Raw genomic sequence first — 56,988 nt, forward strand, 5'->3', positions numbered from 1 at the left:
GTAGTCACGCGCAAGCCATTGGCATCGAGCTGCATATCAACGCCGCTGGCATGCCAGAAGCGGGTGTCTTCAGTCACGTATTGATCATACGGTGCATCGATGAAGACGCGGATGGTCACGCCCTTGCCGTCACGGTCAAGCTGGAACTTGGTGACATGCCCGGCATTGATGTGGCGGAAGAAAATAGGCGAGCCATAGTTAACTGACCCAGTCTGCGCACCATGCAAGACAAATTCACGGCCTGGTGAATCGCGGTTGACCAGTGGTGGTTCTTCAAGGCCGGTGAATTCATTGGTGGTCTCGGTCGAGGTGCCGACATCGACGCTGATGTAATTGCCGGACAGCAGGGTAGAGAGGCCAGACACCGAGCCACCAGAGATGCGCGGCTTGACGATGAAGAAGCGGGTATCGGTAGCGAGGATGTCTGCGGCGCTCTTGATCAGTTGCGCCGTGATCAGTACGCGCTTGCGGTCTGGCGAGAGGGCAATTGCCTTGACATGGCCGACATCCACATCCTTATAGCGCAATTTGGTTTTGCCAGCTTCCAGCCCTTCAGCCGATTTAAAAGTGATGGTGATGACTGGCCCCTGGCTGGTCACGCTTTGCACCACCAGCCAGATACCGATGAGGGCAGCAATGACAGGCACGGCCCACACAAACGAGGGCAAACGCCGCCGTGGCCTGACCTTGACGACGGGGACGATGGCATCGACTGCATCGACGGTTTCTACAGTGCTGGCTGCTGCGTTGGCTGCTGTATCAGCTGCTGCATTGCTTTTGCCAGCAGCGGCATCACTGCTGGTAGCGTTGGCAGACTTGCCTGCCTCGGGGCCAGGATGTTCTGAAGTTGGATCACTCATGCGTCTTTGCTACCCAGATTAAACGTGAATCAAAGCTTTGTGCCGACAGCATCGTCAGCACGACCACCGCACCAAAGGCCAGCGCACCGCCTCCGGGGTGTACCGCTGCCAGGGATTTAAACTGCACCAGCGCTACCAGCACCGTGACGACATACACATCCAGCATGGACCAGCGGCCCACCGCTTCTACCATGCGGAACAGCTGGGTGCGCTGCAAGGGGTTCCAGGCAGATTTCTTCCAGCAGGTGTAGAGCAATAGACTGATGGAAAACAGCTTGAGCAAAGGCACGACGATGCTGGCAAAGAATACCAGCAAGGCCAGCGGCCATGAGCCGGTGTATAACAAGACCAGCACGCCGCTCATGATGGTGTCGTCCTGCGTACCAAAGATGGTATTGGTTTGCATGACGGGCAAGAGATTGGCGGGGATGTACAGTATCGCCGCAGCAACCAGGTAAGCCAGGGATTTGGTCAGGCTGTCTTTATGGCGCAAATGCAGGGCGGCACCGCAGACGGGGCAGTGGGTAGCGGCCTCGTCATGGGTGCAGCACAGGGCTTCGCAAATGTCGCAGGTGATCAGCCCGGCAGAGGCACCGGTCTGGCCTGCCAGCCCGGTAGCGGGGATGTGGCGGTATTCTTGCTCAGACATGGCTCACCCCGGTGGCTGCCTTGCTGGCTTTGGCGGCGTGTGCCCACAGCCAGATATTGCGCGGCGTCAGCACCGAGGTCAGTGCTGCCGTAAAAAAGATCAGCGAGGCGCAAGACCACAGGGCCGGGCCAATGACGATGTCGGCCATGTGTTGCAGCTTGACCAGCGACACCAGCAAGCCCAGCATGAAAATCTCGACCATGCTCCAGGGCCGCAGGGTTTGCAGCGCACGCAGGGGCGCGCCCAGCGCCAGCCTGGCATCACCAAAACGGATCACATACAAGAGATAGACCGCCACCGAAATTTGCAGGGCCGGTGCCAGCATGGTGGTGATGATCACCAGCAGCGAGAGAATGTGCATGCCATCATCCCACATCGCCAGCGCCGCATGAAAAAGCGTGGTGTCCCGCGTGACCTGCTGCACCTTCAGCGACAACAGCGGGAAGCTGTTGAGCAGTAATAACAGGATCACCGAAGTGATCGCCAGCGCCAGCGCCACGTCAATGCTGGCAGTGCCATTGCGGTACAAGATAGCCCGGCAACGCGGACAACTCGCCGCCTCACCCGTGGCGACCGGCACATCCGCACAGACAAGGTCGCATTCATGGCAGACAATAAATTGATGGGCAGGCTTGATGGCGGGCTTCACGTTATGGTGCAGGGTCAGGTGGAAATCAAGGAAATAGGGCAAAAATAATATGAGTGTAATCAATTTTGAAGATTAATCATAGAATAACGGCGGTGGCAGCGGTTTATTGTGATTTTGCCGGGGTTTCAGGGGCTAAAGCAGGGATTGCGGCGCGTAAGTATCTTGTTTCCCCGATGGGGAATCATAAGCAGATCACGATATGACCGTGACGCAGGGCGCATTGCAATGCGCCGCCTGAGATGCCTGCATGCCTGTCGCGATGTATTGCCAGGACTCAAGTTATAATTTAACTTGCTAAGCTACATACTATCCTTGCCTGCCATTTTCAACTGTGAATTATCCATGAGTGCAGATCAAATCGCTGAAATTATTCCTCTCGTCCGCGAGGTCTTTAATCATGCCCAGGCGACTTCAAAGAACAGCGCTGTTCTGTGTGCATCTTTCGAGGTTGCAGGAGCGAGTGATGTGTGGGCGCAAGTCACTCCTACAGAGTTAAACGTCGCTTACCCCCTGAGTCATTCGCCAGAACAAGATCTACATGACATCATTCAATTGCTACCGAAGGCAAATTTGCTCTCTTGGGAACCAATGAAATATGCTACGTGGTCGTTTGTTTCAGTAGCACCTGCCGAGCTTGCCAATGTAGTCGATCTGATTCTCACCCGGCTCTTTACGCTTGGTGACTATAGTCTCAATGGTGAAATCTTTCGACTGAATATGCCCACACCCGAGCCTTCAGCCGAGATACAAGCAGAGGATGAACTCTTACCGGAAATGTCAGAAATGGACAATGTGAACCAGAACGACAATGAGCGCTATATTGCAAAGGCTATCCATGCATGGGTTTGGTCGGGGTTTTATGATGCAAACCGCGTCAACGACATGCTTGACGATATCCTGGAAGATGATGTCGATGAAACAGACATGCGGGCATTGATTAACCGGGAATTTTCCGAGAAGAGAAAGCAGGAGCGAAAATGGCCCGATACAACGGATTGCGACAGGCTTGATACCGCCTTCGATGAGTTGAACTCCAAATTGATCATCGCCATCCACAACGCTGGATATACGACGAGTGATGGCCATGAAGACGTCAGTGAAGTTCACTCAAAAATGCCGCCGGGAACCTACCGTGGATATTGTTTTTATCATGGGCAAGATGTAGAGAGGGCGGTTGCTGGGCAGGGCATATTTCTTGCCTTTGGCGACATGCGTGACACCGAAGAGGGGAAGTTGGAGGTCGCTGAAATCATCAAAACAACATTGCAATCTCATGGCTTGTTTGTGGAATGGGATGGCGACACAAACAAAAGAATCAGTATTCCCCGGATGATTTGGCAAAGAAAATTGAGAACATCATAGATCATGAGGTCTTGTTCTTAAAATCAGAAGAGCTATTGCCCGCATTTGTCTCGCAATCACAAGCTATTCATGATGTGATCGTGACGCAGGGCGCAATGCAATGCGCCGCATGAGATGTCTGCATGCAGTGGGAAGATGCCGGTGCCATGCACGATGAATGTTGTGGATTGGTAGGGTGCGCCGTGCGCACCGTTGTATTTATTTGCATTGCCGTAACGGTGCGCATGGCGCACCCTACAAACTGCGGGTCATTTGATGGCAGCGGTTTTTCTTTGTGTTTCTTGTGTGGTCTATCGTTTGGTAAGCCCATCCAAAAAATAGGGCAATCTCATTTCTGCCCTATCCCACAATCCGCAAACAAAGCCATGACTTCATCAAACTTCGCTCTGGCTTGCGCATTCTGCGTGGCATCGCTACTATCGTACTGATGATAAAAAACCGGGTCGCTGATTTTTTTGTTGGCCCAGTCCATGTCGAGGCGGCTGTTGCGTCTGATTCTGAGATAGATGCTGACGGAATCCAGATAGCTATCATCATCCGCCCGTTCTTTATCGGCCTGCTGCCAGGTTACCGAGGCGTACATATGCTCAAAAGGCACGGTCACTACGCGGTTTTTTGCGGGGAAAAACCGATAGGCTTCTTCTGCCACCAGCAGCTTCTGGCTGCAATCGAGATGCAGGGTCTTGGTGGCGGCATGCTGCTTCCTGGTCATGTAATCACGCACCGGGGTTTGCTTGCGCAGCGATAGCCAGACGCCAGTCGCATAGGCCAGTGAGACAGCGTACATATTAATGTCTGAATTTGGCATGTCGATGAAATTGCGCAGCACCAGAGCCAGGATCACAAAAGCAGGATACAGCATCAGACTCCACAGCAGCGGCCCCCAGAAAAACAGGTCAACCAGTACAGACCACAGCGAGACATCGTGGATGACGATCTTGAGCATCGTTAATTTACTCTTTTTCCTCAGCGCGTACAGCAATTCACCTTTATTGATGCCATAGCCGCCACCGTGTTCATACTTCGTCTCGATTGCAAAATTCATGTTGCTCATTCACGCCCTTGGTATTGTGTAGCTGTGCTGCGTATTTGCAGGGGAAGTTATAACGCACCCCACAAACCGCTTGTTACTTCATCTTTAGGGCTTTTGCTAAGATGGGTACGGGCCTGCACCGGGATGACCTTGGCACAGGACGCGGGAATGGAAATCCATCAACAAACGAAGAAGTGGCTTTGACTCAGCGCCACTGTATGCAAGCGCACGATGCCTCTGTTTTACCTTTACCTGCCCATGTTATGAGGCGAACTCACCTCATCCTCTTTGATGAAATGCGTTAGGGTCATCTCTGAAGGCTTACCTAATAAATAGCCTTGAAGTTCGTCAACGCCCAAATCGCGCAATCTATCTAATTGCGTGTGCGTTTCTACTCCTTCGGCGATAACCCGCAAGCCAAATTTATGTGAAATCAAAAGTGCGCCTTCAATGACGGCCATCGATTTTTCGTCTGAAAACATCACAAAGCTTTTATCTATTTTGATAGCATCCAGAGGGAACTCGCGTAAGCGCGACAATGACGAATAGCCAGTGCCAAAATCGTCCAGATGAATTTCTACGCCCAGATTATGTAAAGCCGAGAGTGTTGTTAATGTCTGATCCATATTGCTTTCGTCAAATACACTCTCGGTCACTTCAATGACGAGGTGATTTTCTGGCAGGCCAGAGTTTTTCAAGGCAGTTCGCACTTCATTGACATAATCTGCCTGTATCAGTTGCTTGATGGAAGTATTGACAGCTACCTTTGGCGCTATTGCGGACGGACGCTGTTGTCGCCATAGCTGCGCCTCTTTGCAGGCCTGCGTTAGTACCCAATTTCCTATTTTTAAGATGTGACCAGATTCTTCAGCCAAGGGTATAAACTCTACGGGAGAAACTGGGCCGAATTCTGAAGAATGCCATCTGAGCAAGGCTTCAAATGCGACGACTTCGCCTGAAGAAGCAGATACGATAGGTTGAAACACGAGCTTTAGTGAGCCGTCCATGTGCGCTTGCGACAGGGCGATGGTCAGTGCCAATTTTCGTCGCTGTATGTCGGACAGTATCTCTGAATAGAAAACAACCCGGCCTCGTCCCAAACGCTTGGCCTCTGATGCTGCAATATCCGCGTAACCCACTGCTTCAGAAAGTTTTGCAAGCGAATAGGCGCATCTTTCAAATACACCGATGCTAGCCCCTACCTGGAGTTGGCGACTATTTATCTGAAAGGGCTGGGACAACATGGTTTGCAGATATTTGCATGCAGCCGATGTGCGTCCGTCTGAGACTTCTGGTCCAACCAGGGTGACTACAAATTCGTCACCTCCCCATCGGCAAACCGCATGTCTCTTTGATCCCCACTCCAAAGCCAATTCATCCACCAATTCTGCCAGGCGTTGGGATACCGCTTGCAGTAAGAGATCGCCCCAGTCATGCCCTAATCCATCGTTGATCTGTTTAAAGCGATCAAGATCAATGAATAAAACAAGCTGGTGTTGCAGGGCACTATCTGATTCGGACGAATCTTCTGCTATTCCGCGACGATTTAGCAGGTTGGTCAATAGGTCATAATTGGCAAGGTACTGGAGTTTCTTTGTCCGCTCTTCTACGATCTGCTCCAGTTCGGTATTTATTTTTGTAATTTCTGCATTTTTACCCGACAACTGCTGTATCAAATCCTCATTGCGCATGGATAAAAATAATGAACGCTCAAGCAGCCTGTAGTTATTTTCGTGGCTGCTTATCATTACCCAGGCAAATATAAAACCCAAAATAGCGATGGTGATAAAACTGGGGTCGTCCAGCATCAGCATTCGAATACATGCGGGGATAATCAATAGTCCGATGTAGATTTTCCCGGTTCTTCGCAGGGAGGCAAGTGAGCCCGTTGCACCGCCTGAGAGTGCCGAAAGGATGATGATAATGGCAAATTTATCCTTGGCTGCAAAAACAGGTAAGCCCATCCATGCGACGATGACCCATACTATTGCCGAGCCCACGACGAGAACATGATGAATTTTGATTTGGTGCTCGGGCACCGGCAAGTCGGGGTGCTGGTTGACATGCTTGCGGCAGTAGAAATACCAGCCGACGCGGAAGCCAGAGTAAAGAAGGGACCAAACTAGCCACCACCAAAACCAATTTGATGCCGATGGGTTGACGATCGCTGCAACGCCAAGAATTGCAGCCGTATTCACTACCAGGCCTCTGGGATGATTACGGAGAACTTCTTGCCAAATTTGCACTCTAAAAGCCAACATAGCCGCACACACATTCGCCTGATAACGTTTCATAATATGTCAATTCACGCGATTTCTCTGTTACTTTCTGTAAACAAGATCGCCATCTTTTTAAGAAACTGTTGGGATATTAAATGGACGCCTCAACAAAGTTACTGCAAATGAGAAATGTAGATGCCGAAAAAATACTGACGCCCGGCATGTGGAGTTTTTGATAATGTATTTTAAGTGAATGATAAGAAACGAGTCAGGCGACCGCATATTCAATGGACGAACGGCGCATTGCCCCATCCATCTACACCCGTCCATCTTCTGCGATGCAGGAGCTAATGCGCGACCTTGCTCTGTGCTTCTGTGCGCCGGTGGTGATGCAGTGAATGCGCGTGGCATGCCAAACGCCTAAGTAACGTAGTCTGCTCGCATACAGCTTTCTCTCCAATGTGGTGCGAGGTCTTGAAGCACCGCAAACACCCAAACACCAAAAAATAAGGCCCCAGGTGTTACCCCGGGGCCTTAATGCCGTTACTCTTCAATCAAATCAGGACGTGCCTTAAACCTGTTCACGATCTTACTGCGCGGGCGTGATCGAGGTTCATGTGCTGCTCAACATGCTCATGTACTCGAGACATTCCGCTATTTGCGTTGCTCTTCTCCTCGCTGACGCCCGCTCGCTACAGATCGTGTACAGGTTCTTAGTCCGTTGCTACCAGGCTCAGGCCGCTGATCGCGCTATAGGCCTTGACCATGACATAGTAAGTGCCGCCTGCTGGTGAATTGATGGTGATACTTTCATTGTTGCTGGCACCATCAGATTTTTGCAGGTAAGACGAGGTCGTTGGTGCAGAGCCCAGTTTGACATACAGATCAGCATCGCCAGAGCCACCGCTGGTTTTGAATGTCACTGTTGGGCGGCCAGCAGGTACCACGAAGGTATAGACCGATGATGCGCCAGAGGCCAGGCTGATGCCTGTGACTGGTACGCCATTGTTCAATACATTACCTGGTGTGCCGGTCTGGTAAGTTGCCACCAGGTTGACGCCGTTGGATGTCGTATAACCATTCAGCAAGACATAGTATGTGCCTGCTGTTGGTGATGCGATAGTCACGGTTTCAGTGCTGGTAGAACCATCAGACTTTTGCAGGTAGGTCGTGGTCGTTGGAGCAGAACCCACTTGTACATACAAATCAGCATCGCCTGTGCCACCTGTGGTTTTGAAGCTCAGGTTGGTGGCACCGGCTGGCACTGCAAAGGTATAGACCAGGTTGGCACCTGTTGCCACGTTGATGCCTGTGATCGGTACATCCTTGACCAGTACATTTGGTGGTGGCGGTGTGGAACCCATGGCGGCGGCAAAGTTAGCCATGTTCAGACTACCAAAACCACTGGCATAATCCCAGCCTGCCTTGGCGGTATAACCACCATTGCTGCCGGTGGTGACGTCGTGGAACATGCCCGGTGTGCTGGCTGCTTTTTGATAGATCGCAGCAGCAGGGAAGGGCAGGCTGTTATTGTTCATCGACTGAACACGAGCCCAAAAGCCGGTGAAGATAGGTGCCGCCAGGCTGGTACCACCGATCTGCTGGTTGGAACCATTGACGATCACCAAAGCACCGCTGGCAGGGTCAGCATTGAACGAGATATCTGGCGTGCCGCGTTTGGTAGAAGAACCCAGAACGCCGGAACTTGTTTGCCAGCTAGGTGCTGATTCTGTCAGGGATGGCCCGCCACCGGCGCCACCGCTGGCAGATGCCTGGCAATTTGCCGCCGTGGTGCAAGACCATACCGATTCAGATACCCAGGTTGTGCCCGAAGTATTGAGCAAGGTACCACCGACCGAGATCACATAAGGTGAAGCCGATGGATAGCTTTGTGATGTACCTGGGCCACCGCATTCATACGCACCAGAGTCACCGGACGAGACTGCAAAAGTCTGGCCCTGTGCCACCGCTGTCTGGAATATCTGGTCATTACTGGCCGTGATACCACCATTTTGCGCATCGTTTTCACACATACCCAAAGACACGTTGATGACCTTGGCTACGTTGTCACTGACTGCGCGGTTATAGGCTGCCGTGATGTCAGTCAGGTTCAGTGTGTTGGCTGTGTAGAGCACCATCTTTTTGATCGTGCCGCCTGCAGTTGCCAGCGCATCTTGCGTATCCATATTCCATTCACCGATACCGGAAGTGTCAGTGCTGGGTGAACCTATCGTCACGGTTTCCACATTCGCAGTCGGGTAACCGGCTTTGCTTGTGAACGTGTTCAAGTCCTTGATGGTTTGTGTCATGCTGCCTTGCGTGATAATGCCGATGGTGGCATTCACAGCGCTGGGCAGACCACTGGCGTTATAGATCGCCGAGAACTCGGTAGGATTGTGCCCGGTGCTTGCCAGTGTATTGGCATTGGGCCTGACCAGGTGAGTGCGATAGGTGTGCACGTTTTGCAGACCATGCACAGCCAGCACGATGTCAGACAGCGATTGCGGTATCTGTGCATCTGTCGTGTTGGCATGCACAGTACGGCCATCGATGCTAAAGGTTTGCAGGTCAGTGTTGAACGCCGTTTTTACCGTTGCTGCCGCACCATCTGCAGTCACCAGCATGCGGTTGTCAGACACCGTGACGTTGACGAAACCGCTGGCCTTCAGGTAATTCACGACCGATTGCACCTGGGCTGTGGTCGGTGCAAAGCGGTTCATGAATTCGGCATTCGAAATCGTCTTCACGTTTTTGCCGTTCAAAATGCCGGTGGTGATGGCATCAAGCTCAGCCTTGTTGCGCAGCTTCAGGGCAACCGAAATCTGCGTTGGTGTGCCCGCCTGCATCAGCGTTGCCACTGACTTTGACGATACCGTTGTAGGTATCCTGGTTGCCTTGGTCGCTGTTGGCGCCCATTGTTCGGCAGATGCCTGTGCCGTATTGAACAGCATGGCAACGGCCATGGAAATGCCGGTTAGTAGTTGTAGGTTACTGCTGGTACGCATTACTTCTCTCCTTGTTTTTTTTGATACGAAGTATGTGACCGAAGCTTGTTGGCGGCGTCGGTCTGGCTAAGTACTCATCCCCATTCTTCCCAAAACAGGGATGGATGCACAGACAAAAGCGGTGTATCCGCACCACTTTTACCCTACATCCAGAGACACCCAGGCAGGCTGCGCGAGGCCCGCCCTTCGTCCCACATTGCCATGCAGGCAATTGATCATTTTCCCCACACAACAATTCTTTCAGGCAATAGTAAGACCACTTGCGCATGGCAACAGCCGCGCAAGACGATAGTCACTGCCGAATTTTTTATAGGCACTGGAATTGTTCAATACCAGTTTGCCATTTTGTAACAGAGCCAAATTATTGACATTCTTTAACAATATGTCAAAAGCAATAAGTGTTTATGTATAGACAAATTTTTTTAATCATTTACCTTGAAATTGATGAAAACTTATTTTCATAGAGGAAAAGATATACTTTCATTACTGAAAAGGAATGTGTAAGCAGTAGAAAGTGGTTGTGAAATTGCAACAGAACCGTCGCAAAAAGTGCATATGCATCCCCATTTCCTGTGCCGGTTTGCGCATTTTTTGCGGTCGTTTATGTAAAAAAAACAGGCAAAAATGGATGTTGTGATACAGGTTTTTGGCGGATTGCTTTTTGCGTGAATCACATCAACTAAATACGCGCAGAATTAGAATTTGGCCTCTAAATTTTTGGGCGGGTGATGTACTCAATGCGGTGGCTTGAGCAGCGTTTTCGGGTAAAAACAAAGACAGCATGCAAGTGTGTGGTCGTGCTTGTTTAATGTGCAGTTTCTGGTTTTGATAAAACATCGGTATGTCGGCGATGACAAGTATTGTTTTCATCAGCCACCGAGGGAAAAAGTCGAATTAACATGGCTGTGGTAGATATCATCATTGTGATAATCTGCGAAGAACGATGCGTAACTTCACCACATACTTAGGCTGCTGGTAGCATATGCACGTGGATCAAAAAGCATCGCGTCGCATCGTTAAGTGCAAGCGGCAAGCAGGCCAGATAATTGCCGGGGCCTCGGGCACTTTGCAAGAGCCGCCGCATTGGTAGGGTGCGCCATGTGCACCATCTTCGATAAACCGCAATCCTCATAGAAAGCTGTGCGCGCGGCGCATCCTACTGCCTGAGTCTTTTCTACGCTAAACACTAACAAGAAAATCAGGTAATTACCGTGAAGTAGGGCGCATTACAATGCGCCGCATGTGATTTTCAGATCAGGAGAAAAAGTTTTAACCGTATTCGACAAGTACAAGAACGGCAATAGATTGAGCATGGTGATTCTTGATGCGGGTTATACAGCATGTATCGTGCAAGCTGCGTTGCAGCGGGAAGAAGAATCGACAAGAATGACAGCAAACGATTTATCATTTAGAGAAAAAACTCAGATTTTTAATCGTCGTCATGTGCTAGATATGAAGTGAGTGGTATTACAAACATGGAGTCACATTGAAATTCAATACAAGATTATTGCATGTCCAATCCACGAGAATCACTCAGATGAAAGTGTTTGCCGTGCTGACTCTGTGCTGGATGTCGCCAGTATTTGCGCAAGGGGGAATGGGGGGAGCAGTCTCTGGATTGTTCTCTTTAGTTCTTGGAATAATTGGGATTGTTGCTCTGTTGATCCTGATTGTTATACGGCGTGCATTCGGCACAGTAGCAGTTGGAATTGTCCTGCTGTTTGGATTAGTTTTTTTTGTGGAACGGACCTGGGAGCATCGTGCAGAAAGAGCGAAAAGAGATCAAGCATATGCCACTGCATATGAGAATATGGTGCAGCAGTGCTTGTCACAAGGAGAAGAAAAATTCAATATCGCTCTGTCCGGTAAAGAAAAAACTTCGGTTGTAGTCGTTGGAAAAGAAAAAATTGGCAGGTTGCCACCAGAATTTGTGCTTGATCTGAAAAAATTGCCCGAAGATGTGAGTGTTTATCCTAGAGCGCCAGATGAGTTGCCTGGCCTTGATGCTATTGACGTTATCGTGACATACACGACACCTATGATGATTGGCCCTGCACCCAAGTACCAGGTTAGCACATCGGCAGTTGATATTGTAGTCAAACGCGCTATCGATGGCGTTCAAATCGCACATAGAAAAGATGTCTCACTTGACCGTGGTTATTGTCTGGGGCCTCAGCCCAAATATGGGATGATTGGTTTCTTGCGCAAAGCATTGAACAGACCTGACTTTTTCGATGAAGGATCTAAGAGGAATGACTCATACAGAATGCCATTTCACTACATTCCAGTCGTTGCCACTTTTGATGATCCAGTGAAAGGCCGATTTGCCGAGACAGAACTTAGCTCGCGCGATACCCGAACGGTTCGATATGAAATGTTACGTACCTCCATCGCCACAATCACCAATTGCACCCTCGGCGACATTAAGTATTCAAACTCATATGCCACCTGCTTGTCTGGTACAGCAGAAGAAAACAAACTGAACCTGATGGACGTATACGGCATTGTGAAGCGTGATGATTCCTGGCTCGCAATCCTGCCCGGAGGGCGACAAATCACGGGCTTGCATACATTATTGATAGAGCAGCGAGATGTTGACGGGAAACCAATGCTTGCCTGGGTCGTCAATTTTAAGGTCCCGAAAGCTTTCACCGACTTGCATACAGGATTCACTCTCGCGGATGCCAAATTCGACCAGCAAAAGATGTCCTTGAATTTGGTCTGGAAGTCAAATCACAGTTTTTCAGATAACACTTACAAAAATGGTAGAGAATGGTTTGAAATGCAATCGACCGTTCACGCAGAATTACCCGGATTGCGTTGAGCCTGCGCAGGCGATAGCGGGCATTGCCGCAAGCTGTTCATGATTCATCAATGCAAAACACAAAGTATTCTGTTTCGCGTTTTTAAGAAAACTCCTATCATCCGAAAAAAAGAAGATATCCAGTATGAAAAAACAGGGGACGGTATTGAACTTCGGTAAAAGATTATTGCAAACTAATTCCAGAAAAATGATCTACATGGCAGTGCTTGCCGGCCTGACTATGTGTGCTGCCGCGCCAGCTTATGCCGAAGGGGTAATGGTCGGGGCCGTATATGGAATTATTTGGATGGTTTTGGGAGTAGTTGGCATTGTTGCGCTGCTGATCCTCATTGTTATCTGGCGGGCATTCGGCGCAATCGGGGTCGGGATCGTTCTGCTTGGTGGAGTAGTTTTTTTCGTGAAATGGACCAAGGACAGCCGGGATGAAACGGAGCAGAGAGATCAGGCATATACCACTACACAAGAGAATATGGTACAGCAGTGCTTGTCACAAGGAGAAGAAAAATTCAATATTGCGCTGACTGGCAAAGAAAAAATTTCGGTTGTAGTCGTTGGAAAAGAAAAAATCGGCAGATTGCCATCTGAACTGGTACTTGATCTGAAAAAGCTGCCCGAAGATGTGAGTGTTGATCCCAGAGCACCAGACGAGTTACCCGGCCTGGATGCTATTGACGTTGTCGTGACATATGCGGCACCTCTGATGATAGGCTCCATACCAAAGTATCAGGTTCGCACATCGACAGTTGATATTGTAGTCAAACGCGTCATCGATGGCGTTCAAATCGCGCATAGAAAAGACCTTTCACTTCGCCGTGGTTATTGTCTGGGGTCGCAGCCCAAATATGGGATGATTGATTTCTTGCGCAAAGCCTTGAACAGACCTGATTTATTTGATGAAGGGCCTAAGCAGAATTATTCATACAGAATGCCATTTCATTACATTCCTGTAGTTGCCACTTTCGGCGATCCTGCAACAGGCCGGTTTGCCGAGACAGAACTTAGTCAGGGCGACCCTCGAAAAGTTCGATACGAGAAACAACGTGAATCTATCACTTCACTCACCAACTGCACTCTGGACGACATCAAGTATTCAAACTCATATGCCACTTGCTTGCCTGGTACTGCAGACGAAAACAAACTTGATCTGATGAAAGTGTACAGTATTATCAAACGTGAAGATTCCTGGCTATCAATCCTGCCTGGGGAGCTACAAACCAGGGGTTTGCATACATTTCTTATAGAGCAGCGAGACTTTAGCGGAAAACCCATGCTTGCCTGGATCGTCAATTTCAAAGTGCCGAAAGCTTTCTCGGACATGAACACAGATTTCACTCTTGCTGATGCGAGCTTCGACCAGCAAAAGATGTCCTTGAATTTGCTCTGGAAACCAAATCACAGTTTTTCAGACAACACTTACAAAAATGGTAGGGAATGGTTTGAAATGCAGTCAATCGTTCACGCGGAATTACCGGGATTGCGTTGAGCCCGTGCAGCCCGCGTAGGTACGATTAGCGCAGCGTAATCGTACGCATGGTGTGCAGACTGTATATACAGTCTGATCCCAAAAAGAAACATTGACGTCATTGGGATGCCGAGAAAACTTTCCTGAAAATGGCGATATGATGTGAACACGATTTGTACGATTACGCTGTGCTAATCGTACCTACCATCGTACCTACCCATCGTACCCACTGACAAGCAGAAAAACTCACCATGGCAGAATCCATCATAGTCCATCTTCGTACTCAAGACCGTCAGTTTGTTGATAAGGTAATTGATCACATGGCGAGTCCCATTGATTATGTAAAACAGACATGGCGATACCCGTATAGAGAAGACTATACCCTGACTATTTATTTTTATGATGACATGCTCACTGAGTATGAGCCTGAAAACATAGCCAGCGTCACAGAGGCACTCAAGGGCATGCCAGGCGTATCGCTGGCAATCGAGATGCGCAGGGTTAGTTCCAACAAAGGGGTGAATGATGCCAGTGCATTCGCGCTTCGGCTCATCAGTTTCTTGCCCGGAGTTGTCGATGATAATTATTCTGCGATCTGGACGCTGCAAGAAATAGCATCGTTCGCCATCAAGAGTGATGGCGGATTTCTTGATTGCTACAGGACTATACAGTCAGGCGGGTAGTGCGTGTAGTTCGGACTTACTGCAACCAGCTATCAGAAAATTGAGGAGTGAGATGAGCTCATGAGTAACAGCCGCCGTAAAAAACCTGTCTGGGGCCACTGTGTTTGCCAAAGCGAGAAGGAAGAAAAAAAGCGCTGGCACAGTCGCTGGCGTAGCACTGAACGTGTGGGACTTGTCAGTGCAACACCAGCAGGGCTGGATGCACATTTGCCTATGCTGGAGAGGCAAGTCAGCAATGTATGGAAGATGGGTAAGGACGGGCATTCCTACCACTCTGCGCGTGACATGGCCGCTGCTGCTGAGATTGGTGCCAATCAAAAGGGGCGTACTCCGCAGGAGCGGGCGGCATTGAAAAAGCGTTTTCTGAAGAAGTGGATGGGTAAATAATGGCCGTGCAAAATTCTCTGTTTTGATGAAAATTCTGTCGAATATATTTCAATGGCGCTGGTAAATTGAATTCCATTCTTAATATTGTGGATTTGGCATTGCATAAAAATACAGGAGCCAGCAAAATTAAGAGAGAATGACCGCCTAAGAATTTGCATGCTTTAAGTATGCCCAAGTCCTAAGCCAAGTCAGCAGTTTGTTACCTTTCCCCATCGAATTACTATGCGCCTTGTTCTGAAGTTTTTTCTCTCTCTTTCCCTTGCCTGTTCATTTCTCGCTTCTGCCCACAGTGCAGAAAACGGCAAGCCGGGTTTGCCGATGCAGCGTGCCAGCTTTGAGTATCACAGCGCGTTTTTAATGAACCTGCATCATTTTCTGCTGGATGTGTCGGTCAGCAAAAAATCACTGCAAGAGCTGCCATGGGATAACAAACCCGGTGAGGCAGAATTCGCTATCCTGAAAGACGCCGTGGATTTTTACCAGGCTGATTATGCCAAACGCGATCCGCTGTTTGACGTGACCATGCAAGGCATCAAGCGTGGCCTGAGTGTGGATGACCAGCGTCGCGATGCCAGCGGCCTGGCTATTCCAGCGCCGCTCATTGCTGTGTTGAACCGGGTTGCGCCGGTGTATGCCCGCTGCATCTGGGCATCGCAGAACAAAAGCAACCAGGACTGGATCAAGCAGACCAAACAGCTGGACGCAAGCTATGGCAAGGAAATACAGGCGCGCATAGAGAAGTATATGGTGCATGCTTTTCCGGCCAAACCCATACGCAGTGATATCGTCGTGCTGACGGGTACAAGGCAGGGTGCCTATACCGATGAACAGATCGTCATGCCTAGCGGCAGGCCAGATTATCAGGGCCTGGCGGCGCTGGAAATGCTGTATCACGAGGCCTCGCACACCACCGTTACTGATACCCTGGTCGCTACCATCAATGACAGGATGAAGGCTGCACATAGGGAAGGTGAGTCTGACTTATGGCATGTGCTGCAATTTTATACGGTGGGTAAAGTGACCCAGGATGTGCTCAAGCAGAGTGCCAATCTGGACTACCAGCCCTACGCATTGAAGAATGGCCTGTATCAAAAAGCCTGGCCAGAATATCTGGATTTGATAGACCAAGTGTGGGAGCCTTATCTGGAAGGCCAGTTGAATTTCAAGGACGCGATAACGCAGGCGGTGGATCAGATGCCGGCGGAAAAGAAATAGTGATGTAGGTTGCGTCTCGACGCACCTTATGTGCGTGGGCCTTGAATTTTTCTGATCGAATGGCGGTGCGTCGAGACGCACCCTACTGGTTGACGCATAAAATAAAAGGGACCACTTAATTGATGCACTTAAAAATCCCGAGAATGCCAGCTTGCGACATCCAATTGCTGCCTTATAACGCCGCCTGCGAGGATGTTGTGGGTGCGATGCAGGCAAGCAGTTTTTGCAGATAAGTATCCAGCACCGGCTTCACAGGCACCTTTAACCAGAATTCAAGTACCAGCACGGCCAGCCCGAAAACCGATATCGCCATTTGCCTGGGCCGTAAGGGGGTTGCACACTCTGCGTAACTGGAAAATAGCTGCGCTAAATGGGTGGTGATATTCATGGTGTGGTCTCTTTCATCAATGCTGCATTAGTATTAGCTGGCGCAGTTTTACTGCAATAGATGCCAGTGTGCAGTATTGCCAGGTAAATGAAAATTGCCTAGAATTGCATGGTCGCTATAAATAAATGTATATGCCATGAATGCTGAACCGAACTGGGAGTGGTACCGTACCTTCTTGATGGTCATCGACACCGGTTCGCTGTCCGCAGCAGGGCGGGCGATGGGCATGACGCAGCCTACTGTTGGCCGCCATATAGACAGCCTGGAAAAGGCGCTGGACTTAAAACTGTTCACGCGCACCTTTGACGGCTTCGCGCCAACTGAGGCAGCGCTGGAGCTCAGACCCTATGCGGCCGATGTTGCTGCTACTGCTGCGGCACTGCGCAGGGTCGCCAGCAGCCATGGATCAGGTGTGCGCGGCACGGTGCGGGTAACTGCCAGCGAGGTCACCTGTGTCGAAGTGCTGCCACCTGTTTTGACAGCATTGCGGCGGCAGCACCCTGAACTGATGATAGAGCTGGTGCTGTCTAACCGTGTCGATGATCTCTTGCACAGAGAGGCAGACATCGCCGTGCGCATGGTTAACCCGGAGCAAGACGCCTTGATTGCGAAGCGTGCCGGTGCAATTGAAATTGGTTTTTTTGCCCACCAAAGTTACCTGGCTGATTTTGGCATACCAAAATCGATGGACGAATTGTCGCGCCATGCCATCATTGGTTTTGACCAGGAAAACGCCTTCCTGCGTAAATTGCGCTCAAAATTCCCCACGCTTGAGCCATCCGCATTTGCCTTGCGCACCGACAGTGACCTGGCCCAGCTGGCGGCAATCCGCGCGGGCTATGGCATAGGGGTTTGCCATTCTGCGCTGGCCGCAAGGGACAAAGACCTGGTCCGCGTTTTAAAAACACAGTTCTCGGTCAACCTGGATTTATGGGTCGCCATGCATGAAGATCTGCGCGACAGCCCACGTTGCGCCGTGACATTTGCTGCGCTCACGGCGGGTTTGAAGGACTACGTCAAAAAGCATGCTTGATATGCATTTCTTCATGCTTGAGGGAATTTAAAACCAGGCGCATGACCTGGCACTCCCGTTGCAAAACGCATGCAAGACCATGCAGAAAAAAATAGCTGGTTGCCGGAATAGGCTATAGCAAACTATCAATCTTCCCATTCATATCCATTTAGCATACCCTCAATGGCTATGCATTAATGCATAGTCGCTAGTCGGCTTTCTGCAATTTCTTTTACCCAGGCATTCGCCCATACTTCTTCCATCGCGATACGGCTGCAAACGGCAAGGTCTTATCAGGGATTTTGCCAACGCAAGCAAAAGTATTTCAACAGACCGGCGATGACTGACGCAATCACCTATTAATTTTTTTGATACATTGAACTCATTTCAGGAGCTTTTCATGAACTCAACTAACAACTCAACTAACAACGCATCTGATAATTTATTTGGAACATTTACCCGCAGAGCCATACAGCTTGCCGCAGCAATTACATTGCTGGGCACCAGTCTCGGCAATGCGATTGCTGCAACAGGTGACGCAACTGCACCTGCTTCAGGTGCAATCACACCCGCGCACCAGACCCGAGTGACCGGCTCACATCAGCTAGTTCTCAAGCAATGGATATCGCTATGGAATGGCGACCTGGATCTGGCAAAGGCCATCATCGCCCCCGATTTTGCTTTGCATGCCACCTTGCTCGATGGCCGCCCCGACACCGCGATTAGTGGCCCCGCCGGGCTCGCAGCCTGGGTGGCGCAAAGCCATGCGCTGTTCAAAAACCTGCGCTTCACAGTACAAGTCGGCCCCATTGTTGATGGCAACTTTGCCGTGTTGCGCTGGGAGGCAACTGGCAACTATGGTGGTGGAATACCCGGTGCCGGTGCAACCGTAGGGACACCGCTGAAATTCACAGGCACAGACATACTCCGCATCGAAGGCGGTAAAGTAAAAGACTATTGGCTGCACGCCGATACGGCAAGCCTGTTGACGCAGTTAAAGTTCGGGCAGGCAGCAGCCGCCGCGAAGAATTAAAGTGTTGTGGTAGCACCTACTTGGCGGCAAGAGCTACGGGATTCAAGACTGCAAACGGTTCTTGAGATCATCCAGCAACCATCGTCCCGCGGGCCCTGGCGTGCGGCTGCGTTTATGGGCGGCATAAATCGTCAGGCCTTCTTTGGGTGTGGGGTCGTTCTCGATTTGCAGGGCGACCAGGTCGCCGCTGTTGATGTGCCCGGCAACCAGGTGTAGCGGCATGCGGCACCAGCCAAAACCACCGAGCAAAAAATCGAGGCGGCGGCCCAGATCGACAAAGCGCCACAGTCTGGCGCTGGCGACACCATAGTTGTCGCTCTCAGGTGCGACCGGGTCGGACAGCACCAGTTGTACGTGGGGTTCAAGATCAGCCTGCGTTGCCGGGCGGCCCTGTGCTGCCAGTAATGCGAGTGGATGATCGGCTGCCACTACGGCCTGCATGTCTATGCGCAGCAAGGGGTGAGCGGCAATATCGTCAGGCACAGTTGGCAATAGCAGGCAAACCGCAATCGCAGCAGCATCGCTGCGCAAGCGCCTCAATGAGCCACCCAGCCCCTCGGTAGAAAAACTGACTGGCAGGTGAGGGTAGGTCTTGCTCAGCATAGACAAGCTGTCTATCAGCGGTGCGCTGGGCACCAGCGGGTCTATCGCGATGACCAGCTCGGGCTCCAGGCCTGCGCGCGTGCCTGCTGCCATTGCTTCAAAACGTGCAGCGCTGGCCAATACATGGCGCGCCTGTTCTACCAGCACACGTCCGGCTTCTGTCATGCTGGGTTTGTGGCCGCTGCGGTCAAACAAGGCCACGCCCTGCACCTCTTCCAGCGTTGCCATGCTCTGGCTGATGGCCGACTGCACACGGCCCAGCTTGCGGCCCGTGGCAGAGAAGCTGCCAGTGTCGGCGATGGTGACGAGTACCCGTAATTGATCCAGCGTCAGGCTGCCTATCAAGATACTTCTCCTTATCATCCATCACAAATTATGATGGACTTTATCATAATTTAATCTCTATCACAGAAATTGGAACGACGATAAAGTGAGTTCCTTTTTCAAGGAGATATCTCATGCCACAACCCACAAAACTCCTGGTCATCGAAACCAGCCCACGCGGCGATGCATCTGTCTCACGCAATATGACGCGCCGCTTCGTGCAGGAATGGCGCAGCGCTCACGCAGATGGCAAAGTCGTAGAGCGAGACTTGATGCAAACCGGCCTGCAATTCACCAACGCCGCCTGGCTGCAAGCCTACTTCACACCACCCGCCCAGCATACCGCCGCCATGGCCGACGCATTGAGTTTGTCCGATGAGCTGGTCGCAGAACTGCTGGCCGCAGACGACATCGTCATCGCCACACCAGTGTATAACTACAATGTGCCCGCGCTACTCAAGGCCTGGATAGACCACATCGTACGCAAAGGCCTGACCCTGGGCTTTGATGGCGCTGGCCTGGTCCACGGCAAAAAAGCCACCGTGCTGATCGCATCAGGCGGCGTCTATACCGAAGGTTCACCGATACGTGAACGCGACATCGCTACACAATACCTGCGCCTCATCCTTGGTGTCATTGGTATTACTGACGTGACTTTCATTGCTGGCGGCGGTGCCAAGATGGTGGATCTGGGGGAAGATACGATGGAGGGCTTTGTGGAAAAAATGGAGCAGGATATCAGGCGGGCGGCGAGTGTATAGGCAATCGACAAGTAGGGTGTGTTGCAACGCATCGCTTGGGCGGATATTTACGATCACCGTGATTACGCCTCACTTTTTTGAGTATTCAGATACTGCCTTTGCATCGCATTTTTGGGTATAAATATGGTGCGTTACGACGCATCCTACTCGCTGTTTACCTCCACCCGGCAACAACGAGCAGAGTATGTCATTACCGTGACGTAGGGCACTGCAATGCGCCGCATGAAGCCTGGGCATTGTCAGAAAAAAATTGGGCCGTGCACTGTGCGCACATGAGGTGCAATACATTGCGCCTTACGATTTTTCGCAATACTCAGCATCGCCGAATTGCGTCACCTTCGCAGTACGATCACCTTGTGCAAACTGTATCTACGGGCTTCCCAAAGAAATGATCTTTGAGTATATGCAGGGCCTCTTGTACTGAATCACATTGAGAGCTTGTGAAGGTTTGTCCTAGTGGAAGCAAGATCGAAATTTTGGAGTCACTGACACATATTTCGAATTTTTTCTGGAGTATGCCTATCCCATTTTTTTCGTCACATTCGTACTCAAGACCTCCGACAATTTTTTGCTCATCATCTGCTTGAACAAGAATCGCATGCAATCTTAAATTACTTTGTATTAATGCGGCCAATTCATCCAAGGGCGTCATATCGCTCTTCCGATTTGTTTTATTGTCAGTGACGTAGGGCGCATTACAATGCGCCCTATGGTTATCGGCGATGCTCACATTGCCGTAAAGTGTAAACCGCGCAGAGGCGCTTGGCGCAGCGTAATCGTACTCATGAGATGTCTGTTGTCTGTACGACGCCTGCATGTGTGACGCTGATAAAGAATCGTAACACTGTTTATTTTAATAACATACTCAGATAAAATCCACAGCATCATCCAAAGTGATGCGTATTTTTTTGATCTTTATCCTTCAAACACTTTACCAGGAAAACCCATGTCTCTCAGCCATGCAATGACTGCCATTCTGAGCTTGTTGTTGACTACTCACGTCATGGCGCAGGCCAGTGTTGCTGCCGGGGCAGGCATTCCTGATCAGAAAAATAGCATCACGCCTGCGGCTGAGCAGGCATTGAACAGCAAACTGCAAGCCATGTTCAACACTGCCTGCAGCAAGGATGAATTCTCTGGTGCCTACCTGGTCGCAAAAGCTGGCAAGATCATCAGCGAGGCGGCATGTGGTGAAGCCAGCAAGCGCTACCATGTGGCGAACACGATAGACACCAGGTTCAATGTGGCCTCGGTGGGCAAGATGTTTACGGCGGTGGCCATAGGCCAGCTGGCAGAGGCGGGGCGTTTGTCGTATGCAGACACTGTCAGCAACTATGTGGATGCCAGCTGGTTGCCGCCTGAAGTGGCGAAAAAAATCACCATAGGCCAGTTGCTGTCGCACACATCGGGCCTGGGCGATCTTTTCAATAGCAAGTTTCTCAACGGCCCGTATATGCAGATGGTCGCGCTGCGTAACCTGGACGACTACAAACCATTCACACGTGAAGCGAGGCTGGAGTTTGCACCAGGCAGCAATTATTTGTACAGCAATATGGGTACGTTTTTACTTGGTGTCATCATAGAAAAAGTCTCGGGGCAAAATTATTATGACTATGTGCGCCAGCACGTGTTTCTGGCAGCAGGCATGAACAGTACAGATAATTATGTCAGGGATGAGGGAGCAGAAAACCTCGCTACCGGCTACCTGGGCAAGCAAGCCGCGATGGCAGGCAGAAAAGAAAACACTGTCCTCATACCATTGCGCGGCGGGCCGTATGGCCTGGCTTATTCGACCACGCATGACCTGCTGCGCTTTGCCGACGCACTGCAGGCAGGCAAACTGCTCAAGCCAGCAACGCGCCAGTTGTTCTGGCAAGACCAGACCGCAGGCCGTGCAGACAAGGGCAGCTATGGATACTGTTTCGAATTAAGCGCAGGCCCGCTAGGCAAGGTCGTGGGACACAGCGGGCAGTTCACCGGGGTATATAGCAAGCTCGACATGTATCTCGATGCGGGCTATACCGTGGTCGTGCTGTCCAACTATGAGCCGGGTCAGCAGCCATTGGCGGGGCGTATTGCTGCTGTGCTGGAGAGTGTGTCAGGACAGTTCTCGCAGTAAATCAGCATTGGCTATTGACAGCCAGGATCATCTTGATATAGCCTAATTTCTCGGTGTGCCGCTGGCACCCATTCATTTTTTGACAACAATCATGCAAACTACTTTGTATCCACGCATAGCAAGTACGCCGGAGCAGCACTCCCTGCGTAGCTTCGCCTGTGGCTGCAAGGTTTTGTCGCTTGTTGCTCGCATTAATAATAATGATTCCAACTCGAACCCGGGCTGGAGTCGTTTCGCTGTATTTGATTAGTATCAGATTAAATAGCGAACACCACGATTCAAAAAAGCCCGGAGATTCCGGGCTTTTTTCATTTCCGGAATCCGAAGGCGGCATTTTTATCAACCCGCAATCAAGGAGCAGGACATGTTTACATTCGAGGAAATCGCAGTACAGGCAGGTAAAAAAGTAAGAGTAGAAGGCTTTGTGGCGACCACCCGCATACAGAGCAAAATGGCATTCGTTATTTTGCAGTCTGGTGCGAGCAAGGTGCAGGTCGTGGCATCGGGCGCGGCGCGTGAACAGGCGAAGGCCTTGATGCAGCAGGCGTATGCGGCAGTTGAAGGCATAGTCGTTGCATCGTCGCAGGCACCTGGCGGCTTTGAGATACAGGCAGAGTCGATAGAGCTGCTGTCACCAACGATACAGTGGCCAATATCCAGCGATAGTGAAATTGGCTCCAGGCTGGCATGGCCGGCAGCGCGTTTCCGTGATCGCAAAGAGGCGCTGGCACTGATAGTGCAAAGCGAGATCGAAATGGAAATGACCAGCTATCTGAGGAGCCAGGGTTTCATTGGCATCCATTCACCCAAGCTCATGGGCGCGCCGTCTGAATCAGGCTCAGAGGTGTTTGAAGTGAAGTACTTTGGTGAACGCGCTTATCTTGCGCAGTCACCGCAAATCTACAAGCAAATTGCCATCATGGCAGGCTTGGGCAAGATTTATGAAGTCGGCCCGGTATTCAGGGCAGAACCGAGTTTTTCTTCCCGCCACGCGACGGAGTTTATCTCCTTCGACGTTGAGCTCGAAGGTGTCAAAAGCGAAGTCGAGATCATACAACTTGAGTGCGCAATGATCATTGTCGCCTTGCAGCAGGTGATCACCAGAATGGGCCCTGAGCTGGCCGTGCATTACCCCAAAGCGACAGTGCCAGCCGCTTGTCATATTCTCGAATTTGCCCAAGCGCAGGCTTTGCTTGGTGTATCCGGCGACGAATCACTGAGCGCCGAAGAAGAGCGAAAACTCGGTGCGATGATGCAAGAGCAAGGACACGAACTGGTGGCACTGACCCGTGTACCGTGGAAGCAAAGGCCGTTCTACCATATGCGTGAAGGTGAACGCCAGACACGGAGTTTTGAGTTGCTGTATCGCGGCGTAGAAATTACCACGGGTGCCATACGCGAACACAGATACGATGTCCTGATGGCGCAGCTTGCCGAGAAAGGGCTGACAGGCAAGGGCCTGGAGTTTTATCTGGAATCATTCAAACTGGCAGCACCACCACACGGCGGTTTTGGCCTGGGCCTGACACGTTTGACTGCGCTATTCCTGGGCTTGCCGGGGATTAAAGAAGCGACGTTTATACATAGAGGGCCAGGGCGCTTGTCACCTTGAGCGCAGATCGCTGGGTGGTCTTTAAGGGGCTTAATAGAATTAAATAAGCGCAGATGGGGTGGCGTAGTGTATGCATCCACTAGCCTCGCTGCCTCCACCTCAATTTTCACAAGGCCTCGGTCCAGGCAAGCGCGTCATCTGCAAATTTCGTAGCAATGCATTGTTGCGTGCCAAAGAAAATATGCTCGCCGCGCACGCTGTTTCAATAGTTTGCAGTAGATATAGAAAGGAGCGCACTGAGTATGCTGCAAACCTTTCTGCTATCTCATTTCTCGTTGCGTACTTGTTCGGTAATCCTCGTAATTCTATATTCGCCAGGCCCAGTAGGGTATTTGTTCCAGTGATTTAATTTTTCCTCAAGTGTCAGTAATTGATTATTAAATTGAGCTATGCCTTCGGAATTCGGTGTTGGCGGCATGATATTCAAGTCAGTGATGCTGGATGGAATTTCGTCCCATCCGGATGGCTTTGTAAGGATTCCGCTTGCATCAAGAATTGCTACATGAGGGTACATAGAAAGTTTACCAATATCAGTTGAATTATTTATCTGACTTTCTGAATATCCGATATACCATTTTCCGTCTGCCTGATCTAAAAAAACTAAGCGGCCCCGATTAAACTGATGATTAAATTTACCCATTGGCGTTCCAGTATCAAAACTAAACTCCATCGCTGATTGAATTCCAGACCATCGTTCTAATCTAAGCCCTTGGCGCGCATAGATTCGTTTTATGTGTACGATTACAATTTTTCCATTGTGCAGTCTGACTTCTTCATCCCAGTTAATATCAAAGTGCACGGGCCATAGGCCGTAGTTCCACACATACATCGTCAAGGCAAAAATTGCCGCACTTGACCAATACATTAATTTTTTTATTTTTCGCATCTCGTTCTTTATTTGTTTGATGATGAATTTTTCCGAGTAAGACGCTTAACTCGCTTTGATATTTGCTGATTTTTCATAATTTGTAAAAAACCTTGCATTCGGTGTACAGGGCGCACCCTGCAGATAAAAAAAAGTACGAGAGCTGGATGGCTTCATCTACAAGCCTCACTCACTCCATCCCAACTTCACAAAGCCCCCACCCACGCCAGCGCATCATCCGCAAAATGCCGTAGCAAGCGCGCCAGTTCGCGCACGTCTTCTTTTTTCCAGTCGCTCAGCATTTTTTCTATGATCTTTTGCCGCGCGCTATCGAGCGCATCTGTCATGACGCGGCCTTGTTCGGTGATGACGGCGGCCTTGACGCGGCCATCTTGCGGGCTGGGGCAGCGGCTGACCAGACCCAGGCTGTCGAGCTTGGCGATCTGGCGACTGACGGTGCTGTGGTCGCGGCCCACCAGTTCGGCCAGCTCGACTATGCCTATCGGCCCCAGGCGTTCTATGCGTACCAGCAGGGGGAAGAGGGCGCGGTCAAGATCAATGCCCGCCGCCGCAATGAGGGCGGCATCCGGCTGCGGGCGGTTCAGCACGCCGGTGATATCCATCAGGGCACCGCGCAGTTCGCCAATTTCTTTCTTCATGTGATAGTCCTTGCGTATGTCAATATATGTGTATAATGCACGGATATTCAGTGCATCCAATTTGAGCAAGCCTGAATAATTTCAGCAAAGGATAGCAGATATGAAAGCAGCAATCGTAGTAGAAGCAGGCAAGCCGCCCGTCTATAGTGATTTCAAGGAGCCAGTCGCAGGCGAGGGCGAGGTGATTGTCAAGGTGATGGCTGCAGCGCTCAGCCCTGTGGTCAAAAGCCGTGCCTCGGGCAGGCATTATAGTTCCGCAGGCAGCCTGCCATTTGTGGTGGGCATTGATGGCGTAGGGCGTCTGGAAGATGGCAGCCGCGTCTATTTTGCCCTGCCGCAAGCGCCCTTTGGCAGCATGGCTGAAAAGACCGTAGTCAGGGCTGCGCAATGCATAGCCCTGCCAGATGCGCTTGATGATATCAAGGCGTCAGCCCTTGCCAACCCTGGCATGTCGGCCTGGGCCGCCATGCAGGAGAGGGCAAAGCTGGTGGCAGGCGAAACCGTATTGATCAATGGCGCAACTGGCTCAGCAGGCCGCCTGGCAGTGCAGATTGCAAAGTACCTGGGCGCCAGCAAGGTGATTGCCACGGGCCGCAACAAACTGGCGCTGGAGGCGCTGCAAGCCATAGGTGCAGACGTGGTGATCCCTCTGGGCGATGATAAACAAGCCATGGAAGAAGTCTTCAAACAGCAGTTTGCCGGGGGCGTAGATGTGGTCGTCGATTACCTGTGGGGACAGAGCGCAGAATTGCTGCTCATCGCCGCCGCCAAGGCAGGCAAAGAAGCCGTGCCCGTGCGCTTTGTGCAGGTGGGTTCGGTCAGTGGCGAAGACATCAATTTGCCCAGTGCGGTATTGCGCTCATCCGCCATCGTGCTCATGGGCAGCGGCATAGGCAGCATCCCACCCCAACGCCTGTTCAAATCGATAGGCGAAGTCTTGCATGCTGCCGTGCCAGGCGGGTTTGATATTGCGGTGGAGACAGCACTCTTGTCTGCGGTGGCAGAGAACTGGGGCAAGGATGCCAACATGCCGAGGTTGGTGTTTACTATGGATTGAGGCTTTGGCGAAAGTTGCGCCTACGCTAATCTGCTTGAACAAGCGCATTGTTTACCGTATCTTTGTTGCCTGTATCAATGACACAAGCGGTGGATACCAGCATGGAAATCAGTTTTGCAAAATACCAGGCACTCGGCAATGCCTATCTGGTTGTGGATGCCTCTGCCATGGAAATTGGCACGGACGAGATCAGGCGTCTGTGCGATTTTCGTACTGGCATAGGCAGCGATGGTGTGTTGTTTGGCCCCAGTTACCCGGATGATGCCGACTTTGGTTTGCGCATCATCAATCCAGATGGCAGCGAGGCCGAGAAGAGTGGCAATGGCTTGCGTATATTTTGCCAGTATCTGTACGACCAGGGGTTGGTTGGCACGCAGGTGTTCACTGTCAAGACCCGGGGCGGCATCGTGCGGGCCAGGGTTTTTCCTGAGCAGCAGTTGGTGGAAGTGTCGATGGGGCAAGTCAGTTTCGATTCAGCACAGATACCCGTGGCAGGGCCTGCGCGTGAAATCCTGCTGGAAGAAATCGCTGTTGGTCAACGCAGTGTGCAGGTGTCTTGCGCGACCATAGGTAATCCGCATTGTGTAGTGCTGACAGATACGTTGGGAACAGAGCCTACCGAAGCCCTTGCAAGAGAATTGGGCCCTTTGCTGGAACATCATCTACTCTTCCCTAACCGCAGTAATGTGCAGTTTTTGCGCGTGCTTGATCGCCAGAATATACAACTCGAAATCTGGGAACGTGGCGCAGGTTACACCCATGCATCCGGCAGCAGCAGTTGCGCCGCTGCCGCCGTGGCGCACAGGCTGGGGTTGGTTGATGCGAACCTGACGGTGCGCATGCGGGGTGGCGACATCACGATTGCCATCTCGCCTGATTTTGAAGTCACGATGACAGGGCCTGTGCAGGTGGTATGCCGTGGCGAGCTTGTAACGCGGGAGTCAGTCCGACTTACTCGCCGCAACAAATGACGCCCACATCGTATCGTACTGTATCGTAACTTTCTCTTGCGCTCCGTGGTAGCCTGACCTATCGTATTGTTAGATCACGAATTTTTGCAAGACACAAGAACATGCGCTCAACCGTCCTTTTCGATATAACAAAGACTGCCTATGATGTGACGCTGTTTTTTAACGCCGGGTTCGTCCTTATTGTGATTGCTTGCTTGATGCTTTTTGTCGATGCATGGCGAAAGCGCCGTGGTTATCCTTGTATGAATTGGCGCCGCCGGGGAGCAGAGTCTGGACCTGCTTTCCCGTTCAAGGTCATGGGTGCAGGTGCGCTGCTCAGTGTGCTGATTATTGCAAAAACATATTACGATTACGCGTCATTGCGTTCGGCCTACGAGAGCAGAAGCTGTGAATTGATTGATGGCACGATAAAGAATTTTCATCCAGGCCTGCATGCGAAAGGCAAGGGAAATGAAAGTTTTGACGTTGGCAATGCCCACCTGGCTTACTCAGCTTTTGATTCCTCACCCGGTTTTCACCAGGCCGCAGGCAATGGCGGGATCTTGAGAGATGGTCTTCACGTAAGGATGCAGCGCTGTGGCGCAGATATTGCATGGCTTGAGACGATAGAAAATCCCTGATTCAGCATACGCCTCACAACACCACCTGAGATCATCACACGTTCAGATCAATGTTTTCATTGGGGATGGCGCTTTGATGTGTCTTGCGCTTTTCAACTTCGATGATTGCAACTGCGACCAAAATCTCCCACTGTTTTCAAAATAGTAATACACTTCTGCCTTTGATACGCAAACTGTTGCTGGCATGGATGCTTATATTCATTCCATTGTTTTCGCGGCCAGCTTCATGCACAACATGCACCATGACGCAACATGACGCAAACAAAGCACTTTAAGGAAATTGATGATCAAAGTCACGCAACTACAATTTGAGTATGGCAAGAAGCGCGTCTATGACGACTTTTCGCTGGCGCTGGACAAGCCTGGTGTGTATGGCCTGTTTGGCCGCAATGGCAGTGGTAAATCGACGCTGCTGAAGATTTTGTCGGGTTTGCTGTTCCCGCATGGCGGGCAGGTGGAGGTGCTGGGCTACAGGCCAGCAGCGCGCCTGCCGACCTTTTTGGAGCAGGTGTATGTCGTGCCGGAAGAATTTCATCTGCCCGATATCAGCATGGCCGTGCTGCAAAAGACGCATGCGCCGTTTTATCCGCGTTTTTCAGGCAGTGATTTTGCGCAGTATGCCGATATCTTTGAAATCCCGCGTGACAAGGGTTTTGCTGCGATGAGCTTGGGGCAAAAGAAGAAGGCCGTCATTGCCTTTGCCCTGGCAACGCACACGCCCCTGCTGCTGATGGATGAGCCCACCAATGGCCTCGATATTGTCGGGCGCTCGCAATTCAAGACTATCCTTGGTGGCAAGGAACATGCGAACCGTACCGTGATCATCAGCACCCATCAGGCGCATGATCTTGAGAGCCTGATGCACCATGTGCTGTTCGTTGATGGCGGCAAACTCGCCCTGTCAGCCAGTATGGCGACGCTGCAACATGCCTTGCAACTCGGTGTAGCTGATAGCCAGGCCGATACAGTTGGCAGCATTTACCTGGAAGCGTATGGCCAGCAATGGGCATATATTGCGCGCAATACCACGGGTGAGCCGGGCGCTGTTAATCTCGAATTATTGTACAAGGCGCTGAGCATCAATAAACAGGGTGTGCTGGATGCGGTGGCGAATTATCGGCAACCTCAATCCCAGCTTCAGTCTCAATCTCAGTTACAAGCTGCCAAGGATTTGCAATGACAGATTTTTTTGACATACAACGTTTTGGCCGCCTGCTGCGCGCCCACTGGGCCGAGAGCTGGCGGGAATATGCATGGTTTTTCGGGGCCCTGGTGGGGCTGGACCTGGTAGTGATGGTGTTGACAGTTTCTCTCGATGGTTTGCGTAGTAATTATCAGTTCACTTACGGTGGGCAGGCATTCTGGTATATGACGGGTCTCTGGGGTTCAGCATTGATTTTTGCGTGGCGGCATTTCAAGTACCTGCAAAACCCTGGTGCCTGTCTGATTGCCTTGATGCGCCCTGGCTCGGTATTTGAAAAATGGCTCATGGCTTTTCTGGTGATAGGCATCCTGTACCCGCTGACTTACAGCCTGCTGTATGTGGCGATACATTATCCCGTGATCCAACTGGCCAAGGCGGTGACGGAGAATTTGACAGTCTGTGAGCATTGCAGCAAGGATTTCCGATTTTTCTTTCCCTTTGTGACGACCAGCAATGCCACGGGCGTTGAGGAAACGCACCTTACCCAGGCATTTTCCTTTTTGCTGCTGTCATTTGCACAGGCGCTGGTGGCTGGTGGCGCGGTTTACTTCAGGCGTTCGCCCGTGTTGCGCACGGTACTGGCGACTTTTTTCCTGGGCATACTGACGCTGCTGATGGGGATTGCTCCGCAAACCGGTATATTCATGAGGGATTACCGTTACACCGAAGATTACATTTATACGCCGATGGAATATGCACTTTCTATTGGCCTGTGGGTAGGTGTACCCGTGCTGTTATGGATTGCACTTTATTTTCATATCAGGGAAAGGGAGGTGGCATGATGTCGCGTCATTTTTCCAAAGCAGGCATCTGGCTATTTGCGTTCGCCTTTGTCTGGTATCTCGCTGGCAATTATATGCTGGGTTATTTGAGCAAAGAGCGGCTGGCTCAAGCCGAGATCGTCCATGTCAAGGAACAATATGCTGACCTGGGCCAGCATACCAGAGTAGTGATCGAAACTCAGCTTGCAATTCATTGAGGTGTCAGAAAGATCAAACTCATCTTTGAGCCTGGCATGACGCAGGCAAAAGTAGCCAACCCGAATTTGCAGATTGCTGTCAGCATGCAAGCGGCTGCTGATGCCTTTTACATCCGATTAAATTCGAGCAAATCGGACTTGAGACATTACAGGTCTGAGGAATTGGAAATCCGTCTCCCGGTGAATGTAAGAAGGCTGGAGCTTACCGGTGCTTCAAATGCAGAAATCTCGGGCAGTTTCACAGCACCTGATACCTCGCTGGAAGTGCTCGTCCGTGATTGCGACTCTCATATAGAGGTCGATAGTTTGAAGGTCAACCAGCTCAGGCTGGTATCTGCCTGTGTATCACCACCAAAAAAAGAATGCTGTGCTATCACTTATTCTGTAAAAGAAGGCGCGCAGATCAATCAACTCGACGTGCAGATGCCTTTTGGTGATCTGGATGTACATCCAGGGCGCTTGCCACAGCAAATTTTGCTGGACCTGGGTGAAAATGTAAAAATAACCGGGAAACCAGAATTTTTCAGATTGGCGCGTTTTGACAAGGAAAAATAAATGTCAGTCATTGACTTCATCGTTTAATTATTTGCATTTAAAAAACTGTCATGAAAATACATAAAATTTGCATACTTGCATCGGTCATTTTTTTGTTTAGCAATATGGCCTTGGCGCAATGTGAAAATGAAGAAGCTGTACGCGTCACGGCTGCGAAAATGAAAGCGGATATCTCTGCCAATAAAGCGCAACAGAAAACAAGGCTTGATGAGACTCTGCAATCATTTAATGTGAAGACAGATGCGCTTGGATGGACAAAAGTACAGAAATCTGAATTCTTAAAGAAAATGCAGGAGAACGGACAATACGTATATCTCAGCCTGAAGCTTCAAGAGCAGCAACTTTCCGTGATGATGGTTCAAAATGAATTAGGAGCAAAAGATGTCAAGGATGATCCAGTGCAAGCATGTACTGTCGCACTGAAATACATTCCTTTGTTCCTCAAGATCACTGAGTTGAATGAAGAGTTATTTGACTTCATGAAGAAGAAAATTGAGGCTGTAAAGTAGCCAGTAGGGTGCGTCTTGACGCACCATTTTTCTCTTTGATCCATCCTGATGATTGACGATATGGTGCGTCAAGACGCATCCTACAAAAAAACGACGCCATGCAGTTTGCAGGCGTCGTTTTTTATTGTTCCTACGCGCGTAACGCATGAACCTGGTGATCGGTTGACAGGTGACATGCCGTTTAGAACAACAACACTAAGCCCCACGTCCTGTGGTTTTTTGCGTCAACGCAATGTAGTCGGGCGGCGTTTTTGGCTTACGTAGCGTGACTACGAGACGCAAAACGAAACGCAAAACGAAGTACAAAACTTAGCAAGCAACCCAAACATAAAGAGGGAAATATCATGAACAAACTGATCACCGCCATCATCGCTTCCACAGTTGTTATGGGTAGCGCCTTTGCACAAACACCAGCTTCCGCATCTGCTACTGCTGCTTCCAAGCCAGCAACAGCCGCAGCAGCAGCGAGCGTAGCGAAATCTGCACCAGCAGCCAAGGTAGTCGCCGCTTCTGCATCATCCAGTGCTTCTGCAGTAACACCGCCAGCATCTGCTCCTGAAGCCAAGCCAGTAATGCATACAGGTGAAAAAGCTGCCAAGCATACCAAGCACACCAAGAAAGAAGCAAAAGCAGCAGGCGCATCTGCAGCAGCCAGCGCAGCATCGAAATAAGCATCAAATAAGCATCAAATAAGTATAGCTTCAGATTGCATACCGGCAGCCAGACGCTGCCGGGCAATCAGGCAAAAACCAACAAATCGCTCACAGAAAATTAAGGATTATCACCATGAACAAACTCATTACCGCCCTGATCGCTTCCACAGTTTTGATGGGTAGCGCATTTGCACAGACACCGGCAACTACTGCAGCAACTACGCCAGCAAAAGCAGCAACAGTTGCAACAAGCACAGCAACACCAGCTGGCAAGGCAGTAACGACTGCAATGGCAACAAACACCACGGCCGCAGCTACATCTGTAACAACGCCTGCAACTGCGCCGGCAGTTACACCAGCAACGCCAGAAGTCAAAACTGCAGCAGTGGAAAAAACAGCAGAGAAACATGAGAAGCATGCCAAGCATGTCGCCCATGAAAAGCATGCGAAGGCAAAAATTGAAGTGAAGACAGATGCGAAAACTGAAGTCAAGCCAGAAGTAAAAGCCGAAGTCAAAACTGACACAGCTAAAGTCGCCACAGCAGGCACAGGCAAGACAGCAACACCAGCAACAAAATAAGTTGCAGGGTTTTTAGCAGCAGGCAATATCAGGTCGTAAAAAAAGACGCTTCATCATTCGCGATGAAGCGTCTTTTGTTATGCGCAACAGATGAGCCTGGTATCAGCGCGCCGATGCCACCAACTTGATCCCCAGCGCCATCATGACACCACCGGCAACGCGGTCCAGCCATTGCTTGTAGCGCAGATAAGTAGTGCGCGGTTTTTCTGAAGATAAGGCAACGGCGACTATCGCATACCAGCTGGCTTCTATGATGAAGACACAAGACAGCAGCAAGACATCAAAACCCAGGCTTTGCGTGGCGGGCATGAAGGCGGCAAACACGCTGGCATACACGATCGATGTTTTTGGATTGCTGACCTGGGTAGTAAAACCCAGTAACAGTGATTTGCGTAAATTGCGTTCACCCGATGCTTCAGTAACAGCAATCTGCAAAGGCTCAGCCGCACCACGCCAGATTTTAAAGCCCAGGTATGCCAGGTAAAGCCCACCCAATACCTTGAGCGCGATAAACAGCACAGGCAAAGCCAGCAACACACCCTGCAAGCCCAGCAAGGCCGCCAGCGCAAACAGTGTACCACCCATGCCCATGCCTATCGCAGCACTGACGCCCTCGGCGCGGGTAGATGCCATCGCGGTGCGGGCTATCATCACAAAACTGGGGCCGGGGCTGACGACGCCGACAGTGAGTGCGGCGCAGATGCCGAGCAGGGGAGTGAAATTTTCCATGGGTGTCCTTGGCTGTTGGGAGATGGATGCGTAATTTTACAGCAGACGCCATGTCGACTATATGTTTGCTGCAAAATGCGGTGCAGGCCGCATACGGCAAAGATATTTTTCCTGGCGATACGGCATTCATGTTATGGCATACCTTATGCCGATGAGAGCATGTCGCGCATGCCCATTACACGTGAGCGGCTTACGCGCTTATAGCAACCTTTAAGGAGTACGACGGACGCCACTAAATTCCAGCCTGCGCTCACTGCTGTCCAGAATAATGTCCTTGACAAACAATAACGAGTAAATTCCCTCCCTTTCAAGGGGAGGGTTAGGGTGGGGATGGGTTTCAGTCGATTGGTTGTAAATGATTTTGCTACAGAAACCCATCCCCATCCCAACCTTCCCCTTGAAGGGGAAGGAGTTTCAAGCATGATCGCTGACAAAAATTATTCAATTGCAGAATTAAGTCTTCGACGTAGAAGACTCGCCGGGACGCTGTTCTTACTTGACTCTCCGAATGAGTCAAGATAATTATTCCGGACAGCAGTGAGCCTGCGCTGGAATGACGACTTTGCATGCACGGCTGTATTGAAGCCGGGAAATTCGACCGACGTTTGTAATGTCATCCCAGCGGAGGCTGGGATCCATGTGAGTAAAGTCCGTTGAGGTAGCTTGACTGCCAACTTGTAGGGTGCGCCGTGCGCACCGTTTGTGTTTCCAATTCGCTGAATAAAATCAACGATGTTGCGCACGGCGCACCCTACAAGAAAAATTTACTCCGCCAACTTGCGATATACAAACTCCGCCAGCGCCACGTCTTCCAGCCCTACACCTATGGCCTTGTAGAGAATGATGTCAGATTCATTGCTGCGTATGCCTGTGCCTTGCACCACGTCAGTCATCTCCAGCACATCGTCCCAAGCAAAGCTGTTCTGGTCGCACAGGAGCAAATCACCTGCTTCATAGGCCGCCTGTTTTTTCCATTCAACGACGATCTTGCTGGCACGGCGTATCAGGATGTCATCGACTTCGCGGGTGTCAGGTTTGCTGGAACCGATGGCGGCGACAAAGGCACCGGGTTTGACATCATTGCCATCAAACAGCGGTGTGGCTGATCGTGTAGCGGTGAGGATGACGTCGGCCTGGCTGGCGGCTTCAGCAGCGCTGGTGGCGCGGGCGGGGATGCCGTATTGCGTGGCGATGTGCTGTGCAAAAGCGTCCTGGCCTTCTATGCCGACCACCAGCACTTCTTTGAAATTGCGCACGGCCAGCAGGGCGGGGACGTGGGCGCGGGCCTGTATGCCGGTGCCAAAGATGGCCAGGGTGGTGGCATCTTGCCGCGCCAGCTTGTCGGCAGCGACGGCGGTGACGGCAGCGGTGCGGAATTCTGTCATGGTGTCGCCTTCCATCACGGCCAGCAGGCGGCCATCGTCAGCCGCGAAAAGCACAATCACGAACGTGAACCTGCCATTGATGGTGGAATAAATTTTGGCACCAGCAGCATTCAGCCCGGGGATGACGGCACCCATGGCGCTGAGCTTGGTTTTGCCGCTGTCTATGCGTACCCGCTCCTGCATAGCACCTGCGGTCGCATAGTGGGCAAAGGCCTCGCGCATGACGGTGATGGCGTCCTTGACTGTCAAAAGTGATGCGACTTGTTCATTAGTGATGACTTGCATGTGGTTTCCTTAGAGTCTGTTGAAAAATTAACCTGGCGTTGTTGCGCCTCCTTGTCGTACTAAAGTACTGCCTGCGTCGGCGACACCTAGCCGGGGGCGCCTAGCCATCTTAATTTTGCAACAGCCTCTTAATAGTGATAGGGGCTGGCGTCAATCGCATTTTGCTCGCCGTCGATTTGTTGGGCCAGCAGTTCGGCGCTGCCGCAAGCGAGGGTCCAGCCAAGTGCGCCATGGCCTGTATTGAGATAGAGATTGCTGACCGGTGATGCGCCTATGATAGGGATGCCAGTGGGCGTTGCGGGGCGCATGCCTACCCAGGGGCGTATTGCATCAGCGTCTGCACTGATGGTGACACCAGGGAAGAGCGCTTGTGTTTCTGTGAGCAGGCTGCGCGCGCGTGCCGCATTGATCTGCATGTCGTGGCCGACAATTTCTACCCGGCCTGCCACACGCAGGCGATCACCTATGCGGGCATAGACGATTTTTCTGGCGCTGTCGGTAATGCTGACGCTGGGCAGGCTGGCATCAGCCGCTGGCGCATCCAGCGTGATGCTGTAGCCCTTGAGCGGATACACGGGCAGGTGCAAGCCAGCCCTGGCAGCCAGGGTGGCAGCATGCGAACCATTTGCCAGCACATAGGCATCTGCACTGATATCGCCCTGGCTGGTTTGCAGCGCCTGCAGTTTGCCTGCCTGCACGAGCATGCCATTGACCTGGGTGTGGTACAGGAACTTCACCTTAGGATAATTGTGTATCAATGCCTGCGACAATTGTCTGCAAAAGCGCGCACAGTCGCCAACATCTTCAGATGGCGTATAAACGCCGCCCACCCAGCGGGCGGCTGCATGTGCCAGCGCAGGTTCTATATCGAGACAAGCCTGGGTTGATAAAACTTGCTGCTCACAACCCAGTTGCGCCTGGTAAGCGACTTGCGCAGCCGCAGCCTTGAGCGCAACATCAGATGAATACATGACCAGCTTGCCTGCCTGGCGCAAATCAAAATCCAGCGCCAGTTGTGCCTGTAGATTCGCCAGACAGTTGCGGCTATAGAATGCCAGGCGCAACAGCTCTGTCGTAGTCTGCCGCGATTTGCGCTGGTTGCAGGCGAGTAAAAAACTGCACAACCATTTCCATTGCGCCAGCTCAAGGGCGGGGCGCCAGCTTAAAGGCGAATCGGGGTTCAACAGATAAGAAGGCATGCTGGCCCAGACTGAGGCATCCGCCAACGGCGCAACATAAGAGTAACTGAGCTGCGCCCCATTGCCAAAGCTGGCACCTTCTCCGGCACCGTCATGCGCCTCGACAATGCTGACATCATGGCCACGCCTTGCCAGTGCGTAGGCGGTGGTGAGGCCGATGACACCTGCGCCGATAATACAAACTTTCATAGTGGTCTTAATGAGTACTGAATAAGTGAAAATAAATTAGGCGCTGATCGCAGCCAGGTGGCGTGCAGCGCTTTCCCTCGCCGCTGCAAGCAGGGCAGTGAACAGGTTTTTTTCGCTGGCATTGACGCGGTATTCAGGGTGCCATTGCACCCCCATGCAAAATGATAGCGACGGCACTTCTATGGCTTCCACCACGCCATCATCGGCCACTGCTGCCACCTTGACCTTGTCGGTAGAGGAAGCGACGGACTGATGATGCAGGCTGTTGACTTCGCAGTTTTCCACACCCAGAATCGCCCGCAACTTGCTGTCCTGGCGGATGTGGATGGCATGGCTGGCCAGATCGCAATCTTCCGCCTGCTTATGCTCTATGCTGGTGGCAATGTCAGAAGGGATGTGCTGCAGCAGTGTCGCACCCATCTCAACGGCAATCAGTTGCATGCCACCGCAGATGCCCAGCACTGGCATGTCACGTGCAATGGCGGCACGCAGCATGGCTTGTTCAAAGGCGGTGCGGTCTTCCTTGAGTGCCATTTTTTCAGGATAGCGGGCGGGCATGCCGTACAGGGCAGGATCGACATCGAACATGCCGCCGGTGATGAGCAGGCCATCGATCTGGTCGAGGTAAGTCTCTACCGCATCCATGTCATAAGGCAGCACCAGCGGTACGCCGCCATTGTCACTGATTGCTGCGCAATAATTGCGGCGCACAAAGAACAGGGCTTCGATATCGCTTGCGGCAGCGCTGCGGTCGGGGGTGATGCCTATGCGGGGCGGTGGAGAGCTGGTCATGGGTCTTGTTTTGATTGTTTTTGATGGGTTTGATGTTGCCATCATCCCTGTTCAAAATACTTAACGCAAACCATGAATTCTATGTTCTGGCATTAGTTTTTCTAATGCATGGGATTGTTTGATTTTTTTGAGCGAAGAGCTGTGTTACCAGATGTTTAAGTTTTTTCGTTTTCCAATTAACTTGCAAGCTGCGCGGCGGATTTTTTTGGACTCCTTCCCCTTCAAGGGGAAGGTTGGGATGGGGATGGGTTTCTGACGCAATATCATTTTCCGACAATCAACCGAAACCCATCCCCACCCTAACCCTCTCCCTTGAAGGGGAGGGAATTTTCATGGCATTTTATACTCGAAAATTATTTCGAAGAACTATTAACGTCAATATCATCCACCGGCACATCCAGCCCCGTCTTCACCCTGCTCATCGCCACAAGGGTTTTGAACCGTTTGACATTATTGCTTTCAAAGAAAAGCTGGCGGGTCAGCTCGGTGTATTGCGCCATGTCGCGCACGATGAAGATCAGGACAAAATCACATTCGCCTGCAACGTAATAACATTGCTGCACCTGAGGGCAGGCGAGAAAGGCGGCTTTCATGGCGTCGAGCAAATCCATGCGTTCGTTTTCCACCTCCACTTCGACGACGATAGTCAGCGGGTAGCCTAGTGCATCGGGGCGCAGTTGTGCGCTGTAGCGTTCTATGACCTTGTCGTCACTCAGGCGCTTCAGGCGGCGGTTAACTGCGGCGGTGGAGAGATTAACCCTTTCTCCCAAAGTGCTTTGTGGCAGGCTGCTGTCTTGCTGGATTTCCGCCAGCAGGCGGCGGTCAAAATTGTCCAGGGTAGTCATCTATGGTTCTGTAATCTCATTTTATGCAAAGAATTTGCGTATATCTGCGTCATTTTCGTAAATCTTACCACCGGTTGCGGAATATTATTTCAGTCGATCTTACCCCTAATGTCAGGAACAAGCATGCTGTTATCCAACCCACACGCTGTACGCCGGCCTTATCCTGTTGATCTTGCAGCCATCATGAACATAGAGAGTGCACAGCAAAGCCAGCGCTGGCTGGCACCGTGGGCAGAGCTGGCCCGCGCTGCAACGCCGCTGTATGCCTTGCCTGATCTGGCCGGTAAATTGCAGGTGGGGGCCATTCATGTCAAGGATGAATCAGTCCGCTCGCCACTGGGCAGTTTCAAGGCACTGGGTGCGCCTGTCGCGTTGATCAGGCAGGTTTTGCGGCTTTATCCTGCGCAGGATATTGTGCCTGAGCAGGTGCTGGCAGGCCGTTATGCACATCTGCTGCAAGACTACACCGTCATCAGCGCTACCGATGGCAATCACGGGCGCAGCCTGGCAGCGGCTGCCCGTTCTGCAGGCTGCCAGTGCGTGATAGTCTTGCATGCGCATGTCAGTGCAGAGCGCGAGGCGGCAATTGCGGCCTATGGTGCCCGCATAGTGCGCATCAAAGGCAATTATGATGAATCGGTAACAGTGGCCGCAGAGTTGGCAAGCGCCAATGGCTGGCAGGTGATTTCAGATACCTCGTATGAAGGCTATGAAGATATCCCGCGTGATGTCATGCAAGGCTATGGCACCATTGCTGCCGAGCTGGTGGAGCAAGGTGCCGCGCATGATGGGAAAAGCGCTTATACCCACATCTTTTTGCAGGGCGGCGTCGGCGGTTTGGCGGCGGGAATTGTCAGCTATTTCTGGGAATTGTATGGGGCAAACCGCCCGCGCTTCATCGTGGTCGAGCCTGCGCAGGCAGATTGCCTTTACCAAAGCGCGCTGCATGGCCGGGCGAGCAGGGCACTGGGTTCTATCGACTCTGTCATGGCGGGCCTGGCATGTGGCGAGACTTCGCCTTTGGCCTGGCGTTTCTTGCAGCCTGCGGTAGATTATTTTTTGACGATAGAAGATGAACTCGCCATCCAGGCCATGCGCGTGCTGGCCGCAGGTAGCGAGGCGGATATACCCATAGCCGCCGGTGAATCTGGCGTGGCGGGTCTGGCAGGCCTGTTGAGCATTTGCAGCAACAAGGTCTGCATGAAGCAGGTGGGTTTGGATGCCAGCTCGAGGGTACTGGTCATCAATACAGAAGGCGCAACTGCGGCCACGGTATATCACGAACTGCTTGGCATATCGGCACATGCTGTACTTGCCCAACAAAATTCCTGGAAGGACAGGCATCATGAATGAATCATTGGAATCTACATTGCAGGCAGAATTGCTGGCCTGGCGCAAGCATTTGCACCAGCATCCAGAGACAGGTTTTGAAGAAGTGGCAACCGCTGATTATGTCGCCAGAGCCTTGCAGGACATGGGGCTGGAAGTGTATCGCGGCATAGGTGGCACCGGGCTGGTCGCCAGCCTGAGCGCAGGCAATGGCGCAGGTACTGGCAAGCGGGCGATAGGCTTGCGCGCCGACATGGATGCCCTGCACATCACCGAGAACGCGCCCGGCAGGCCACATGCCTCATGCACGCACGGCAAAATGCACGCCTGCGGTCACGACGGCCACATGGCCATGGTGCTGGGCGCTGCCAGGTTATTGACCGCCAGGCCAGACTTCAACGGCACGGTGCGTTTTATCTTTCAACCGGCAGAAGAACACGGGCGCGGCGCAAAGGCCATGATGCAGGATGGCCTGTTTGAGCGTTTCCCCGTAGCTGCGATTTTTGGTGTGCACAATATGCCGGGCATGCCTGCGGGCTCTTTTGCCACCCGCGCAGGCGGCATCATGGCATCAGAAGATAATTTCGTCATCCACATCAAGGCACGTGGCACCCATGCAGCCAGACCGCACATGGGCATAGACCCTATCGTCATCGCTTCGCAAATCGTGCTGGCCCTGCAAACCATCGTCTCGCGCAATCTTGATCCGGGTTTGCAGGCAGTGATCTCCTGTACTGAATTCATCACTGACGGCATCAGAAACGTGATTCCATCGAACGTCATCATCAAGGGCGATACCCGCAGTTATTCGCGAGAGGTGCAAGCGATGCTGGAACAGCGCATGCGCGACATCAGTGAGGGAATTTGCCACATGCACGGTGCAGAATGCGTGTTTGAATATACCCATGAATTTGCCCCAACTGTTAATTCAACTGAGTTTGTCGATGTCGCCACCAGGGCCGCTGCCAACATCGCGGGCAAAGACAAGGTCGATGCCAACGTGCAGCCCATGATGATTTCTGAAGATTTTGGCGCTTTCCTGCAAGTCGTGCCGGGTAATTTCAGTTTCATTGGCAATGGTGTGGCGCTCGACCAGGGCGGTATTCCCTTGCACAATGCGGGCTATGATTTCAATGACGAAATCCTGGCGACGGGTGCGCAGTATTTTGCTGAGATTGTCCGGCTGGATTTGAAGGCAGATTGAGGCAGCACAAGCTCAATCCGCCACCTTATCAGACGGAAACTGAAACGAATTTCGCAATAGTGCATTCATCGGCATATCCAGATTCACACCAGATGGCGGGATGGGGTTGTTGAACCATTTCTTGTATAGCTTCTCGACATCGCCGTTATAAATGATCCTGGCCATTTCTGCGTCCATGAGCTTTTTCAGTTCGACATCATTTTTGGAAAACATGATGGCATACGGCTCCACTGTCAGCGGGCTGGCGACGACCTGGTAGTCTGCCGGGTGCCGTGACATGGCCTTCAGACCATACAGCAAGACATCGTCCATCGCAAAGGCATCGGCCTTGCCGGTTTCAACATGGTGGAAAGATTCCAGGTCATCCTTCGCCTCCAGCAGGGTGATGCGCAAGGCACCTACATCATTACGTTCAGCTATCGATTTGGCATTGGTGGTGGCCGTGGTAGTGACGATGGTCTTGTTGCGCAAGTCTGCCCAGTTGCGTATGCCAGAATCTTTTTTCACGAGCATCTTCGCGCTGGCAATAAAATTCGCAATCGTAAAACCCACCAGCGCACGCCGCTCTGCAGTGTTGGTGGTAGGCCCGCATTCCAGATCCGCCTGACCCTCAATGATGGCCTTGAAACGGCTGGACGGTGTCACCTGCATATAGTCTATGCGCAGATCAGGCCGCTTCAGTTGCAGCTTGATGGCATCGACCAGTTTGAGGCAGATGTCCACCGTATAACCCAGGGGTTTGCCATGATTGTCCTTATATGAGAAAGGAATCGACGCCTCCCTGGTTGCCAGCACGATCCTGCCACTGCGGGTGATACGTTCCAGCGTCTCGCCCGCCATTGCTGAGTTGCTGATGCTGATAGCGGCCATCAAAAAAATGACTGTCAGTTTGCGGGTAGAGTGGGCCTGCATGAAATTTCCCCATCGTGTTCAAGATGCTGGCGATTGTGGGGGCTTGCAGCCTTGCTCAACAAACGAAAATTTCTAATCAGGCCTATTAGCAGGGCTATTGGGTTTTGCTGCCGCTGACGGCTGGTATGGCTACCGGGTCATTTGGAGTATCCACGATTGCCTGGGCCGTTGCTACATCTCTCTCGATTTCCAGTTTGACGATGGCACCGCTGCAATCAGTGATCCTGACTTGCAGGCCTTCCTTGATGGGGTCATTGTCACTTCCGCTAACATGAAAGGCGGCGGTATTAAGCCACCTTCGATAGGGGTAGTGTTTGGGCCAGACATCAAATGAACTTGGCGGGTCCCCCTTCTTTTTATGCAAAACCAGGTTCTCAATCTTGCCTTCGATGATTTCGCATTTTCCTGCATCATATTCAGCGCGCAGCTCTGTGTAGGCAAGATAACCGTCCCGAAATGCCACCCAGCTTGTGAGCAGGCCAATACCGAGAAAGAGATAGGGTAGAAAAGGGGCTGGTCTATCCGGGCGTGAACTCCAGCTATACGCAGGCAGGCCACGCCGCTTACGCGAGATATTGAGGGCGATGCCAACTACACCGATGCCCAGGGGAATGAGCGGGACAGGCGTCAGGAAATTTGTCCATACTTTTTGGGTCAAGTCAAAATACAGGGTGTAGCTCATGGTGAATTTGCGGTGTCTGGCATGTCTTGTATATTTGCTACATTGTAACAGGACGGCTGTTTTGAGTTGGATATGCCTTCAGGATGAATAGATAAAATCAGCCAGTCTTCATAGTGAAGATGTGACAGGGTGAATAGATAAGTGAATAGATTCGTGAATAGATTCTATGGTAGCTTGATTCGTTTATTGCAATAAAGCCTAGGCCTATATCCTCCAACCCGCTTTCAAACTTATAATCAGCCAAAACATCACACTCAGACTACGCCATGCGCACCCAAAAGCTTGTTACTCCCCTGGTTTTACATGCACTCAAATACTTTGATGCCGCAGCGCGCAACCTCAGTTTTACGCGGGCGGCGGCGGAGTTGCATGTGACCCAGGGGGCGGTCAGCCAGCAGATCAAGGGGCTGGAAGAGCAGATAGGGGCGCGCCTGTTCGTACGCATGACGCGCAGCCTGCGGCTGACGCGCGAGGGCAGTGAGCTGCACAGGGTGGTGAATCGCCTGCTGCAAGAACTGGAACTGCAATTGCAGGCGATACAACCGAGCCTGAACAACAAAAGCGTGGCAATACGTTCATCACCCTCATTCTCGATGATGTGGCTCATGCCCAGGCTCAGTGGTTTTGGGCGGCTGTATCCAGAGATAGAAATCCACTTGCGTGGTGAGCTGTTTGGCATGAGTGCGCTGAAGATGAGTGCAGAATCCATCGACATCCTGGTGCTGTACGGCCAGGGGCCAGACCAGAGTAACCACCATGCCAGCAGGCTGATGTCTGAATACCTGCTGCCGGTAGCCAACAGCGATTACCTTACGCGTTACCCGGCGCTGGCGCAGGCATCGGATTTTACCGGGCACATCCTGCTGCATGATGATTCACCCTGGGAAAATGCGCCGCCCTATGCCGAATGGGGCGAGTGGATGCGTATCGCTACCCAGTGCAATGACAACGAGGTGCAGGATTTTGTGCGCCACGGCCATCAATACAATCTCTCGCACCTCGCCATCAATGCCGCCACTTATGGGCAGGGCATGGCAATGGCGCGTACTTCATTGATACTCGACGAACTTGCTCAGGGTCAGTTGATACCTACCGTGCCTATCTGCGTCAAGGCCAGTGCGGCTTATTTTTTAGTTATCAATGAACATGTGGGTAATAAAAAGTCTGTCAACATCTTCAAAGACTGGTTGACCGAAGAGTGTCGCGAATTTGAAACACAGCGTAATGCCATTTTGTCAGGTATTGCCCGCCTGGTCTGATTTTCTGGCTTGCTGCAACAGCAGATCAAGCGCAATAGTATTACCCCTGCTAATCCATCTTTTCCCTCTTGGCCACCGTTCCTGCACAGGGCGTGGCCTGTCTTTACGCATTAGCTTTGCTAATTCATACCCTTAGAATTATTGCCTTGTGCAATGAGATGCGCCAGACAATCATTCATCACCGAAAGGCGAAACCGAAAACAAATACTTAAAACCCATACAGAGAGGAATACCTATGTCCACGACCATCAAACTCATCGTCGCCGCATCTTCTGCAGGCATCCTGCTGGCAGGTAATGCCAGTGCCCAGGACCTGCTGGTAAGAATAGGCCATGTCAGCCCCTTGTCCGGGCCATCTGCCCACATGGGCAAAGATACCGAAGAGGGCGCTCGCATGGCGGTGGATGAACTCAATGCCAAGGGCGTGACCATAGGCGGCAAGAAGGCCAAATTTGAATTGCTGTCAGAAGACGATGCCGGGGAACCAAAGCAGGCTACTACCGTGGCGCAAAAGCTTGTAGATGCCAAGGTCAATGGCGTTATCGGCCACATGAATTCTGGCACCACCATCCCCTCTTCAAAAATTTACAGCGATGCCGGTATCCCGGAAATTTCACCCTCGGCGACCAACCCTCAATACACGATGCAGGGCTACAAGACGGCTTTCCGTGTTGTTGCCAATGACGGGCAACTCGGCGGCACGCTGGGCCGCTATGCCGTGCAAATGCTGAAGGCAAAAAATATCGCCGTGATTGATGACCGCACCGCGTATGGGCAAGGCGTGGCAGATGAATTCGTCAAAGGCGCGACGGGCAAGCTCGCCTCTGCCAAGATCGTCTCGCGGCAATATACGACCGACAAGGCGACCAATTTCAGCGCTATCCTGACCACCATTAAATCGACCAATCCTGATTTGATTTTCTTTGGTGGTATGGATGCAGTAGGCGGCCCCATGCTCAAGCAAATCAAGCAACTGGGCCTGAAAGTCAAGTTCATGGGCGGTGACGGTATTTGCTCGACAGATCTGGCACAACTGGCAGGCGATGCCATCGGTGAAGGCAATGTGATTTGTGCCGAGGCGGGTGGGGTAGAAGAAGGCAAGAAGGCAGACCTGGTCAAGTTCAAGGCTAATTTCAGCAAAAAATATGGTCACGAAGTTGTGTTGAATGCGCCTTATGCCTACGATGGCGTGATGACCATGGTGGCTGCCATGCAAAAAGCCAATTCAGCCGAACCTGCCAAATACCTGCCAGAACTGGCCAAGATCAACCACAAGGGCGTGACAGGTGAAATCGCATTTGATGCGCGTGGCGATATCCGTGACGGCACCCTGACTTTGTACACCTATAAGGGTGGCAAACGCGAACTGATCGCGGTAACACATTAATCGTTTTGTGAGTACGCATGGCGCCTGCGCTGTCTGTATGCGCCATGCATGGAAAGTATCAAAGAGAGTATTAAAGAAAGACCCAGCCATGAGTTTGAGCACAGCACAATTTTTACCCGCATCCCAATACGGCATGTTCCGCAAACTGGCCAGGGTGCTCGAACATTTTGTCGCCGCGGCTCCGGCAGAGGTGAGGCTGGATCAACTGGCAAAACACTGTGGCATGAGCAAATATGCCATCCGCAAAATCTGCCTGCGCCTGCAGGATGAAGGCTTGATCGCCGCAGCAGAAAACAGCTTGCACTGGAACCTCGCCAAACCTGCGGGTGGCATCACGCTGGAAGACGCCTGGCGCATCAGCATGACAGATACATCGCGTGCCAGCACCACGGCACCGGTAACGGGCAAATTCACCACGGAAATGGATTTGCTCATCACCCAGGCCTTGTGGAATATAGACCAGAGCATCAGCTCGCACCTGCGCTGCGTGCAGCTTGACCGCGTCAGCCAGTCGCAAAGAACAGCACGCCGCTGGGGCAGGCGCGGCGTGCGCAAGGTCAAGAATTTTTTGTGAGACGAGCGAAAATTACCATTCGTAGGGCGCGCCGTGCGCACCGTTCTTGATCAACATATTGCTGGCATTTAAATCAAAAAACCGGTGCGCATGGCGCACCCTACCGGACGTCAAACACACATATCAGGTTAAGCCGCTCCTACAGTTGATAGCAAACCAGTAGGGTGCGTCTTGACGCACCGTTTTTCTACGCTTTCCTGATTATTGAAGATATGGTGCGTCAAGAAGCACCCTACAAAAAACGACGCCATGCAGTTTGCAGGCGTCGTTTTTTATTGTTCCTACGCGCGTAACGCATGAGCCTGGTGATCGGTTGACAAGCTACCTGCTGTTTAGAACAACAACACTAAGCCCCATGTTCTGTGGTTTTTTGCGTCAACGCAATGTAGCCGGGCGGCGTTTTTGGCTTACGTAGCAACACTACGGAATGCAAAACGAAACGCAAACCAAGCAACCTAAACATAAAGAGGGAAATATCATGAACAAACTGATCACCGCCATCATCGCTTCCACAGTTGTTATGGGTAGCGCCTTTGCACAAACTCCAGCCTCTGCATCTGCTACTGCTGCTTCCAAACCAGCAACAGCCGCTGCCGCAGCGAGTGTAGCCAAGTCTGCACCAGCAGCTAAAGTAGTAGCCGCTTCTGCCTCAGCCAGTGCTTCTGCTGCAGCACCAGCAGCATCTGCTCCTGAAGCCAAGCCAGCAATGCACACAGGTGAAAAAGCTGCCAAGCATACCAAGCACACCAAGAAAGAAGCAAAAGCAGCAGGCGCATCTGCCGCAGCCAGCGCAGCATCGAAATAAGTTTTAGTCAGAAATAATCAGTAATTTTTGAACACCTGCCGGCAGCACGCGCTGCCGGTGAATCAAGTAAAAACAAACAAACCGCTCACAGACATATTAAGGACTTTTACCATGAACAAACTCATTACCGCCCTGATCGCTTCTACTGTTTTGATGGGTAGCGCATTTGCACAGACACCTGCAGCAACAACTACGCCAGCAAAAACAAGCGCAGCACCTGTAGCAGTAACAACAGCAGTGACTACGACAGCCGCAACGACCGCTACACCGGCCGTAACGACACCTGCTCCAACTGGCAAGGCAGTAACGAGCACAGTGACCACTACCACTACAGCAGTAACGCCAGCGGTTGAGACTAAAACTGCAGCAGTAGAAAAAACTGCAGAGAAACATGAAAAGCACGCCAAGCATGAAAAACATGTGAAGGCAAAGGCTGAAGTGAAAACAGAAGTCAAGCCAGAAGTCAAAGCTGAAGTGAAAACTGATGCAGGCAAAGTTGCAACAGCAGGCACCAGCAAAACAGTAACGCCAGCAGTGAAATAAGTTTGCGGCGTAAGCCGTAAATAGATCAGTAAATTAAGTAGCAAAGAGAAACGCGCCATTGTGAGATGTGGCGCGTTTTTTTTGATCGTTGCCAGGCACTGGATACGCTTCATATTTGTGCTCAGACAAGCGGTGCTTTATAAGGCAGCCTACAGGCCGGAGTTGCAGCGGCAGGTACCAGCAAAGCAGTAACACCAGCCATAAACACCAGCCAGTAATACCAGCAGCAAAATAAGCAATGCGGCTTATGCCGTGTGCTGCGCAGGAAAGTAAAAACGCGCCCTCAATGAAGAGGGCGCGTTTTTTCACGCGATGCTATGTGGACTTGCTCAGGCTTGCAAGGCCAGTGACTTGATGTTGCTGTGTCTGGTATTGTGACTTGTGCTGGCAGATTTGCTGGCTTTTTTGATGGAATGCACGGTGGCATTCACTGGTGCAGTGTTGTCGCTGAGTTTGAATACGCTGACCAGATCTACCAGGTGATATGCCTGGTCTTCGAGTGAGCTGGCAGCGGCGGCGGCTTCTTCTACCAGTGCGGCATTTTGCTGGGTCACATTGTCCATGTCAGCGATTGCCTGATTGATTTGTTCTATGCCTTGTTGTTGCTCACTACCAGCGGCAGTGATTTCTGACATCAGGTCAGTCACACGCCGGATGGCGGTAACGACTTCTGTCATGGTGTTGCCTGCTTCATTGACCAATAAGCTGCCGCTATCGACTTTTTCTACTGAGTCATTGATCAGGGTCTTGATTTCTTTGGCGGCGCTGGCAGAGCGTTGCGCCAGATTGCGCACCTCTGAGGCAACCACCGCAAAACCGCGGCCCTGTTCACCTGCACGGGCAGCTTCTACCGCAGCGTTCAAGGCGAGGATATTGGTCTGGAAAGCGATGCCATCAATAACACTGATGATATCAACGATTTTTTTCGACGAATCATGGATCTGCACCATGGTCTCAACCACTTTGGAAACCACATTGCCACCCTTGACCGCGACCTGGGACGCGACGCAAGCCAACTGATTGGCTTGACGGGCATTGTCGCCATTGTGTTTGATGGTGGATGTCATTTCTTCCATCGAAGAAGCTGTTTCTTCCAGGGAGCTGGCTTGCTGTTCGGTGCGGGAAGACAAGTCCAGGTTACCGGATGCAATCTGACCAGAGGCTGTGGCGATAGTATCCGTCGATTGGCGTATATTATTGACCGTATTCACCAGGCTGTCTTTCATCTCGTTCATGGCCGCCAGCAGGCTGGTCTGGTCATTACCTCGCAACGCAATGTTGATGGAGAGATCGCCCGCCGCAATTTGTTTGACCACTTCTGCAGCGTATGCAGGTTCGCCACCGAGCTGGCGGTAGATATTTCTGATCAGTAACATGCCAGCGCTGAGCGCCAGCGCACAGCCCAACAGGATGGCGGCAAGCATGCCATTCTTAATATTGCTGTAATTGATTGCTGCGCCTTCGTATTCGGACTTGGCGACATCTACCTGCAATTGGCGTAGGGCGGTGATAGCAGCATTGATGTCTTTCTTGTTTTTGTCGGCCAATATAGTCAATTCTTTTGTTTTGAGCGCGTCACCTTCTGCCATCGCCTTCACCACGGGGGCAACGAATTGTGCTTCATATTGCGCGCGCAGTTGCGCAAATTTGCCTGCCAGGGTTTTTTCTTCTGGAGTCAGATAAGTGGCCATGTATTCAGCCCAGACTTGGTCTATGGTCTTTTGGTCCGCCAGTATGTCGGCATTGGCTTTCTTAAACTGCTCTGGTGTGGCTTCCACCAGAGCCAGGGTCATCAGGAAGCGGCTGCGCAAGAGCAGGCAGTCTATGCGCGAGACTTGTTCCAGTGCGACGGTGCGGTCTTCATAGACGGTTTTTAAACTGGCGTTGGAAGAGTTCATGCCAAACAGGCCAACCATGCCAACGGTGATGATCAATGCCGTCATCAGAGCGATGATGGCCAAGAGACGTGCTTTGAGTGTCATTTTCATTTATTTCCCCTTGTAGCCTCGCATGTGGCAAGGCACGACTTGTTGAATAACGGCGCACTATTCCAGCTTTTTTTGGGGACGAAGTGCAAAGGCAGCAATTGTTTGAGGCTGTCTGGCGTGGCGCTTGGTCTGGCTGGGTGCTGCGGTTTGCCGGGCTGTCGTTTCAGGTTTGGGGAAATTTTCCCGGCGCTTATTTCATTACACTTTCAGTGTGCCAATATCATAGCACCGCTTCATATTGAGTTTCCATGCAGAAACTATGATTTATCAATGTTTGACCTAGTTGAGATAGAGTTAACATTGTGATGATTTATCTACATCCTATGGCGGTGATGTGGGTAATTCAAGCTAATGCGCTCAATGATGATGCCACATTCTATTTGGGAGTTTTTTGTTCGGGCATATTAAAAAAAATTCAGTGTTGCCCGAATCGCCTGATCGCCTCATCGACGCTTGATTTGAAATCTGCAGGTGAGGGATCACCGCCACGGGTGCGGCCGTATCGCGTGTTATCTAGTTTTGCAGGAAAACTGGCCTGCAGTTCTTTTAATGCAGGCAAGGCGCGTCTGTCGCCTATGTCGGTTAATGTGTCAATAATATAGACCTGCATCCCTGGCTTGCTGCGATGCAGTTTATCAATCAGTGTATCGATGGCGCGATAGGATTTGGCATGTTTCAACGCCTCGATAGCGCTGAGCTGTACCAGCTTGTCACTGTCTTCCAGCAAGCTCAGCAGGGTGTCTGTTTCAGCCTGGCTTTGCGGGCCTCTCAGTTTTGATAAGGCGCTGGCTGCAAAATTGCGTGCCAGCGGTGATTTGTGTTTGAGTAAGTCATTTAGTGCGGGTCTCGTTGCTTCTGACTTAAAACTGCCAAATGCGTGGCAGATATCAACGATCTCTTCTGGGTCTGCATCATGCAACTTGTTTATGAGTAAAGGAATGGCGCGTTCGTCAGGGGCCATGGAGCTGACCATCGCCCTGAAGTTTTCTCCTTTGGCTGTCGTCAGGAATTTCTTTGTCTTCACCCATTTGTCTTCCATGGTTTGCAGCTCGCTTGCAAAGGCATGCTGGCGAAATGCCCTGGCTTCTGCAAGGGTATCAACTTCCATATGCTCAAACTCGCGTTTGTATGCGCCTGATTCATAAGAACTCAGCGTTACTTGCAGCAGATGACCAGGGCCACGGTACCGGGCTCCGGGTGTGCCATCTTCGACAAAGTAATGGAACAGAGGCGTGCGGTCTGAGGTTTTGCAGTCCAGGGCAATATGTTCTTTGCCATCAAACTGCAAAACCGGCAAGAAATGCAGGGGCCAGCCTTCGCCTTCCTGCCAGCCGACTTCCTTGTCTATGCGTTTGATCAGCTTGTATTGTTCCACCACCTTATCCAGTGGCAGCAATTCATACATGGGGATGAAATCCGGGATGCCATTGTGCCAGCGGTACATCGCTCTCAAGATCGGTGGCAGCTTGCACGGTAGTTGCTGCTCCAGGGCCGTGATCTCCTGATCAGAAATGGGCGCTGACGGCTGGATATTGTTTTTGGAGAACTGCTTGTCCAGCCTTGAAAACAACTCAGACAGGTTGGCATCTGCATCGGGCAGGCTCACATCAACGCTCGGTTTGATATCCGGTACCTTCCTGAGACCTGCGATAGAACTGATATCAGGTGTTTCAACACTGGTGTCGATTTTCTTGTCGCAGCCAGGTAGCAGGAGCAGGCTTGCAGTGGCGATGAGCAGGCGGTGAAGGAATTGCATGAGATAAAAGTGAGGGTAGGTGCAACTATATTCGCCAGCAGAGAGGACGTCTTTCAGATCAGCAGGCTTGCACTGTGCGCGACTCTGAGGGAGATATGGCGGGATATGGGGGCATGTCACCCCAATAAATGCGCCTAAGCCCCCACCCGGTTACGCCCCGCCTGTTTGGCTTCGTACAGTTTCTGGTCTGCCCTGGCGATGAGTTCATCGATGGTGTGCTGGTCGCCGGGTACGACGGCGGCTACGCCTATGCTGAAGGTGATGGTGTCGCTTTCTGCGACCTTGGTTGAACTGTGCGGGATGGCCTGGTCGGTGATGGCGCGCAGCATGGTTGCGGCCTTGCTGATGGCACTCTGCAGTTCGCATTCAGGCATGAGGCAGATGAATTCTTCGCCACCGTAGCGGGCGACGATATCATGCGGGCGTCGGAAGCCTGCCTGCAGGCAGGCTGCCACGGCTGCCAGGCAGGTATCACCCTGCTGGTGACCATAGGTGTCGTTGTACTGCTTGAAGCTGTCTATGTCTATCATCAGCACGGCCAGGGATTTGCCGTTGCGCTGGCAATGCCGCCATTCCCTGGCGATGGCCTGGTCAAAGTTGCGACGGTTGGCAAGACCTGTCAGCGGGTCGGTGAACACCAGTTTTTTGAGCAGGTCGCGTTGCAGCTTGAGGGTGACATGGGTGTGCACGCGGGCGCGCACGACGTCGGGGTTGACAGGTTTGCTGATGAAATCCATGCCGCCAGCCATGAGGGCACGTGATTCTTCGCTGGCGTCGTTCTGGGCGGTGACAAACAATACCGGGATGTCGGCTGTTAGTTCTTCATGCTTGAGCTGGGCGCAGACTTCGAGACCATCCATGTCAGGCATCATGATGTCGAGCAGGATCAGGTCGGGCGGGGTTTTCCTGCAAAAATCGAGGGCGCTCTGGCCGCTGGTGGCCATGAAGACTTCATGGTCGCTGGCAAAAATCTGGTGCAATGCCTGGATATTGATGACCTGGTCATCAACGATGAGTATGCGCGGCCTGTACGCTGCGAACTCAAGTTTTTCTGTCAGGTTGTCCAGAGTTTTTGTCAGGGGCATGTTTATACGTGTTGCTGGAGTTTTTGGCTACTTGAATATCTCGTCAGCATAGCATTTGTGCTGGCGAACGCAAACGGATTTTGCCGTATTGCAAAATTTACACCTTTATCTCGTCGAGCAGCCTGAGGGCGGTGACAAAGTCCAGGTCCAGCATGGCGGCCTGCATGGCCTGGCGGCGCTCGCCGGACAGGTGTTGTTGCAGGCCGGCTTGCAGTTCCTGGTAACGGGTGCTGGCACGCATGTTCTGGGTCTGGAGCAGGTTTTTTAATTCCTGCAGTTCGCCAGACTTGATCGGGCTGGCACCATCGTCAGCTTCAGTTTTGCTGGCCATTTGTTCATTGAGCCATGCCTGCACGCTGGAAATCGTCATGCTGAGCTGCTGGTCGGCATGGCTGATCAGGTCAGGGACGCGTTGCTGGTCTTGCTGGTTTTGCTGGTTAATGGCGTTTTCCAGTGTCAGTGCAGCCGCGGCAAAGTCCCTGGCACCGAGCGTACCTATGCTGCCGCGCATGGTATGCAGGGTGCGTGCGGCTTGTTGGACATCTCCTTGCTGCCAGTGGCTGACGGCCTGGTCAAAATCCTGCCGGGCGTGGTTGATCATGTTCTGTATCACGCCTGCCAGGGTGTTGACGAGGGCAGGGTTGCCCTTGGCCAGCGCCATGATCCTGGCGGGATCAAAGACGCCGCTGGCAGCTGGTGTTGCCACCTGGCCGGGTAGGGGGGCTGGCCCAGGCTCTGGCCGTGGTTCTGTTCTTGTCGCCGGCACTGAGCTGGCCGCTGCCGTACTGGCAGGCGTGATCGGGGCCAGTGCAGCCCTTGCGCCGCCAGCCTGTGCTGGCTGTTCTGCCGACAGGTAGTGTGCCAGCACGCCCAGCATCTGGTCTATGTCTATGGGTTTGGAGATGACGTCATTCATGCCAGCGGCCAGGCAGTGTTCGCGCTCTGCCGTCATGACACCGGCAGTCATGGCCAGGATGGGGATGGGCAGGGCCAGTTCCTTGCGCAGGATTTCGGTGGCTGTCCAGCCATCCATGATGGGCATTTGCACGTCCATGAGGACGAGGTCAAACTGCTCTTCTGCGATCTTGAAAATCTCGACTGCTTCACTGCCATTGTTGGCGACCTTGATGCTGGCCCCGGTTTGTTCGAGTATCTTGGTGGCGACGATCTGGTTGAAATAATTGTCTTCCACCAGCAGTATGTGTTTGCCGCTGAAGCTGCCTGTGCCTGTCCTGGCGGGTGAGCTGCTATTGTTCATGGTTTGTTCATTATGCGGGTTTGCTGCAGCCAGTGTAGCAGACAGTGCCGGGGCACCATGGTGCAGGTGCAGGCTGGTCTCTTGCAATACATCATACAGGCTGGAGCCGGTCACTGGTTTGAGCAGCACGGCATCGGGCGCACCTGGCTTGTCTTCCATCTGCAGGGCGCTGCGGTCATAGGCGCTGCTCATCAAAATCAGGGGGATGCGCTGGCTGGTCTGCATGTCCTTGATGGCGGCCAGGGTGCTCAGGCCATCCTGGCCCGGCATGTGCCAGTCTATCAGGATGGCGCAGTATTCATCTTCTGCCGCAGGTTGGTCGGCCAGGTGTTCGCGCACTTTTTGCAGGGCCTGCTCGCCGGTGCTGGCAGTGTCGGCATGCCAGCCCCAGGCTTCTATGGTCTTGGCGATATAGCTGCGGCTGGTGGCATTGTCATCAACGACCAGGATTTTCCTGGCCTGGTTATTGCCCGAGGCAGTGCTGGCGTTTTCTGGCGGATAGCCTTCGAGGGGCGGCGCGGTCTGCATGGGCACGCTGACGATGAATTCTGTGCCTGTACCTTCCTGGCTGTTGACGCGGATATCGCCACCCATCAGATCGACAAAGCGCTTCGAGATTGCCAGGCCCAGACCAGTGCCGCCAAAGCGGCGTGAGGTCGAGGCATCGGCCTGCTCAAAGGCATTGAACAGGCGGCTGATCTGCTCTGCCGACATGCCTATGCCAGTGTCACGGATGATGAACTGTATCAGCAAATTGTCTGTATCCTGCTCACTGCCCGGAACCGGCTCAGCCTGTTGCACCAGCAATGAGACTTCACCATTGGCCGTAAACTTGATGGCATTGCCGATGATGTTGATGAGCACCTGTTGCAGGCGCAAGGCATCACCAATCAGCTCCTTGGGCACGTCAGTGTCTATGCCCATCGATAATTCCAGCTGCTTTTCACCGACATTGACCGACATCATATTGGCCAGTGCACTGAGCACGTCCTTGAGATAAAAGCGGGTAGGCGACAATTCTATGCGGCCTGCTTCTATCTTCGAGATATCGAGTATGTCATTCAGTATGCCTAGCAGTGACTGGCCGGACGAACGTATCATCTGCAGATAATGGCGCTGGGTAGAACTCAGGTCTGTCTTGCCCAGCAGGTAACTCATGCCCAGCACCGCATTCATCGGCGTGCGGATTTCATGGCTCATATTGGCCAGGAATTCTGATTTGGTGCGGCTGGCCATTTCGGCCTGGTCGCGCGCGCTGATCATCGAGGTCTCCAGTTGTTTCTGGCGGCTGATGTCGGTTGCAATACCCAAAAAGCCTATGGTTTGCTGATGCTCGTCATGGATGCTGTTGATCACCAGGTTCACCGGAATATGCTGGCCCTGCTTGCTGATATAGGTCCACTGCTGGCTTTGTGGCAAGCCACGTCTGGCCTTGGCGACAAAGACCTCAAAACCCTCTACGGGGTAGCCCAGTTCTGCGGTGAGTTGCTCGCCGATGGTGCTGACTTCTTCCTGGAGATGGAGTATGGCAGGGGTGTGCAGATTCACCAGCTCATCTTCACCATAGCCCAGCATACGCTCTGCGCCCTTGCTAAAGAGAGTGATCGTGCCCACCAAATCGGTGGTGATAATGGCAAATTCACTGGCTGCTTCGACGACGCTGGCAAATTTGGCCAAGGCGCGGTTTTCTTGAAGTTGTGCTTCTTTTAATGGTGTGATATCGGATGCAAAAACATAAAACCCCTGCACCTTGCCTTTGACTATGTGCGGGGTGTAATGGGTCAGGGCATTGTGCAGCTTGCCCTCGGCGTCAACGACGGAGCGCTCAAAAATACGCGCTTCCCCAGCCAGCGCAGCTTGCATGTGTGCAGAGTTTTGTTCATATATTTCCGGCCCTACCACATCGCGGATATGCATGCCGCGTATCTGATCAGGCTTGAGCCTGAACCATTTTTCATAGGCAGCATTGGCAAAACGGTTATGCAATTGCTGGTCCCAATAACCTATCATCGCAGGCATGTGGTCGATGGTGGATTGCAGCGATTGCTGGCTCTTTTGCAGCTCTTCAGAAAACCGCTGTCTCTCGGCATCTTTGATCAGGTTCTCATTGCGCGCTGCTGCCATCAGCATCGGCGGCACCGAGGTAATCAGGATGGGCAGATAGACAAACAGTAACTGCCAGCGCGCCACCCCACCCAGCGGCAGCACATGGCCCAGGCTCAGCATCAGCCCCAGGCAGGTGATGGCCAGCACCGTCAGCAGATGTGCTTCATCAAAATTGAGCCTGTGGGTAGCAAAGGTCAGTGCCACCAGGATGTACAGGAAGGGCAGCGGCAGGTACAGCAGCGTGATCACCACCAGCACCAGGATAGGTAAGGCATAACGGGCAAAGCGTTCCCAGTTGATGCGGGTGGCCCAGGTGGGTGCTGCTTCCAGCCGCATCCTGCGTACCAGCGGGTAAATCAGGATCAGGCCCAGTGAGGCCGACACATACCAGCCAGTGAAGATCAGTTCAAAGTCACCCAGGCCAACCCAGGCTGCCAGCGCTGCCGCCAGCGTGGCACTGCAGGCGCAGGGTAATAAAAAGCCCAGCAAGATCAGCTTCAACATATCGCTGCTGGAATGCTCAAAACCCTGGGCCAGACCCGCATGCCGTATGGTATAGCTGACCAGCACCACCTCTACCGCATTGGCAAGGGTGAACAGGGTAGCTACTGCCAGATTATTGCCCGTCAGCAGATTGGCTGCCAGGCTGGCCACCATGGTCAGCACCAGTATCTGCAATTGCCGGGTGCGCCCCTGGCCGTGCATATAAGCCACTGCCAGTGCATTGGCAAACCACAGTATTGACACCTGGTTGTCGCCCCGTGTGAGCCACATGCCCGCCACCGCCAGCACAAAGAACCACAGGCAGGCCGGGAGCAATACCCTGGCGGCAGACATGGGATGCTGCTGGGCTGTCATCAAGCATGTTCTCCGGTTGTGGGCAGCGTAAAGCGGGCTGGGATTGGTCTGGCTAAGTTTACCCGATTTTTTTGTGATAATTACAGCATGACAGTGCAAGAATGTGGTTTATTGGTGCAGCAGCGGTTTTTGTACTGCGCCCACGCTCATCCCTACGGGACGCAACTGCTTGTCTGCCGTACTCAGACTGGGGCTGGATACTTCACGCTCTATGTCTTGCAAAGTCCGGGCCGACACCCCGCAAAGCCGTGCATATTCAGCAATGGTCAGGCGCAGACTCATACGTATTTTCCTGATGACAGCCGGAACCGGCATGGCCGGTTCTGCCGCCAGCTCTGCTGCCAATGTGCCCCGCGCCTGTAATTCTTCTGCTGGAGACAGTGGTTGAAACACTTGTCCATAGAAGCTTTTTCTTTGCTTGCCGGTCCATGACCTCGCCAACGACTTTCAATGGCTCGCGGCTGCGGTACGATTTTGTCGGATTGCCAGGGAATTTCTTGTCCGTCAGATTCGTGTCATCGAAAATTTCGCCCATTACTTCCACAATATAAATCCGGCCGGGGCCGTCACCGACTGCCAGCTCTGCACCCCAGGTGGCAGCATCCAGGGCCGCGCTCAGATATACGTACGTCGCCTTCTTGCGCTTGCCATAGTTCGAACGGTAAACCGGTGCGATGAGATCACCCACCTGCAGGTCAGCCCTGGTGCCGTGGTAAAGCGTCTGCGCACGCAGATCGGCTGTGTCGCTGTTGCTGCTGGTGGGGCCAGAATTTGCCATTGATGCATTGCTCATCAATATCTCCAATTTGTGCTGGTGGCGTGTTTCGGATGGTGGTGGAGGAGTGCACCTGATGCTGGGTAGTGTACCCGCATCTGATTGCTGCAAACCATCGTCCCCTGAACCTGGCCGTGATGCAGGGCGCAATGTATTGCGCCGCATGTGTACGCTGCGCACGGCAAAAGTGA

General features: G+C 52.0%; 55 protein-coding genes (2 of these 55 running past the window's edge). 30 read left to right on the plus strand and 25 right to left on the minus strand.

Translation table 11 applies throughout. From position 1 onward, the window contains the following. The 3 genes in view from ACO0LN_RS11110 to ACO0LN_RS11120 are tightly spaced (each overlapping or abutting the next) and all read right to left on the minus strand, a layout consistent with a single transcriptional unit that may run on beyond the window. Nucleotides 1-860: the 5' portion of an intermembrane transport protein PqiB gene (locus ACO0LN_RS11110; RefSeq protein ID WP_422973676.1), read on the minus strand. It extends 910 nt beyond the left edge of the window; 860 of the gene's 1,770 nt are visible here — the first part of the coding sequence; the start codon lies at nt 858-860; the stop codon falls past the left edge of the window. Then, the gene (locus tag ACO0LN_RS11115; protein ID WP_422973677.1) at nt 853-1,509 is read right to left on the minus strand and encodes a paraquat-inducible protein A; all 657 of its coding nucleotides are present in this window, start codon (nt 1,507-1,509) and stop codon (nt 853-855) included. Before ACO0LN_RS11115 ends, ACO0LN_RS11110 begins: the two co-directional genes overlap by 8 nt. After that, complete coding sequence (locus ACO0LN_RS11120; RefSeq protein WP_422973679.1) at nt 1,502-2,221, minus strand: paraquat-inducible protein A; 720 nt, start codon at nt 2,219-2,221, stop codon at nt 1,502-1,504. Before ACO0LN_RS11120 ends, ACO0LN_RS11115 begins: the two co-directional genes overlap by 8 nt. Before the next feature lie 279 nt (nt 2,222-2,500). Here ACO0LN_RS11120 and ACO0LN_RS11125 point away from each other — a divergent pair, with 279 nt between their 5' ends. Further along, a complete protein-coding gene (locus ACO0LN_RS11125) occupies nt 2,501-3,520 on the plus strand; it encodes a DUF6891 domain-containing protein (protein ID WP_422973681.1) in 1,020 nt (339 codons plus the stop codon). A gap of 328 nt (nt 3,521-3,848) precedes the next feature. On the opposite strand, the gene ACO0LN_RS11130 is transcribed toward ACO0LN_RS11125, so the two are convergent. From ACO0LN_RS11130 to ACO0LN_RS11140, 3 genes are all read right to left on the minus strand, one after another. Further along, the gene (locus tag ACO0LN_RS11130) at nt 3,849-4,565 is read right to left on the minus strand and encodes a hypothetical protein (protein ID WP_422973683.1); all 717 of its coding nucleotides are present in this window, start codon (nt 4,563-4,565) and stop codon (nt 3,849-3,851) included. Nucleotides 4,566-4,801: 236 nt separating this feature from the next. After that, on the minus strand, nt 4,802-6,847 hold the full coding sequence (locus ACO0LN_RS11135) for a putative bifunctional diguanylate cyclase/phosphodiesterase (RefSeq protein ID WP_422973685.1): 2,046 nt from the start codon (nt 6,845-6,847) through the stop codon (nt 4,802-4,804). 638 nt (nt 6,848-7,485) lie between these two features. Next, a complete protein-coding gene (locus tag ACO0LN_RS11140) occupies nt 7,486-9,777 on the minus strand; it encodes a pre-peptidase C-terminal domain-containing protein (protein ID WP_422973687.1) in 2,292 nt (763 codons plus the stop codon). A 1,311-nt stretch (nt 9,778-11,088) separates the two neighbouring features. Here ACO0LN_RS11140 and ACO0LN_RS11145 point away from each other — a divergent pair. The 6 genes from ACO0LN_RS11145 to ACO0LN_RS11170 all read left to right on the plus strand — a co-directional run bounded on the left by ACO0LN_RS11145 (nt 11,089) and on the right by ACO0LN_RS11170 (nt 16,348). Beyond that, nucleotides 11,089-11,238 (plus strand): hypothetical protein, encoded by a 150-nt coding sequence (locus ACO0LN_RS11145; protein WP_422973689.1) that lies wholly within the window; start codon nt 11,089-11,091, stop codon nt 11,236-11,238. A gap of 25 nt (nt 11,239-11,263) precedes the next feature. Continuing rightward, nucleotides 11,264-12,601 carry a TrbC/VirB2 family protein gene (locus tag ACO0LN_RS11150; RefSeq protein ID WP_422973691.1) on the plus strand — a complete coding sequence of 446 codons (1,338 nt, stop codon included), beginning with the start codon at nt 11,264-11,266 and terminating at the stop codon, nt 12,599-12,601. A 124-nt stretch (nt 12,602-12,725) separates the two neighbouring features. After that, the gene (locus ACO0LN_RS11155; protein ID WP_422973692.1) at nt 12,726-14,084 is read left to right on the plus strand and encodes a TrbC/VirB2 family protein; all 1,359 of its coding nucleotides are present in this window, start codon (nt 12,726-12,728) and stop codon (nt 14,082-14,084) included. Nucleotides 14,085-14,314: 230 nt separating this feature from the next. Beyond that, complete coding sequence (locus tag ACO0LN_RS11160) at nt 14,315-14,746, plus strand: hypothetical protein (protein ID WP_422973694.1); 432 nt, start codon at nt 14,315-14,317, stop codon at nt 14,744-14,746. A gap of 60 nt (nt 14,747-14,806) precedes the next feature. Then, entirely contained in the window at nt 14,807-15,133 is a 327-nt protein-coding gene (locus ACO0LN_RS11165; protein ID WP_422973696.1) for a hypothetical protein, read from the plus strand. A 222-nt stretch (nt 15,134-15,355) separates the two neighbouring features. After that, the gene (locus ACO0LN_RS11170) at nt 15,356-16,348 is read left to right on the plus strand and encodes a hypothetical protein (protein ID WP_422973698.1); all 993 of its coding nucleotides are present in this window, start codon (nt 15,356-15,358) and stop codon (nt 16,346-16,348) included. 172 nt (nt 16,349-16,520) lie between these two features. On the opposite strand, the gene ACO0LN_RS11175 is transcribed toward ACO0LN_RS11170, so the two are convergent. Continuing rightward, complete coding sequence (locus ACO0LN_RS11175) at nt 16,521-16,736, minus strand: hypothetical protein (RefSeq protein ID WP_422973699.1); 216 nt, start codon at nt 16,734-16,736, stop codon at nt 16,521-16,523. Nucleotides 16,737-16,872: 136 nt separating this feature from the next. On the opposite strand from ACO0LN_RS11175, the gene ACO0LN_RS11180 reads away from it, so the two are divergent. Then, a complete protein-coding gene (locus tag ACO0LN_RS11180) occupies nt 16,873-17,769 on the plus strand; it encodes a LysR family transcriptional regulator (protein WP_422973701.1) in 897 nt (298 codons plus the stop codon). Between the two features lie 379 nt (nt 17,770-18,148). After that, a complete protein-coding gene (locus tag ACO0LN_RS11185; RefSeq protein ID WP_422973702.1) occupies nt 18,149-18,781 on the plus strand; it encodes an ester cyclase in 633 nt (210 codons plus the stop codon). Between the two features lie 42 nt (nt 18,782-18,823). Here the strand turns inward: ACO0LN_RS11185 and ACO0LN_RS11190 are convergent, their stop codons facing one another. After that, the gene (locus ACO0LN_RS11190) at nt 18,824-19,729 is read right to left on the minus strand and encodes a LysR family transcriptional regulator (protein WP_422973704.1); all 906 of its coding nucleotides are present in this window, start codon (nt 19,727-19,729) and stop codon (nt 18,824-18,826) included. Between the two features lie 113 nt (nt 19,730-19,842). Between ACO0LN_RS11190 and ACO0LN_RS11195 the strand changes: the two genes are divergently transcribed. After that, nucleotides 19,843-20,469, plus strand: coding sequence for an FMN-dependent NADH-azoreductase (locus ACO0LN_RS11195; RefSeq protein WP_422973706.1), 627 nt, complete (start codon nt 19,843-19,845; stop codon nt 20,467-20,469). A 349-nt stretch (nt 20,470-20,818) separates the two neighbouring features. Here the strand turns inward: ACO0LN_RS11195 and ACO0LN_RS11200 are convergent, their stop codons facing one another. Then, the gene (locus ACO0LN_RS11200) at nt 20,819-21,121 is read right to left on the minus strand and encodes a hypothetical protein (protein WP_422973708.1); all 303 of its coding nucleotides are present in this window, start codon (nt 21,119-21,121) and stop codon (nt 20,819-20,821) included. A 294-nt stretch (nt 21,122-21,415) separates the two neighbouring features. On the opposite strand from ACO0LN_RS11200, the gene ACO0LN_RS11205 reads away from it, so the two are divergent. Beyond that, nucleotides 21,416-22,588: a serine hydrolase domain-containing protein gene (locus tag ACO0LN_RS11205; RefSeq protein ID WP_422973710.1), complete on the plus strand. Its 1,173-nt coding sequence runs from the start codon at nt 21,416-21,418 to the stop codon at nt 22,586-22,588. Nucleotides 22,589-22,952: 364 nt separating this feature from the next. Beyond that, the gene (locus ACO0LN_RS11210; protein ID WP_422973712.1) at nt 22,953-24,200 is read left to right on the plus strand and encodes an amino acid--tRNA ligase-related protein; all 1,248 of its coding nucleotides are present in this window, start codon (nt 22,953-22,955) and stop codon (nt 24,198-24,200) included. Between the two features lie 265 nt (nt 24,201-24,465). Here ACO0LN_RS11210 and ACO0LN_RS11215 read toward each other — a convergent pair whose 3' ends face one another. Both ACO0LN_RS11215 and ACO0LN_RS11220 read right to left on the minus strand, forming a co-directional pair. Next, entirely contained in the window at nt 24,466-25,086 is a 621-nt protein-coding gene (locus ACO0LN_RS11215) for a hypothetical protein (protein ID WP_422973714.1), read from the minus strand. A gap of 185 nt (nt 25,087-25,271) precedes the next feature. Then, nucleotides 25,272-25,724: a MarR family winged helix-turn-helix transcriptional regulator gene (locus ACO0LN_RS11220; protein ID WP_162060311.1), complete on the minus strand. Its 453-nt coding sequence runs from the start codon at nt 25,722-25,724 to the stop codon at nt 25,272-25,274. Between the two features lie 100 nt (nt 25,725-25,824). Here ACO0LN_RS11220 and ACO0LN_RS11225 point away from each other — a divergent pair, with 100 nt between their 5' ends. The 10 genes from ACO0LN_RS11225 to ACO0LN_RS11270 all read left to right on the plus strand — a co-directional run bounded on the left by ACO0LN_RS11225 (nt 25,825) and on the right by ACO0LN_RS11270 (nt 32,852). Next, nucleotides 25,825-26,781: a quinone oxidoreductase family protein gene (locus ACO0LN_RS11225; protein WP_422973716.1), complete on the plus strand. Its 957-nt coding sequence runs from the start codon at nt 25,825-25,827 to the stop codon at nt 26,779-26,781. 101 nt (nt 26,782-26,882) lie between these two features. Continuing rightward, a complete protein-coding gene (gene dapF, locus ACO0LN_RS11230; protein WP_422973718.1) occupies nt 26,883-27,752 on the plus strand; it encodes a diaminopimelate epimerase in 870 nt (289 codons plus the stop codon). Between the two features lie 101 nt (nt 27,753-27,853). Continuing rightward, a complete protein-coding gene (locus tag ACO0LN_RS11235; protein WP_422973720.1) occupies nt 27,854-28,372 on the plus strand; it encodes a hypothetical protein in 519 nt (172 codons plus the stop codon). Between the two features lie 283 nt (nt 28,373-28,655). Then, complete coding sequence (locus tag ACO0LN_RS11240) at nt 28,656-29,552, plus strand: ATP-binding cassette domain-containing protein (protein ID WP_422973722.1); 897 nt, start codon at nt 28,656-28,658, stop codon at nt 29,550-29,552. Continuing rightward, nucleotides 29,549-30,358 (plus strand): hypothetical protein, encoded by an 810-nt coding sequence (locus ACO0LN_RS11245; protein WP_422973724.1) that lies wholly within the window; start codon nt 29,549-29,551, stop codon nt 30,356-30,358. The genes ACO0LN_RS11240 and ACO0LN_RS11245 overlap by 4 nt, the downstream gene beginning before the upstream one ends. Then, nucleotides 30,358-30,555, plus strand: a complete 198-nt coding sequence (locus tag ACO0LN_RS11250) for a hypothetical protein (protein ID WP_422973726.1) — start codon at nt 30,358-30,360, stop codon at nt 30,553-30,555. The genes ACO0LN_RS11245 and ACO0LN_RS11250 overlap by 1 nt, the downstream gene beginning before the upstream one ends. A 36-nt stretch (nt 30,556-30,591) precedes the next feature. Further along, the gene (locus tag ACO0LN_RS11255; protein WP_422973728.1) at nt 30,592-31,110 is read left to right on the plus strand and encodes a hypothetical protein; all 519 of its coding nucleotides are present in this window, start codon (nt 30,592-30,594) and stop codon (nt 31,108-31,110) included. Between the two features lie 50 nt (nt 31,111-31,160). Next, the gene (locus ACO0LN_RS11260; RefSeq protein ID WP_422973730.1) at nt 31,161-31,619 is read left to right on the plus strand and encodes a hypothetical protein; all 459 of its coding nucleotides are present in this window, start codon (nt 31,161-31,163) and stop codon (nt 31,617-31,619) included. 344 nt (nt 31,620-31,963) lie between these two features. Then, complete coding sequence (locus tag ACO0LN_RS11265; protein ID WP_422973732.1) at nt 31,964-32,290, plus strand: hypothetical protein; 327 nt, start codon at nt 31,964-31,966, stop codon at nt 32,288-32,290. A 115-nt stretch (nt 32,291-32,405) separates the two neighbouring features. Then, on the plus strand, nt 32,406-32,852 hold the full coding sequence (locus ACO0LN_RS11270; protein ID WP_422973734.1) for a hypothetical protein: 447 nt from the start codon (nt 32,406-32,408) through the stop codon (nt 32,850-32,852). Between the two features lie 102 nt (nt 32,853-32,954). On the opposite strand, the gene ACO0LN_RS11275 is transcribed toward ACO0LN_RS11270, so the two are convergent. The 5 genes from ACO0LN_RS11275 to ACO0LN_RS11295 form a co-directional block, all read right to left on the minus strand. Next, nucleotides 32,955-33,581, minus strand: a complete 627-nt coding sequence (locus ACO0LN_RS11275) for a LysE family translocator (protein WP_422973736.1) — start codon at nt 33,579-33,581, stop codon at nt 32,955-32,957. A 764-nt stretch (nt 33,582-34,345) separates the two neighbouring features. After that, nucleotides 34,346-35,251, minus strand: a complete 906-nt coding sequence (locus ACO0LN_RS11280; RefSeq protein ID WP_422973738.1) for an ornithine cyclodeaminase family protein — start codon at nt 35,249-35,251, stop codon at nt 34,346-34,348. Between the two features lie 128 nt (nt 35,252-35,379). Next, nucleotides 35,380-36,639 carry a D-amino acid dehydrogenase gene (locus ACO0LN_RS11285; protein WP_422973740.1) on the minus strand — a complete coding sequence of 420 codons (1,260 nt, stop codon included), beginning with the start codon at nt 36,637-36,639 and terminating at the stop codon, nt 35,380-35,382. 36 nt (nt 36,640-36,675) lie between these two features. Next, the gene (locus ACO0LN_RS11290; protein ID WP_422973742.1) at nt 36,676-37,431 is read right to left on the minus strand and encodes a gamma-glutamyl-gamma-aminobutyrate hydrolase family protein; all 756 of its coding nucleotides are present in this window, start codon (nt 37,429-37,431) and stop codon (nt 36,676-36,678) included. 353 nt (nt 37,432-37,784) lie between these two features. Beyond that, nucleotides 37,785-38,276 carry an Lrp/AsnC family transcriptional regulator gene (locus ACO0LN_RS11295; protein WP_422973744.1) on the minus strand — a complete coding sequence of 164 codons (492 nt, stop codon included), beginning with the start codon at nt 38,274-38,276 and terminating at the stop codon, nt 37,785-37,787. A 123-nt stretch (nt 38,277-38,399) separates the two neighbouring features. Here ACO0LN_RS11295 and ACO0LN_RS11300 point away from each other — a divergent pair, with 123 nt between their 5' ends. Together ACO0LN_RS11300 and ACO0LN_RS11305 are read left to right on the plus strand one after the other, a co-directional pair. Further along, nucleotides 38,400-39,629 (plus strand): diaminopropionate ammonia-lyase, encoded by a 1,230-nt coding sequence (locus ACO0LN_RS11300; RefSeq protein WP_422973746.1) that lies wholly within the window; start codon nt 38,400-38,402, stop codon nt 39,627-39,629. Nucleotides 39,630-39,633: 4 nt separating this feature from the next. Continuing rightward, complete coding sequence (locus ACO0LN_RS11305; RefSeq protein WP_422973815.1) at nt 39,634-40,809, plus strand: M20 aminoacylase family protein; 1,176 nt, start codon at nt 39,634-39,636, stop codon at nt 40,807-40,809. A gap of 12 nt (nt 40,810-40,821) precedes the next feature. On the opposite strand, the gene ACO0LN_RS11310 is transcribed toward ACO0LN_RS11305, so the two are convergent. Together ACO0LN_RS11310 and ACO0LN_RS11315 are read right to left on the minus strand one after the other, a co-directional pair. Beyond that, entirely contained in the window at nt 40,822-41,721 is a 900-nt protein-coding gene (locus ACO0LN_RS11310; protein ID WP_422973748.1) for an amino acid ABC transporter substrate-binding protein, read from the minus strand. A gap of 94 nt (nt 41,722-41,815) precedes the next feature. After that, nucleotides 41,816-42,403 (minus strand): hypothetical protein, encoded by a 588-nt coding sequence (locus ACO0LN_RS11315; protein WP_422973750.1) that lies wholly within the window; start codon nt 42,401-42,403, stop codon nt 41,816-41,818. 266 nt (nt 42,404-42,669) lie between these two features. On the opposite strand from ACO0LN_RS11315, the gene ACO0LN_RS11320 reads away from it, so the two are divergent. The 5 genes from ACO0LN_RS11320 (at nt 42,670) to ACO0LN_RS11340 (ending at nt 46,971) form a co-directional block, all read left to right on the plus strand. Continuing rightward, nucleotides 42,670-43,662, plus strand: coding sequence for a LysR family transcriptional regulator (locus ACO0LN_RS11320; RefSeq protein WP_422973752.1), 993 nt, complete (start codon nt 42,670-42,672; stop codon nt 43,660-43,662). A 235-nt stretch (nt 43,663-43,897) separates the two neighbouring features. After that, nucleotides 43,898-45,049 (plus strand): branched-chain amino acid ABC transporter substrate-binding protein, encoded by a 1,152-nt coding sequence (locus ACO0LN_RS11325; RefSeq protein ID WP_422973754.1) that lies wholly within the window; start codon nt 43,898-43,900, stop codon nt 45,047-45,049. Between the two features lie 88 nt (nt 45,050-45,137). Beyond that, nucleotides 45,138-45,623 (plus strand): hypothetical protein, encoded by a 486-nt coding sequence (locus ACO0LN_RS11330; RefSeq protein ID WP_422973756.1) that lies wholly within the window; start codon nt 45,138-45,140, stop codon nt 45,621-45,623. A 478-nt stretch (nt 45,624-46,101) separates the two neighbouring features. Beyond that, the gene (locus ACO0LN_RS11335) at nt 46,102-46,428 is read left to right on the plus strand and encodes a cell envelope biogenesis protein TolA (protein WP_162042741.1); all 327 of its coding nucleotides are present in this window, start codon (nt 46,102-46,104) and stop codon (nt 46,426-46,428) included. Nucleotides 46,429-46,539: 111 nt separating this feature from the next. Continuing rightward, a complete protein-coding gene (locus ACO0LN_RS11340) occupies nt 46,540-46,971 on the plus strand; it encodes a hypothetical protein (protein ID WP_422973758.1) in 432 nt (143 codons plus the stop codon). A 33-nt stretch (nt 46,972-47,004) separates the two neighbouring features. On the opposite strand, the gene ACO0LN_RS11345 is transcribed toward ACO0LN_RS11340, so the two are convergent. From ACO0LN_RS11345 to arr, 7 genes are all read right to left on the minus strand, one after another. Continuing rightward, nucleotides 47,005-47,280 (minus strand): hypothetical protein, encoded by a 276-nt coding sequence (locus tag ACO0LN_RS11345; protein ID WP_422973760.1) that lies wholly within the window; start codon nt 47,278-47,280, stop codon nt 47,005-47,007. Between the two features lie 20 nt (nt 47,281-47,300). Continuing rightward, the gene (locus tag ACO0LN_RS11350; RefSeq protein WP_422973762.1) at nt 47,301-48,959 is read right to left on the minus strand and encodes a methyl-accepting chemotaxis protein; all 1,659 of its coding nucleotides are present in this window, start codon (nt 48,957-48,959) and stop codon (nt 47,301-47,303) included. A 415-nt stretch (nt 48,960-49,374) separates the two neighbouring features. Continuing rightward, nucleotides 49,375-50,715, minus strand: a complete 1,341-nt coding sequence (locus ACO0LN_RS11355) for a HEAT repeat domain-containing protein (RefSeq protein WP_422973764.1) — start codon at nt 50,713-50,715, stop codon at nt 49,375-49,377. A gap of 134 nt (nt 50,716-50,849) precedes the next feature. Further along, nucleotides 50,850-51,800 carry a diguanylate cyclase gene (locus tag ACO0LN_RS11360; RefSeq protein ID WP_422973766.1) on the minus strand — a complete coding sequence of 317 codons (951 nt, stop codon included), beginning with the start codon at nt 51,798-51,800 and terminating at the stop codon, nt 50,850-50,852. A 97-nt stretch (nt 51,801-51,897) separates the two neighbouring features. Next, entirely contained in the window at nt 51,898-56,022 is a 4,125-nt protein-coding gene (locus ACO0LN_RS11365) for a response regulator (RefSeq protein WP_422973816.1), read from the minus strand. Nucleotides 56,023-56,130: 108 nt separating this feature from the next. Further along, on the minus strand, nt 56,131-56,304 hold the full coding sequence (locus tag ACO0LN_RS11370; protein WP_422973768.1) for a helix-turn-helix domain-containing protein: 174 nt from the start codon (nt 56,302-56,304) through the stop codon (nt 56,131-56,133). After that, entirely contained in the window at nt 56,279-56,815 is a 537-nt protein-coding gene (gene arr, locus ACO0LN_RS11375) for an NAD(+)--rifampin ADP-ribosyltransferase (protein WP_422973770.1), read from the minus strand. The genes ACO0LN_RS11370 and arr overlap by 26 nt, the downstream gene beginning before the upstream one ends. Here arr and ACO0LN_RS11380 point away from each other — a divergent pair. Beyond that, nucleotides 56,808-56,988, plus strand: partial view of a hypothetical protein gene (locus tag ACO0LN_RS11380; protein ID WP_422973772.1) — the 5' portion only. The gene runs 17 nt beyond the window's last position; only the first 181 of its 198 coding nucleotides appear in the window; its start codon is at nt 56,808-56,810; its stop codon lies off the right edge, out of view. The genes arr and ACO0LN_RS11380 overlap by 8 nt on opposite strands.

It is taken from the genome of Undibacterium sp. TC9W (assembly GCF_049339865.1).
GTDB lineage: Bacteria > Pseudomonadota > Gammaproteobacteria > Burkholderiales > Burkholderiaceae_D > Undibacterium.

Bases quoted from the DNA above. Each gene is read 5' to 3' on its own strand.
- ACO0LN_RS11115 (WP_422973677.1), bottom strand. From the start codon at position 1,509: ATGTCTGAGCAAGAATACCGCCACATCCCCGCTACCGGGCTGGCAGGC.
- ACO0LN_RS11125 (WP_422973681.1), top strand. From the start codon at position 2,501: ATGAGTGCAGATCAAATCGCTGAAATTATTCCTCTCGTCCGCGAGGTC.
- ACO0LN_RS11130 (WP_422973683.1), bottom strand. From the start codon at position 4,565: ATGAATTTTGCAATCGAGACGAAGTATGAACACGGTGGCGGCTATGGC.
- ACO0LN_RS11135 (WP_422973685.1), bottom strand. From the start codon at position 6,847: ATGAAACGTTATCAGGCGAATGTGTGTGCGGCTATGTTGGCTTTTAGA.
- ACO0LN_RS11140 (WP_422973687.1), bottom strand. From the start codon at position 9,777: ATGCGTACCAGCAGTAACCTACAACTACTAACCGGCATTTCCATGGCC.
- ACO0LN_RS11145 (WP_422973689.1), top strand. From the start codon at position 11,089: ATGGTGATTCTTGATGCGGGTTATACAGCATGTATCGTGCAAGCTGCG.
- ACO0LN_RS11155 (WP_422973692.1), top strand. From the start codon at position 12,726: ATGAAAAAACAGGGGACGGTATTGAACTTCGGTAAAAGATTATTGCAA.
- ACO0LN_RS11160 (WP_422973694.1), top strand. From the start codon at position 14,315: ATGGCAGAATCCATCATAGTCCATCTTCGTACTCAAGACCGTCAGTTT.
- ACO0LN_RS11165 (WP_422973696.1), top strand. From the start codon at position 14,807: ATGAGTAACAGCCGCCGTAAAAAACCTGTCTGGGGCCACTGTGTTTGC.
- ACO0LN_RS11170 (WP_422973698.1), top strand. From the start codon at position 15,356: ATGCGCCTTGTTCTGAAGTTTTTTCTCTCTCTTTCCCTTGCCTGTTCA.
- ACO0LN_RS11175 (WP_422973699.1), bottom strand. From the start codon at position 16,736: ATGAATATCACCACCCATTTAGCGCAGCTATTTTCCAGTTACGCAGAG.
- ACO0LN_RS11180 (WP_422973701.1), top strand. From the start codon at position 16,873: ATGAATGCTGAACCGAACTGGGAGTGGTACCGTACCTTCTTGATGGTC.
- ACO0LN_RS11185 (WP_422973702.1), top strand. From the start codon at position 18,149: ATGAACTCAACTAACAACTCAACTAACAACGCATCTGATAATTTATTT.
- ACO0LN_RS11195 (WP_422973706.1), top strand. From the start codon at position 19,843: ATGCCACAACCCACAAAACTCCTGGTCATCGAAACCAGCCCACGCGGC.
- ACO0LN_RS11200 (WP_422973708.1), bottom strand. From the start codon at position 21,121: ATGACGCCCTTGGATGAATTGGCCGCATTAATACAAAGTAATTTAAGA.
- ACO0LN_RS11205 (WP_422973710.1), top strand. From the start codon at position 21,416: ATGTCTCTCAGCCATGCAATGACTGCCATTCTGAGCTTGTTGTTGACT.
- ACO0LN_RS11210 (WP_422973712.1), top strand. From the start codon at position 22,953: ATGTTTACATTCGAGGAAATCGCAGTACAGGCAGGTAAAAAAGTAAGA.
- ACO0LN_RS11215 (WP_422973714.1), bottom strand. From the start codon at position 25,086: ATGCGAAAAATAAAAAAATTAATGTATTGGTCAAGTGCGGCAATTTTT.
- ACO0LN_RS11220 (WP_162060311.1), bottom strand. From the start codon at position 25,724: ATGAAGAAAGAAATTGGCGAACTGCGCGGTGCCCTGATGGATATCACC.
- ACO0LN_RS11225 (WP_422973716.1), top strand. From the start codon at position 25,825: ATGAAAGCAGCAATCGTAGTAGAAGCAGGCAAGCCGCCCGTCTATAGT.
- dapF (WP_422973718.1), top strand. From the start codon at position 26,883: ATGGAAATCAGTTTTGCAAAATACCAGGCACTCGGCAATGCCTATCTG.
- ACO0LN_RS11235 (WP_422973720.1), top strand. From the start codon at position 27,854: ATGCGCTCAACCGTCCTTTTCGATATAACAAAGACTGCCTATGATGTG.
- ACO0LN_RS11240 (WP_422973722.1), top strand. From the start codon at position 28,656: ATGATCAAAGTCACGCAACTACAATTTGAGTATGGCAAGAAGCGCGTC.
- ACO0LN_RS11245 (WP_422973724.1), top strand. From the start codon at position 29,549: ATGACAGATTTTTTTGACATACAACGTTTTGGCCGCCTGCTGCGCGCC.
- ACO0LN_RS11250 (WP_422973726.1), top strand. From the start codon at position 30,358: ATGTCGCGTCATTTTTCCAAAGCAGGCATCTGGCTATTTGCGTTCGCC.
- ACO0LN_RS11255 (WP_422973728.1), top strand. From the start codon at position 30,592: ATGACGCAGGCAAAAGTAGCCAACCCGAATTTGCAGATTGCTGTCAGC.
- ACO0LN_RS11260 (WP_422973730.1), top strand. From the start codon at position 31,161: ATGAAAATACATAAAATTTGCATACTTGCATCGGTCATTTTTTTGTTT.
- ACO0LN_RS11265 (WP_422973732.1), top strand. From the start codon at position 31,964: ATGAACAAACTGATCACCGCCATCATCGCTTCCACAGTTGTTATGGGT.
- ACO0LN_RS11270 (WP_422973734.1), top strand. From the start codon at position 32,406: ATGAACAAACTCATTACCGCCCTGATCGCTTCCACAGTTTTGATGGGT.
- ACO0LN_RS11275 (WP_422973736.1), bottom strand. From the start codon at position 33,581: ATGGAAAATTTCACTCCCCTGCTCGGCATCTGCGCCGCACTCACTGTC.
- ACO0LN_RS11280 (WP_422973738.1), bottom strand. From the start codon at position 35,251: ATGCAAGTCATCACTAATGAACAAGTCGCATCACTTTTGACAGTCAAG.
- ACO0LN_RS11285 (WP_422973740.1), bottom strand. From the start codon at position 36,639: ATGAAAGTTTGTATTATCGGCGCAGGTGTCATCGGCCTCACCACCGCC.
- ACO0LN_RS11290 (WP_422973742.1), bottom strand. From the start codon at position 37,431: ATGACCAGCTCTCCACCGCCCCGCATAGGCATCACCCCCGACCGCAGC.
- ACO0LN_RS11295 (WP_422973744.1), bottom strand. From the start codon at position 38,276: ATGACTACCCTGGACAATTTTGACCGCCGCCTGCTGGCGGAAATCCAG.
- ACO0LN_RS11300 (WP_422973746.1), top strand. From the start codon at position 38,400: ATGCTGTTATCCAACCCACACGCTGTACGCCGGCCTTATCCTGTTGAT.
- ACO0LN_RS11310 (WP_422973748.1), bottom strand. From the start codon at position 41,721: ATGCAGGCCCACTCTACCCGCAAACTGACAGTCATTTTTTTGATGGCC.
- ACO0LN_RS11315 (WP_422973750.1), bottom strand. From the start codon at position 42,403: ATGAGCTACACCCTGTATTTTGACTTGACCCAAAAAGTATGGACAAAT.
- ACO0LN_RS11320 (WP_422973752.1), top strand. From the start codon at position 42,670: ATGCGCACCCAAAAGCTTGTTACTCCCCTGGTTTTACATGCACTCAAA.
- ACO0LN_RS11325 (WP_422973754.1), top strand. From the start codon at position 43,898: ATGTCCACGACCATCAAACTCATCGTCGCCGCATCTTCTGCAGGCATC.
- ACO0LN_RS11330 (WP_422973756.1), top strand. From the start codon at position 45,138: ATGAGTTTGAGCACAGCACAATTTTTACCCGCATCCCAATACGGCATG.
- ACO0LN_RS11335 (WP_162042741.1), top strand. From the start codon at position 46,102: ATGAACAAACTGATCACCGCCATCATCGCTTCCACAGTTGTTATGGGT.
- ACO0LN_RS11340 (WP_422973758.1), top strand. From the start codon at position 46,540: ATGAACAAACTCATTACCGCCCTGATCGCTTCTACTGTTTTGATGGGT.
- ACO0LN_RS11350 (WP_422973762.1), bottom strand. From the start codon at position 48,959: ATGAAAATGACACTCAAAGCACGTCTCTTGGCCATCATCGCTCTGATG.
- ACO0LN_RS11355 (WP_422973764.1), bottom strand. From the start codon at position 50,715: ATGCAATTCCTTCACCGCCTGCTCATCGCCACTGCAAGCCTGCTCCTG.
- ACO0LN_RS11360 (WP_422973766.1), bottom strand. From the start codon at position 51,800: ATGCCCCTGACAAAAACTCTGGACAACCTGACAGAAAAACTTGAGTTC.
- ACO0LN_RS11365 (WP_422973816.1), bottom strand. From the start codon at position 56,022: ATGACAGCCCAGCAGCATCCCATGTCTGCCGCCAGGGTATTGCTCCCG.
- ACO0LN_RS11370 (WP_422973768.1), bottom strand. From the start codon at position 56,304: ATGAGTCTGCGCCTGACCATTGCTGAATATGCACGGCTTTGCGGGGTG.
- arr (WP_422973770.1), bottom strand. From the start codon at position 56,815: ATGAGCAATGCATCAATGGCAAATTCTGGCCCCACCAGCAGCAACAGC.